This is a genomic window from Lelliottia jeotgali, assembly GCF_016771845.1.
In the GTDB taxonomy this organism is placed as follows: domain Bacteria; phylum Pseudomonadota; class Gammaproteobacteria; order Enterobacterales; family Enterobacteriaceae; genus Enterobacter; species Enterobacter jeotgali.
This window is the reverse complement of record NZ_JAENMQ010000010.1, coordinates 113,941-171,611: the sequence shown is the minus strand read 5'-3', so window position 1 is coordinate 171,611 and position 57,671 is coordinate 113,941. Positions and strand designations below refer to the sequence as shown.

54 protein-coding genes (2 of these 54 only partly in view) are annotated in these 57,671 nt (G+C 54.9%); 28 read left to right on the top strand and 26 right to left on the bottom strand.

Annotated features, from left to right (window positions below):
* Positions 1–218: the start of an oxygen-insensitive NADPH nitroreductase gene (gene nfsA / locus JBO43_RS17560; protein WP_202674794.1), read on the bottom strand. 505 nt of this gene lie to the left of the window's left edge; the window shows 218 of its 723 coding nt (coding positions 1–218); it begins with the start codon at positions 216–218; the stop codon falls past the left edge of the window.
* Positions 219–405: 187 nt separating this feature from the next.
* Here nfsA and JBO43_RS17555 point away from each other — a divergent pair, with 187 nt between their 5' ends.
* The gene (locus JBO43_RS17555; protein WP_095281388.1) at positions 406–675 is read left to right on the top strand and encodes a GrxA family glutaredoxin; all 270 of its coding nucleotides are present in this window, start codon (positions 406–408) and stop codon (positions 673–675) included.
* A 29-nt stretch (positions 676–704) separates the two neighbouring features.
* On the opposite strand, the gene JBO43_RS17550 is transcribed toward JBO43_RS17555, so the two are convergent.
* Complete coding sequence (locus tag JBO43_RS17550; protein ID WP_095281387.1) at positions 705–1,076, bottom strand: inner membrane protein YbjM; 372 nt, start codon at positions 1,074–1,076, stop codon at positions 705–707.
* Positions 1,077–1,353: 277 nt separating this feature from the next.
* On the opposite strand from JBO43_RS17550, the gene JBO43_RS17545 reads away from it, so the two are divergent.
* On the top strand, positions 1,354–3,039 hold the full coding sequence (locus JBO43_RS17545; RefSeq protein ID WP_103946908.1) for an aspartate:alanine antiporter: 1,686 nt from the start codon (positions 1,354–1,356) through the stop codon (positions 3,037–3,039).
* Positions 3,040–3,301: 262 nt separating this feature from the next.
* Here the strand turns inward: JBO43_RS17545 and JBO43_RS17540 are convergent, their stop codons facing one another.
* Positions 3,302–3,556, bottom strand: coding sequence for a hypothetical protein (locus JBO43_RS17540; RefSeq protein ID WP_202674793.1), 255 nt, complete (start codon positions 3,554–3,556; stop codon positions 3,302–3,304).
* Between the two features lie 124 nt (positions 3,557–3,680).
* On the opposite strand from JBO43_RS17540, the gene JBO43_RS23020 reads away from it, so the two are divergent.
* From JBO43_RS23020 to JBO43_RS17520, 4 genes are all read left to right on the top strand, one after another.
* Entirely contained in the window at positions 3,681–4,259 is a 579-nt protein-coding gene (locus tag JBO43_RS23020; RefSeq protein WP_237730090.1) for a GIY-YIG nuclease family protein, read from the top strand.
* A 38-nt stretch (positions 4,260–4,297) separates the two neighbouring features.
* Entirely contained in the window at positions 4,298–5,107 is an 810-nt protein-coding gene (locus tag JBO43_RS17530; protein WP_202674792.1) for a hypothetical protein, read from the top strand.
* 219 nt (positions 5,108–5,326) lie between these two features.
* Entirely contained in the window at positions 5,327–5,914 is a 588-nt protein-coding gene (locus JBO43_RS17525; protein WP_202674791.1) for a TetR/AcrR family transcriptional regulator, read from the top strand.
* 70 nt (positions 5,915–5,984) lie between these two features.
* On the top strand, positions 5,985–6,596 hold the full coding sequence (locus JBO43_RS17520; RefSeq protein ID WP_202674790.1) for an NAD(P)H-dependent oxidoreductase: 612 nt from the start codon (positions 5,985–5,987) through the stop codon (positions 6,594–6,596).
* A gap of 170 nt (positions 6,597–6,766) precedes the next feature.
* On the opposite strand, the gene JBO43_RS17515 is transcribed toward JBO43_RS17520, so the two are convergent.
* Complete coding sequence (locus JBO43_RS17515; RefSeq protein WP_095281383.1) at positions 6,767–7,309, bottom strand: TetR/AcrR family transcriptional regulator; 543 nt, start codon at positions 7,307–7,309, stop codon at positions 6,767–6,769.
* Positions 7,310–7,389: 80 nt separating this feature from the next.
* On the opposite strand from JBO43_RS17515, the gene JBO43_RS17510 reads away from it, so the two are divergent.
* Together JBO43_RS17510 and JBO43_RS17505 are read left to right on the top strand one after the other, a co-directional pair.
* Complete coding sequence (locus JBO43_RS17510) at positions 7,390–8,604, top strand: MFS transporter (protein WP_095281382.1); 1,215 nt, start codon at positions 7,390–7,392, stop codon at positions 8,602–8,604.
* Entirely contained in the window at positions 8,594–9,406 is an 813-nt protein-coding gene (locus JBO43_RS17505) for a Cof-type HAD-IIB family hydrolase (protein WP_095281381.1), read from the top strand. The genes JBO43_RS17510 and JBO43_RS17505 overlap by 11 nt, the downstream gene beginning before the upstream one ends.
* 139 nt (positions 9,407–9,545) lie before the next feature.
* Here the strand turns inward: JBO43_RS17505 and JBO43_RS17500 are convergent, their stop codons facing one another.
* The gene (locus JBO43_RS17500) at positions 9,546–10,775 is read right to left on the bottom strand and encodes an MFS transporter (protein WP_095281379.1); all 1,230 of its coding nucleotides are present in this window, start codon (positions 10,773–10,775) and stop codon (positions 9,546–9,548) included.
* A 168-nt stretch (positions 10,776–10,943) separates the two neighbouring features.
* Here JBO43_RS17500 and JBO43_RS17495 point away from each other — a divergent pair, with 168 nt between their 5' ends.
* The 3 genes from JBO43_RS17495 to deoR all read left to right on the top strand — a co-directional run bounded on the left by JBO43_RS17495 (position 10,944) and on the right by deoR (position 13,114).
* Positions 10,944–11,672, top strand: coding sequence for a phosphatase PAP2 family protein (locus tag JBO43_RS17495; protein ID WP_202674789.1), 729 nt, complete (start codon positions 10,944–10,946; stop codon positions 11,670–11,672).
* A 7-nt stretch (positions 11,673–11,679) separates the two neighbouring features.
* The gene (gene ybjG, locus JBO43_RS17490; RefSeq protein WP_202674788.1) at positions 11,680–12,288 is read left to right on the top strand and encodes an undecaprenyl-diphosphate phosphatase; all 609 of its coding nucleotides are present in this window, start codon (positions 11,680–11,682) and stop codon (positions 12,286–12,288) included.
* Positions 12,289–12,355: 67 nt separating this feature from the next.
* Positions 12,356–13,114, top strand: a complete 759-nt coding sequence (gene deoR / locus JBO43_RS17485) for a DNA-binding transcriptional repressor DeoR (RefSeq protein WP_103946912.1) — start codon at positions 12,356–12,358, stop codon at positions 13,112–13,114.
* 148 nt (positions 13,115–13,262) lie between these two features.
* Here deoR and dacC read toward each other — a convergent pair whose 3' ends face one another.
* Positions 13,263–14,465 (bottom strand): serine-type D-Ala-D-Ala carboxypeptidase, encoded by a 1,203-nt coding sequence (gene dacC / locus JBO43_RS17480; RefSeq protein ID WP_095284222.1) that lies wholly within the window; start codon positions 14,463–14,465, stop codon positions 13,263–13,265.
* Between the two features lie 258 nt (positions 14,466–14,723).
* On the opposite strand from dacC, the gene JBO43_RS17475 reads away from it, so the two are divergent.
* Positions 14,724–15,350 carry a glutathione S-transferase family protein gene (locus JBO43_RS17475; protein WP_095281375.1) on the top strand — a complete coding sequence of 209 codons (627 nt, stop codon included), beginning with the start codon at positions 14,724–14,726 and terminating at the stop codon, positions 15,348–15,350.
* Here JBO43_RS17475 and JBO43_RS17470 read toward each other — a convergent pair whose 3' ends face one another.
* The 7 genes from JBO43_RS17470 to iaaA form a co-directional block, all read right to left on the bottom strand.
* Positions 15,351–16,469 (bottom strand): PQQ-dependent sugar dehydrogenase, encoded by a 1,119-nt coding sequence (locus JBO43_RS17470; protein ID WP_202674787.1) that lies wholly within the window; start codon positions 16,467–16,469, stop codon positions 15,351–15,353.
* Positions 16,470–16,576: 107 nt separating this feature from the next.
* The gene (bssR, locus tag JBO43_RS17465; protein WP_095281373.1) at positions 16,577–16,960 is read right to left on the bottom strand and encodes a biofilm formation regulator BssR; all 384 of its coding nucleotides are present in this window, start codon (positions 16,958–16,960) and stop codon (positions 16,577–16,579) included.
* A gap of 179 nt (positions 16,961–17,139) precedes the next feature.
* The gene (gsiD, locus tag JBO43_RS17460; protein ID WP_095281372.1) at positions 17,140–18,051 is read right to left on the bottom strand and encodes a glutathione ABC transporter permease GsiD; all 912 of its coding nucleotides are present in this window, start codon (positions 18,049–18,051) and stop codon (positions 17,140–17,142) included.
* Between the two features lies 1 nt (position 18,052).
* Positions 18,053–18,973, bottom strand: coding sequence for a glutathione ABC transporter permease GsiC (gene gsiC, locus JBO43_RS17455; protein ID WP_095281371.1), 921 nt, complete (start codon positions 18,971–18,973; stop codon positions 18,053–18,055).
* Between the two features lie 48 nt (positions 18,974–19,021).
* Complete coding sequence (gsiB, locus tag JBO43_RS17450; RefSeq protein WP_103946915.1) at positions 19,022–20,560, bottom strand: glutathione ABC transporter substrate-binding protein GsiB; 1,539 nt, start codon at positions 20,558–20,560, stop codon at positions 19,022–19,024.
* Between the two features lie 33 nt (positions 20,561–20,593).
* Positions 20,594–22,459 carry a glutathione ABC transporter ATP-binding protein GsiA gene (gsiA, locus tag JBO43_RS17445; protein WP_202674786.1) on the bottom strand — a complete coding sequence of 622 codons (1,866 nt, stop codon included), beginning with the start codon at positions 22,457–22,459 and terminating at the stop codon, positions 20,594–20,596.
* Positions 22,460–22,470: 11 nt separating this feature from the next.
* Entirely contained in the window at positions 22,471–23,409 is a 939-nt protein-coding gene (gene iaaA, locus JBO43_RS17440; RefSeq protein WP_103946977.1) for a beta-aspartyl-peptidase, read from the bottom strand.
* Between the two features lie 198 nt (positions 23,410–23,607).
* Here iaaA and moeA point away from each other — a divergent pair, with 198 nt between their 5' ends.
* Together moeA and moeB are read left to right on the top strand one after the other, a co-directional pair.
* Complete coding sequence (moeA, locus tag JBO43_RS17435) at positions 23,608–24,840, top strand: molybdopterin molybdotransferase MoeA (protein WP_202674785.1); 1,233 nt, start codon at positions 23,608–23,610, stop codon at positions 24,838–24,840.
* A 1-nt stretch (position 24,841) separates the two neighbouring features.
* A complete protein-coding gene (gene moeB / locus JBO43_RS17430) occupies positions 24,842–25,594 on the top strand; it encodes a molybdopterin-synthase adenylyltransferase MoeB (RefSeq protein WP_103948748.1) in 753 nt (250 codons plus the stop codon).
* Between the two features lie 122 nt (positions 25,595–25,716).
* Here the strand turns inward: moeB and fsa are convergent, their stop codons facing one another.
* Positions 25,717–26,379, bottom strand: coding sequence for a fructose-6-phosphate aldolase (gene fsa, locus JBO43_RS17425; protein ID WP_103946978.1), 663 nt, complete (start codon positions 26,377–26,379; stop codon positions 25,717–25,719).
* Between the two features lie 126 nt (positions 26,380–26,505).
* Between fsa and JBO43_RS17420 the strand changes: the two genes are divergently transcribed.
* The 4 genes from JBO43_RS17420 to JBO43_RS17405 all read left to right on the top strand — a co-directional run bounded on the left by JBO43_RS17420 (position 26,506) and on the right by JBO43_RS17405 (position 32,238).
* Positions 26,506–27,405 carry a glycyl-radical enzyme activating protein gene (locus tag JBO43_RS17420; RefSeq protein WP_202674784.1) on the top strand — a complete coding sequence of 300 codons (900 nt, stop codon included), beginning with the start codon at positions 26,506–26,508 and terminating at the stop codon, positions 27,403–27,405.
* A gap of 4 nt (positions 27,406–27,409) precedes the next feature.
* On the top strand, positions 27,410–29,842 hold the full coding sequence (locus tag JBO43_RS17415) for a formate C-acetyltransferase/glycerol dehydratase family glycyl radical enzyme (RefSeq protein WP_202674783.1): 2,433 nt from the start codon (positions 27,410–27,412) through the stop codon (positions 29,840–29,842).
* A 171-nt stretch (positions 29,843–30,013) separates the two neighbouring features.
* Complete coding sequence (locus JBO43_RS17410; protein WP_202674782.1) at positions 30,014–30,823, top strand: Cof-type HAD-IIB family hydrolase; 810 nt, start codon at positions 30,014–30,016, stop codon at positions 30,821–30,823.
* Between the two features lie 158 nt (positions 30,824–30,981).
* Entirely contained in the window at positions 30,982–32,238 is a 1,257-nt protein-coding gene (locus JBO43_RS17405; RefSeq protein ID WP_202674781.1) for a DUF1479 domain-containing protein, read from the top strand.
* On the opposite strand, the gene JBO43_RS17400 is transcribed toward JBO43_RS17405, so the two are convergent.
* Positions 32,235–33,308: a LacI family DNA-binding transcriptional regulator gene (locus tag JBO43_RS17400; RefSeq protein ID WP_202674780.1), complete on the bottom strand. Its 1,074-nt coding sequence runs from the start codon at positions 33,306–33,308 to the stop codon at positions 32,235–32,237. The genes JBO43_RS17405 and JBO43_RS17400 overlap by 4 nt on opposite strands.
* A 289-nt stretch (positions 33,309–33,597) precedes the next feature.
* Between JBO43_RS17400 and JBO43_RS17395 the strand changes: the two genes are divergently transcribed.
* Positions 33,598–34,899, top strand: coding sequence for an MFS transporter (locus JBO43_RS17395; RefSeq protein ID WP_095281360.1), 1,302 nt, complete (start codon positions 33,598–33,600; stop codon positions 34,897–34,899).
* A 17-nt stretch (positions 34,900–34,916) separates the two neighbouring features.
* The gene (locus JBO43_RS17390; protein ID WP_202674779.1) at positions 34,917–37,280 is read left to right on the top strand and encodes a glycoside hydrolase family 31 protein; all 2,364 of its coding nucleotides are present in this window, start codon (positions 34,917–34,919) and stop codon (positions 37,278–37,280) included.
* 184 nt (positions 37,281–37,464) lie between these two features.
* On the opposite strand, the gene JBO43_RS17385 is transcribed toward JBO43_RS17390, so the two are convergent.
* A complete protein-coding gene (locus JBO43_RS17385; protein ID WP_103946926.1) occupies positions 37,465–39,060 on the bottom strand; it encodes an ABC-F family ATPase in 1,596 nt (531 codons plus the stop codon).
* A gap of 223 nt (positions 39,061–39,283) precedes the next feature.
* Between JBO43_RS17385 and ldtB the strand changes: the two genes are divergently transcribed.
* Positions 39,284–40,204 (top strand): L,D-transpeptidase LdtB, encoded by a 921-nt coding sequence (gene ldtB, locus JBO43_RS17380; RefSeq protein WP_095281357.1) that lies wholly within the window; start codon positions 39,284–39,286, stop codon positions 40,202–40,204.
* Positions 40,205–40,252: 48 nt separating this feature from the next.
* Here ldtB and JBO43_RS17375 read toward each other — a convergent pair whose 3' ends face one another.
* From JBO43_RS17375 to mntR, 9 genes are all read right to left on the bottom strand, one after another.
* Positions 40,253–40,969 (bottom strand): GntR family transcriptional regulator, encoded by a 717-nt coding sequence (locus JBO43_RS17375; RefSeq protein ID WP_103948755.1) that lies wholly within the window; start codon positions 40,967–40,969, stop codon positions 40,253–40,255.
* Between the two features lie 15 nt (positions 40,970–40,984).
* Positions 40,985–42,307, bottom strand: coding sequence for a PTS sugar transporter subunit IIC (locus tag JBO43_RS17370; protein ID WP_103946927.1), 1,323 nt, complete (start codon positions 42,305–42,307; stop codon positions 40,985–40,987).
* 52 nt (positions 42,308–42,359) lie between these two features.
* Positions 42,360–43,736, bottom strand: a complete 1,377-nt coding sequence (locus JBO43_RS17365) for a glycoside hydrolase family 1 protein (protein ID WP_095281354.1) — start codon at positions 43,734–43,736, stop codon at positions 42,360–42,362.
* Between the two features lie 207 nt (positions 43,737–43,943).
* Positions 43,944–44,981 carry an aldo/keto reductase gene (locus tag JBO43_RS17360; RefSeq protein ID WP_202674778.1) on the bottom strand — a complete coding sequence of 346 codons (1,038 nt, stop codon included), beginning with the start codon at positions 44,979–44,981 and terminating at the stop codon, positions 43,944–43,946.
* Between the two features lie 108 nt (positions 44,982–45,089).
* On the bottom strand, positions 45,090–46,613 hold the full coding sequence (locus tag JBO43_RS17355) for an efflux transporter outer membrane subunit (RefSeq protein ID WP_095281352.1): 1,524 nt from the start codon (positions 46,611–46,613) through the stop codon (positions 45,090–45,092).
* Entirely contained in the window at positions 46,613–48,184 is a 1,572-nt protein-coding gene (locus tag JBO43_RS17350) for a DHA2 family efflux MFS transporter permease subunit (RefSeq protein WP_095281351.1), read from the bottom strand. The genes JBO43_RS17355 and JBO43_RS17350 overlap by 1 nt, the downstream gene beginning before the upstream one ends.
* Complete coding sequence (locus tag JBO43_RS17345; protein ID WP_095281350.1) at positions 48,181–49,266, bottom strand: HlyD family secretion protein; 1,086 nt, start codon at positions 49,264–49,266, stop codon at positions 48,181–48,183. Before JBO43_RS17345 ends, JBO43_RS17350 begins: the two co-directional genes overlap by 4 nt.
* 102 nt (positions 49,267–49,368) lie before the next feature.
* Entirely contained in the window at positions 49,369–50,478 is a 1,110-nt protein-coding gene (locus JBO43_RS17340) for an anion transporter (protein WP_202674777.1), read from the bottom strand.
* Positions 50,475–50,948: a manganese-binding transcriptional regulator MntR gene (mntR, locus tag JBO43_RS17335; protein WP_095281348.1), complete on the bottom strand. Its 474-nt coding sequence runs from the start codon at positions 50,946–50,948 to the stop codon at positions 50,475–50,477. Before mntR ends, JBO43_RS17340 begins: the two co-directional genes overlap by 4 nt.
* Positions 50,949–51,131: 183 nt before the next feature.
* Between mntR and mntS the strand changes: the two genes are divergently transcribed.
* Entirely contained in the window at positions 51,132–51,260 is a 129-nt protein-coding gene (gene mntS, locus JBO43_RS17330; protein WP_095281347.1) for a manganase accumulation protein MntS, read from the top strand.
* Between the two features lie 280 nt (positions 51,261–51,540).
* Complete coding sequence (locus JBO43_RS17325) at positions 51,541–53,118, top strand: phosphoethanolamine transferase (protein WP_095281346.1); 1,578 nt, start codon at positions 51,541–51,543, stop codon at positions 53,116–53,118.
* Between the two features lie 66 nt (positions 53,119–53,184).
* Here JBO43_RS17325 and ompX read toward each other — a convergent pair whose 3' ends face one another.
* On the bottom strand, positions 53,185–53,703 hold the full coding sequence (gene ompX / locus JBO43_RS17320) for an outer membrane protein OmpX (RefSeq protein WP_095281345.1): 519 nt from the start codon (positions 53,701–53,703) through the stop codon (positions 53,185–53,187).
* A gap of 354 nt (positions 53,704–54,057) precedes the next feature.
* Between ompX and rhtA the strand changes: the two genes are divergently transcribed.
* The 5 genes from rhtA to glnQ form a co-directional block, all read left to right on the top strand.
* Positions 54,058–54,945, top strand: coding sequence for a threonine/homoserine exporter RhtA (rhtA, locus tag JBO43_RS17315; protein ID WP_095281344.1), 888 nt, complete (start codon positions 54,058–54,060; stop codon positions 54,943–54,945).
* Positions 54,946–55,248: 303 nt separating this feature from the next.
* Positions 55,249–55,752, top strand: coding sequence for a DNA starvation/stationary phase protection protein Dps (gene dps / locus JBO43_RS17310; RefSeq protein WP_095281343.1), 504 nt, complete (start codon positions 55,249–55,251; stop codon positions 55,750–55,752).
* A 362-nt stretch (positions 55,753–56,114) separates the two neighbouring features.
* Positions 56,115–56,861 carry a glutamine ABC transporter substrate-binding protein GlnH gene (gene glnH / locus JBO43_RS17305; protein WP_095281342.1) on the top strand — a complete coding sequence of 249 codons (747 nt, stop codon included), beginning with the start codon at positions 56,115–56,117 and terminating at the stop codon, positions 56,859–56,861.
* A gap of 79 nt (positions 56,862–56,940) precedes the next feature.
* Positions 56,941–57,600, top strand: coding sequence for a glutamine ABC transporter permease GlnP (gene glnP, locus JBO43_RS17300; protein WP_095281341.1), 660 nt, complete (start codon positions 56,941–56,943; stop codon positions 57,598–57,600).
* On the top strand, positions 57,597–57,671 hold the beginning of the coding sequence (gene glnQ / locus JBO43_RS17295; protein WP_103946933.1) for a glutamine ABC transporter ATP-binding protein GlnQ. Its footprint extends 648 nt past the window's final position; 75 of the gene's 723 nt are visible here — the first part of the coding sequence; its start codon is at positions 57,597–57,599; its stop codon lies beyond the right edge, outside the window. The genes glnP and glnQ overlap by 4 nt, the downstream gene beginning before the upstream one ends.

The window sequence follows — 57,671 nt, the reverse complement described above, 5'->3', positions numbered from 1 at the left end:
GCCTGCGCCACATGTGGTTGTCCGCCCGTCAGCGGGACAAACTGTTCGCGCATAGCCGGGTCGGTGACGCGAATAATCGACGTGCACTGTAAGAAGCTTGAGCTGGAGGTGGCTCTCGCGCTGTCCACTATTGCCTCACGCTCGGCGTCGCTAATCGGCTTATCGGTAAAATGGCGGATGGAGCGGTGGGCGCGAATCACATCAATCGTCGGCGTCATTAGGTCTCTCTTTTCTCTGTCTGTACGCGGAATGACTGCCAGTATAGGCAAAGAAAAGTGTGATGTAATTGGCGAAACATAGCCTGTAAGTATTAAAGCGACAGGTAAAACCTGCTTTCCATCAGCAAGTGTTATCGGGCACACTAAGCGACATTCGCCGTTAGGCTTACGTTTTGAGGAGAGAGATATGTTTGCAGTGATTTTTGGACGTCCGGGATGCCCTTACTGCGTGCGCGCTAAAGAACTGGCAGAAAAACTGACCGCCGAGCGTGATGACTTTAACTTCCGCTACGTGGACATTCACGCGGAAGGCATCAGCAAAGCCGATCTGGAAAAAACCGTGGGTAAACCGGTTGAAACCGTACCGCAGATTTTCCTCGATCAGACGCACATTGGCGGCTTTACCGATTTCGAAGCCTACGCGAAAGAAAATCTGGGACTTTTTGCAGCCCAGTAAGCGACAAGCGCCCTCTCAGGAGGGCGTTTTTATTTGTGCCGTGCACGATGAAAAAGACTGCGCACAAACATAAAACTTAGCGCGCCCAACGCACACCAGAAAATCCCGCTCATCAGCCACGCCAGCTCTTGCCACAGGGAGCGCGACGAGACAAAAACCAGGCGCAGCAACACCAGACACAGCGGTGCTGCCAGCATCGCACCGATCAACGGCTTCACCACTTCTCCCCCGCGAGAGAGAAAGCTCGCCACCACGCCGGGTAAAATGAAAAACAGCAAACCCAGCTCAGGATGACCTGACGTTCTGAATGCGCCCTTCACGTGGAATGCTAACGAAAGGCAAACCGCGATAAACAGTAGAAAACAGCAGACGACGCCTGCCCAGTTCCGCTTTATGTTCAAAAATCCTCCTGACTCCATCACTATCGAATACACAATCGTCCAGAGGACGCCCAGTCAGATAATGCAATGTGGCATTCCTTGCCAAAGCTCATACGTTGTTACGCGATCTTTTCTGGCCCTGGATATCTAATACGATTAGACTATCGGCCAGTTATTGTTCTGTGGGATATATTCTGTATGGGCGAAAGGGGTAATCCCTGCACTCATACGGGTTAAAACAGTAGCCTAAATCCCCCATCCTTTCAACAGCTTAACGGTAAACAAGAAGTTAGCCTCCGTGAATATAAACGTCGCAGATTTGTTAAATGGGAATTACATCCTGTTATTATTTGTTGTACTGGCACTGGGACTGTGTCTGGGTAAATTACGCCTGGGTTCAGTTCAACTTGGTAATTCCATTGGCGTTTTAGTGGTCTCATTATTATTAGGCCAGCAGCATTTCAGCATTAACACGGATGCGCTCAATCTCGGTTTTATGCTGTTTATTTTTTGCGTGGGTGTGGAAGCCGGGCCGAACTTTTTTTCAATTTTCTTCCGCGACGGCAAAAATTATCTGATGCTGGCGCTGGTGATGGTTGGCAGTGCGCTGGTGATTGCGTTAGGGCTGGGTAAACTGTTTGGCTGGGATATCGGGTTAACGGCGGGGATGCTCGCCGGTTCGATGACCTCGACACCGGTGCTGGTTGGCGCAGGCGATACGTTGCGCCACTCCGGCATGGAGGGCAGTCAGCTTTCTTTAGCACTCGATCACCTGAGCCTCGGCTACGCCCTCACCTATCTGATCGGGCTGGTGAGCCTGATCGTCGCCGCACGTTATCTGCCTAAATTACAGCATCAGGATCTTCAGACCAGCGCCCAGCAAATCGCTCGTGAGCGCGGCCTGGACACCGACACCAAACGTAAAGTCTATTTGCCTGTTATTCGCGCCTATCGCGTCGGGCCGGAACTGGTCGCCTGGGCCGACGGTAAAAATCTACGCGAGCTGGGGATTTATCGCCAGACCGGCTGCTATATCGAGCGTATCCGCCGCAACGGTATTCTTGCGAACCCGGATGGGGATGCAGTTTTGCAAATGGGCGATGATATTGCGCTGGTCGGCTACCCGGATGCGCACGCACGTCTCGACCCAAGCTTCCGTAACGGCAAAGAAGTGTTCGACCGCGACCTGCTCGACATGCGTATCGTCACAGAAGAGATTGTGGTGAAAAACCACAACGCCGTCGGTCGCCGTCTGGCGCAGCTCAAGCTGACTGACCACGGCTGCTTCCTGAACCGCGTGATCCGCAGCCAGATTGAAATGCCAATTGACGACAATGTCGTGCTGAATAAAGGCGACGTGCTGCAGGTGAGCGGTGACGCGCGACGCGTGAAAACCGTTGCCGACCGCATCGGCTTTATCTCCATTCATAGCCAGGTCACCGACCTGCTTGCCTTCTGCGCCTTCTTCATTGTCGGCCTGATGATTGGGATGATCACCTTCCAGTTCAGCAACTTTAGCTTCGGCGTGGGTAACGCAGCCGGTCTGCTGTTCGCCGGGATTATGCTTGGCTTCCTGCGAGCCAACCACCCGACCTTCGGTTATATCCCGCAGGGCGCGCTAAACATGGTGAAAGAGTTCGGCCTGATGGTCTTTATGGCAGGTGTCGGTTTAAGTGCAGGCAGCGGCATCGGCCACAGTCTCGGCGCGGTTGGCTGGCAGATGCTGGTCGCCGGTTTGATCGTCAGCCTGCTGCCGGTGGTCATCTGTTTCCTGTTCGGCGCCTACGTCCTGCGTATGAACCGTGCGATGCTGTTCGGCGCAATGATGGGTGCGCGCACCTGCGCCCCGGCGATGGAAATCATCAGCGACACCGCGCGCAGCAACATCCCGGCACTGGGCTACGCAGGCACTTATGCTATCGCCAACGTCCTGCTGACCCTCGCCGGTACGCTGATCATCATCATCTGGCCCGCACTCGGATAACTCTGAAGATGGCGCATCGCACAATTATTTTTGCGATGCGCAGAACTTTTCGTATATGAGGCAGTCATAACTATTGCCACTGCTTTTCTTTGATGTCCCCCAATTTGTGGAGCCCATCAACCCCGCCACTTTGGTTCAAGGTTGATGGGTTTTTTGTTGCCTGAAATTTACCACCCATTAAATCAATCACTTACAAAACCACTTTTCCATGCATGGCGACAAAGTGGCGACAGCGCTTTAGCCCGGCTGCTAAATCTTCGTCTTAAGCCGTTTCAATCGCGTGCAACAATTCAACCAAAGCAACAGCGTCGACATCATCCCAGCGCAAATAATGTGATAAAGAACTTGTTCCTGAATCTCTTCCTAAAACTTTCTGACAGATAGCCTGATGATCGGCTGATGCGGAAACCCATACACTTCCGCCCTGGTGGCAAAAGTAGGTAGAGCCTTTCAAACCATCCCGCTGAATGCGCTTTTTCCAGGTGTCCACCTGCTGCGTCGTCACTCTCAAACTCATATCTACCCCTAAGCAAATCAAGTAATCCCATATGATTATCCAATAAAATACCCGGAATTAATCAGTGCGGAGTATATCAGTGTTTAATTTTTATCCTGACAAAACATACAGTAGAACGGAGATTATGAGCCGACCGACGCCCGTACCCGCCATCAATGGCGTCTATTTCTGGTGGTTCAAAGCAATCCCTCCCGGCGTTCCAACAGAAGGTTGCTTGACTCATGATGGGTACACTCTGCTCTATGTTGGTATCTCGCCCGACAAAAAGGGGAAACCAAACAGCCGCGCTAATCTTAAAACCCGCATTAAAACTCATTACAGCGGCAATGCTGAAGGTTCAACGCTCAGACGCACGCTCGGCGTATTACTTGCGACGGAAAGCAATTTCCCTCTCCGCCGGGTTGGCTCGGGAACCAGAACGACATTTACTCACCCTGGCGAGCAATGGCTGGACCAGTGGATGGAAAAGAATGCAAAAGTATATTGGATAGCAAATGAAGAACCGTGGGTACTGGAGGAAACGTTAATTTCGAGCATTTCGCTGCCATTAAATATTCAGGGCAACAACCATAGCTTTAAGCCGATACTTTCTGCAATGCGCAGCAAAGCCATGAGAGAAGCCAAAATAATGGAGATCGCGGATGAGAGAGGTTTTAGAAGAAGTGTAGTTGCAGAAATGATGAATGAAAACATATCTCTATGATTCCGATTAAAGAAAATGATAGCATTTAAATAAATTAGATGCTCAAAGTTTCATTGTACTTGTTTATTGGTGTTTATATAAAAATGTTAAACATAAGAATCTTAACTAACTTTATCTTATTGTTGACAGCACTATTCTCTTTTTGTGTATTTTCAAAAGGGAGTAGTGTACATGTTAATGGATACTTTCGAAGTAATGGAACCTACGTACAGCCCCACTACCGTTCAGCACCAGACCATAATTTTTATAATAACTGGAGTACAAAAGGGAATACCAATCCCTATACTGGAAAAATCGGAGCAAAAGAACACCCATACAATTCACAATCTTATCAACATGTTGAGAAAACCACTCCTCATCTCAGCACAACTAATTCCACCACAAGCAATCATCTTTCTCTTGAATCAAACTCGCCTACTAAAGAATACACATATACGGGCGAAAATTTTATGGAAATACAAAAAAGAAAGGATGTTCAACGAGCATTGTATTGGAAACAGAAAGGCTACAATTTTGACCCCAATTATACAACCAGCTATATGATGGATCAGAAAGTAAAAGATATTGAGAGGGCTCGGTACTGGAAATCACAAGGTTATGATTTTGATCCGAACTATACAACCGGTTTTATGATGGATCAGAAAGTTAAGGATATTCAAAGGGCAAGGTACTGGAAAACAAAAGGTTACAACTTCAATTCTGATTATATGACTGGTTTTATGATGGATCAAAAAGTTAAGGATATCCAGAGAGCAGCATACTGGAAAACTAAAGGCCTGGATTTCAATCCAGACTACATGACCAACTTTATGATGGATATTGAAGCCAGAAATAAAGGTGTGCATTAGCAAGACCAAGTGGCGAGAGCGGTTGGCAATCCCCCGCAATCGTCACATCTCACAAGGAGCCTAACTTATTAGTTAATAAATCAACTCATTGTTTATGTTAAGTAATTAACAGAGAAAATTCTATTACATGAAATTCGCCTCCCTGGCATATCCCCCTTGCCTGCGTTCCAGGCAAACTCTGATAGAATAAACCCCCATGCTCAACTGGAGGCTCATATCTTGGCAACCAAACGATTAAAAAAAGAAGAACGCAGGCAGCAGCTTCTGGACGTGGCCAGAGCGATCATTCGTGAAGAGGGTACGGAGAATCTGACGCTGGGCTATCTCGCTGAGAAAGCAGGGGTGACAAAACCCATCACCTACGATCATTTTGGCGACCGGAAGGGTCTTCTGACCGTCCTTTATGCATCATTTAATGAGCAGCAAATTGCCAATTTCAAACAGGCATTGACGAGTCCCACCACCAGCCTTGAACAGGCCGTCCGACTCTACAGCACCGCCTACATCAAGTGCGTCATCAGTACCGGCCCCGAGATTACTCAGATAATCGCGGCGCTTTCCGGCTCTGAAGCGCTGATGGAAGCCCTCGATAAAGGGCGCAAAGCCTGCGCGGACAGCCTTATTGAAGCGTTGCAACCCTATATCAACTTGCAGGGCTCTCTCGGCGAAAGTGTGATTGCCACGCAACTCGGTGCTGCTGACGCCATATCAGCTCTGGCAAGCAGAAACGCGATTTCTGCCGATGACGCCATCAATATTTTGACAGGGGCAATGCTCGGGAGCCTTAACGCGTACCAGCAAATCTAGAAAGCACAAATTGGCTTGCCTTACATAAATTACCAACAGTAACATACTGTGAAGTTCACAGGAGGCAGCTATGTCTAATCTACAAAATATTCAAAACGTCCTTATTATTACGGCTCATCCGGTAGAGGATTCACTGACGCGTTCTCTTGCCATGAGAATTGCAGAACAATATTCCCGCCAGGGAATTCGCGTGGATATGAATAACCTTGATAGTGCTTCTTTTCAGCCAGCCATGACGAATGCCGATCTGGGCGTTTACCACGGTAAGCAAGCCTTACCGGACGATATCCAGGCTGAGCAAGCGCGTGTGGACAGTGCGGATATGCTAATCTTTGTGTTCCCTGTTTACTGGTGGTCCGTGCCGGGTATTCTTAAAGGCTGGTTTGATCGTGTGCTGACCAATGGCTGGGCTTATAAAACAGCAGATGATGGCCGTATCGTTGGGATCATGAAAAATATCCCGGTTCGTTTGGTCGCCATCGCCGGGAGTGATAAAAGTGGGTTTGATCGCCACGGATATACCACCGCGATTCACACGCAAATTGTCGAAGGCGTATTTGGGTTCTGCGGACTAAAAGATATTACTCTTGATTATCTCTATGAGGCCGATACCGCTAACAGTGCTCAAATTGATGATTTCTTGAAAAATGTCAGCCCTACATTAATACCTCACATTGAATAAATGAATGAGATGGATGGGAAATCAAATTCATTTTAATTTCCCACTCTTTATCGCATTCTTCAGCATTACAAAAACTGACCTCTTTATTTGAGAGGAAATTGCGCAAGTGCGATTATTACAGCCATTATCACAAAGGCAACAATGGTTATAGTGACCACCGGAGCGACGCACTAAAGCCCCGCGATACGCCCTACCATCGCCCGGATTTCTTCCCGCGACAGCGGTTCTCGATCCGTCACGAAATGCAGGGTCATGCCCTCAATAAACGCATCGAGTGCACGGGCTGTTACCGGATCAAACCACTGCTCAAGAGTGCTTTGGCTGGTTTGCATCCAGTCCTGCATGACGTTTTTCAGCGCCGGTTTACGGTTCATCAATGCGTAAAGCTGATACATCAGCTCCATATTGTGCGGCGTAGTGACTTCAGAGCTGTGGATCAGCGTCGTGATGGATTCGCAGGCCATTTCTGGCCCCGTTACGCCCGCAAAAAAATCCTGATACTGCTGCGACATATCACGGGTGAATCCCATGAAGGCCTCTTCGAGCAACGAATCTATCCCATCGAAATAATAGGTCATCGACCCCAACGGCACGCCCGCACACGTGGCGATTTTCCGGTGTGTAACGGCATTGATCCCATGCTCGGCAATAGACTCCAGCGTCGCCTGCAGTATCCGTTCCCGCCGCTGCGGATCGTTTGGTCGTCTGCTCATAAATTCTCCTTCCGGTTTATGTACAAATGTACACAAACTTGTTAGTGTTGTCGCTATTGTTGTACTTCTGGTGCTCCTCAATGACGTTGATTTCTCCTCGTAAAGCCCTACAGCGACGCCTGTGGGCGCTGTTTATGTTCTTCTTTATCCCCGGATTGCTGATGGCATCCTGGGCGACGCGTACTCCTGCGATCCGCGATATTTTGTCGGTGTCGACCGCAGAAATGGGCATCGTACTGTTCGGTCTGTCGATCGGGTCGATGAGCGGTATTCTGTGTTCGGCGTGGCTGGTAAAGCGATTTGGCACGCGCAAAGTGATCCGCACCACCATGTGCTGCGCCGTGGTCGGCATGATTTTCCTCAGCGTCGCCCTGTGGTTCACCTCGCCGGTGATGTTCGCGTTTGGTCTGATGGTCTTTGGCGGCAGCTTTGGCTCAGCGGAAGTGGCGATTAACGTCGAAGGTGCAGCCGTTGAACGCGAGCTGAATAAAACGGTTTTGCCGATGATGCACGGCTTCTACAGCCTCGGCACGCTGGCTGGTGCGGGTGTCGGTATGGCGCTGACAGCCTTTGGCACTGCTGCCAGTCTGCATATTTTACTGGCAGCGTTGGTGTGCATTCTCCCAATCCTGACCGGCATTACTTTTATTCCTGACGGCAACGGCAAAAACAGCGCAGAAGAACAAAAATCGGCTGAGAAAGGTTTACCCTTCTATCGCGATATGCAGCTGATGCTGATTGGTGTGGTGGTGCTGGCGATGGCGTTTGCCGAAGGCTCTGCCAACGACTGGCTGCCGCTGCTGATGGTTGACGGCCACGGTTTTAGCCCAACCTCCGGTTCACTGATTTACGCCGGGTTTACCCTCGGGATGACCTTAGGTCGCTTTACCGGCGGCTGGTTTATCGATCGCTACAGCCGCGTAGCCGTGGTGCGCGCCAGTGCGCTGATGGGCGCGTTGGGTATCGCGCTGATTATCTTCGTCGACGTGGACTGGATAGCCGGGGTCTCGGTCATCCTATGGGGCGCGGGCGCGTCACTCGGCTTCCCGCTCACCATTTCAGCGGCCAGCGATACCGGCCCGGATGCGCCAACGCGCGTCAGTGTGGTCGCCACCACCGGCTATCTTGCCTTCCTGGTTGGCCCGCCGCTGCTCGGTTTCCTCGGCGAACATTACGGCTTACGCAGCGCTATGCTGGTCGTGCTCGGCCTGGTGATCATCGCCGCACTGGTCGCGAAAGCCGTCGCTAAACCTACTACGCAACATTCAGCAATGGAGAAGGGATATGAGCGTTAAGTTAATCGCCGTCGACATGGATGGAACCTTCCTGAGCGACGCCAAAACCTATAACCGCGAGCGCTTTCTGGCACAATATGCGCGCATGAAAGAGCAGAATATTCGCTTCGTGGTCGCCAGCGGAAATCAGTATTACCAGCTGATCTCCTTTTTCCCGGAAATTGCCGATGAGATTGCCTTTGTCGCCGAAAATGGCGGCTGGGTGGTGAACGCTCGCGAAGATGTTTTCAACGGCGAGCTGACCAACGCCCAGTTCGATAAGGTGGCGCGTTTTCTCTGTGCATTGCCCGATGTGGAAGTGATCGCCTGCGGCAAGAGCAGCGCGTACACCCTGAAGGCCTATGACGACAGCCTAAAAGAAATGGCAGCGAAATATTACCATCGTCTGGAAATGGTCGATAATTTCGACCATCTGGACGACATCTTCTTTAAATTTGGACTTAACCTGCCGGACAGCGATATTCCGCGCGTTCAGGAGATGATCCACGCCGAGCTGAGCGACATTATGGTTCCGGTGACCACCGGGCATGGCAACATCGACCTGATTATTCCGGGCGTGCACAAGGCCAACGGCCTGCGGATTTTGCAGCAGCACTGGGGCATTGCAGATAGCGAAGTCGTGGCATTTGGTGACAGCGGAAATGACGTTGAAATGCTACGTCAGGCGGGCTTTAGTTTTGCGATGGCCAACGCCAAACCGCACATCAAAGCGGCCGCGCGTTATGAAGCGCCCCATAATAACGATGAAGGCGTGCTGGATGTGATTGAGAAAGCGTTGAACGGGGAAGCGCCGTTTAACTAATGCCCGGTGGCGCACCCTAAAGCTTAGTGCGGCCTGGTGCCCTCTCCCACGGGGAGAGGGAGAAAACACGCGTTGCTCTTGTAGGCCGGGTAAGGCGCAGCCGCCACCCGGCACAAAGACCGCACCGAATCCGCAGAAGTTACTGCAATGCGCTACCCACACGTTTATCTTTCAGGAACACCACCATCAGCCCCAGCCACAGTATGCCGTTGGCGAGATTAAACAGGCTGAACAGTCCGTTGCCGCCAAAGCTGTACGCGTGCTTACTGACTTCGATCCCGACGGTAAATATCAGCATCTGCAACATGCCCATTGCGGCAGAAACTGTCCCTTTACTCATTTCGCTGGCGAACAGTGTCAGACGCACCAGACCTGCGTTAGCCAGACCAATGCCGAACGCATAAATGCTCAGTCCGGCAGTCATCCACAGATAAGCGTGTGATGAGGCGACGGTGGCGACCGCCGCAACGACCAGACCCGCCATAATAGGCCAGCCGCCCATGATGATCAGCGAACGCACGCTGCGACGCGATGTGAGACGCGCCAGCACCAGGTTACCGATAATCAGCGCACCAAAAATCGGTACCTGCAACAGGCCATATTCATAGCTGCTGAGCTTCTCGCCGCTAATGATGATAACCGGCGACTGGGCAATCCACGCCAGCAGTGGCAGGCTGACAAAGCCCGTCGCCAGCGCTCCTGCTACAAAACGCACATTTCTGAGCACTTCTTTGTAGTCGCGCCCCAGCTCTTTGAGCGACAGCTTTTCGCCAAGGCGAGTGGCGGTTTCTGGCATCGCACGATGCAGACCGAAGAACGAGATTGCCGCCAAAAGCGCGAACAGCACAAACATCCCTTCCCACGGAGCCACGTGCACCCACGCCGCGCCCACCAGCGGGCCGAGCAATGGCGCAATCAGTGCCACGTTCGCCATCAGGGCGGTGATTTTGATGCACACCGCCTCCTCGAACGACTCCTGGATGGCGGCGTACCCTACCGCGCCGATAAAGCACAGACTTACCCCCTGCAAAAAACGCAGGATCGTAAATTGTTCAATGGTTTGCGCCAGCAGAATGGCGAGGCAGGTGACGATAAACCACACCACGCCGGTGAGCATTACCGGGCGACGGCCAATGCGATCCGACAGCGGCCCAAGCAGCCACTGCAAAAACATGCCGCCAGCCAGATAGGCGGTCATGGATGTCGGTACCCACTCGATACCAGCGTTGAACTGCTCAACCACCGCCAGCATACCCGGCTGAATCATATCGTTGCCGATATAGGTTGAGAATTCGTACAGCACCAGACAGAGAGGGAAAAGTAACGCCTGACGACCCAGACGATTACCAGAAGAAGAACGGTTTAACATGCAGTCTCTTTTTGATGAAAAAATCGCGATGAGTGTAATGAAATGACCGGTCGCGAGATAGTAAATTATCGAAGATAAACAGAAATAAAGCACATATCGTCGCCGTTTAAGGTTTCCTTAAGTTGACACATTTATGATGGCCTTATTCCCCGTCAATGAATGTCATTTATGGCCCACAACACTGCCCCATCGGATTTATCTAAGTCGCCGACAACTAAGACAAAACCCCTTTACCGTTTACCGGCACGCTTTTATGGTTATCAGCTTTTCGCGCTGATTGCTTTGGCGGTGCTGTTTACCTGGCTTTCACGCGATGAAACGCTGGATCGGTGGATAACGGGTTTCTGGTATGACGCCGCCACTCACCATTTTCCATTACAGCAAAATCCCCTGCTGGATCTGCTGAATCATCGGCTGGCGAAGTACATCGCTATTGCGGTGGCGGCCGTGGCGCTGATTTACGGCGCATATCGCCGCAATATGCCGCTGGTGACAGGCGCTCTGCTGATGGGGCTCGGGACGCTGGTGGTCGGCATACTGAAAGGTATCAGTCATCATAGCTGTCCGTGGGATTTGCTGGAGTACGGCGGTAAGGCGGTTTCTTATCCGCTGTTTGGTAGCACGCCTGACGGCAGCGGCCCCGGTCGTTGCTTCCCTGGCGGGCACGCCTCAAGCGGCTTTATGGTGATGGGGCTGTTTTTCGCCTTCTGGCGCGAGCGTCCTCGCCTGGCGTGGTGCTTTGTCGCCTTGGGCATTTTTGCCGGGCTGGCGATGGGCTTCGGTCAGGTAATGCGCGGGGCGCATTTTTTCTCTCACAACCTGTGGGCAGGTTGGTGGGTGTGGTTTTCTCAGGTCGTGGCTTACGGCCTTGTTTCTGCCTGGTTTGCTAAAGAGTGATGATGGAATGCTAGAGAATCTCAATTACGGACTGTTTTATCTGATTAATGCCACCCCTGCTTCGCCGGAGTGGATGATTATTTTTGCCAAATTTGTGGCAAAAGATCTGATTAACATCGTGCCGCTGCTTATCGCGATACTCTGGCTATGGGGCCCGCGCAAGCAGGTCGGCGCCCAACGTCAGCTGGTGATTAAGGTAGTGATGGCGTTGGCCGTGAGCATGACCGCGTCCTGGACGCTTGGACAGTTGTTCCCGCACGACCGTCCGTTTGTCGACCATATCGGCTCAAACTTCCTGCACCATTCAGCTGACGACTCTTTCCCAAGCGATCACGGTACGGTGATTTTCACCTTCGCGCTGGCGTTCTTGTTCTGGCATCGCGTCTGGTCGGGCGTGGTGTTGATGGTTATCGCTCTCGGCATTGCGTGGTCGCGCGTTTATCTTGGTGTCCACTGGCCGCTGGATATGCTGGGCGGATTGCTGGTTGGCTTTATGGGCTGTCTGACGGCGCAAATCCTGTGGAATATCATGGGCCAACAGATTTACCGCGGGCTGCAACGGGTTTACCGTATTTGCTTCGCCCTGCCTATCCGCAAGGGCTGGATACGTGACTAATCCCGGTCCGACAGGTTACACTTGAACCCCCACATTGTGGGGGTTCACTTTTTCGCCCCGAGGATCTATGGAAACACGACGCGACGACCGCATATCCCAGCTGCTGCACGCCCTGAAGCGCAGCGATAAGCTGCATCTCAAAGAAGCCGCCCAGTTACTCGGCGTTTCCGAGATGACCATTCGTCGCGACCTGAACAGCGAAAGTGCCCCGGTAGTGCTACTGGGCGGGTATATCATGCTGGAGCCACGTAGTGGCAGCCACTATCTGCTAAGCGATCAAAAGACCCGTCTGGTTGAAGAGAAACGCAAAGCTGCGCGGCTGGCTGCGTCCCTTGTGCAGCCGCATCAGACACTGTTTTTTGACTGTGGCACCACCACGCCGTGGATTATCGAAGCCATCGATAACACGCTGCCGTTCACGGCGGTGTGTTACTCCCTGAACACCTTTTTGGCCTTACAGGAAAAGCCCGAGTGTCGGGTCATCCTTTGCGGCGGGGAGTTTCACGCCAGCAACGCCATTTTTAAACCACTGAATCTGCAGGATACGCTCAGTAATTTATGCCCTGATATCGCCTTTTACTCGGCGGCGGGCGTGAGCGTGCTTCAGGGCGCGACCTGTTTTAATCTCGAAGAGTTGACGGTGAAGCACTGGGCGATGAATGCCGCTCAGTATCATGTGCTGGTGGTGGATCACAGTAAGTTTGGCAAGGTCCGTCCGGCGCGGATGGGCGAGCTGGCGCGTTTTGATGCGATAGTGAGCGACTGCAAGCCTGACGACGAACTGGTCGCACACGCAAAAGCGCAGCAGATTAAGTTGATGTATTGAGTGCGGGTTTTGCCGGGTGACGGCTACACCTTACCCGGCCTACAAAACCGGATTAAATTGATGTATTGTGCGCGCCACACGGCCTACGGGTTTTGTAGGCCCGTGCAAGCGAAGCGCCGCCGGGCATAGCAGACGGCGCTGTAATCACTTAAAACCAACCGCCAAACCACGAGTGGAATTTCATCATCACGAAGTCCCACATCCGGCTAAAGAATCCACCCTCTTCTATCGCTTCCATTACGATCAGCGGACGCTGCTCGATGGATTTGCCATTCAGCTGGAAATCAATCGTCCCGACAACCTGGCCCTTTTTCAGCGGAGCCGTCAGCTGCGGATCGGTCAGCGTGTAGCTCGCTTTCAGGTTTTTAAGCTGCCCGCGCGGGATGGTCACCGAGCCGGCTTCACCCGCACCCAGATTCACTTCGCTCTTATCACCGAACCAGACACGCTGGCTGATAAATGTCGCATCCGGCTTAATCGGCGTGACCGTTTCAAAGAAGCGGAAGCCCCAGGTCAGCAGTTTTTCGGATTCGTTAAAGCGGATACGGTCGGTTTTGGTGCCGAGCACCACGGAGATCAGACGCATATCGCCCTGGGTGGCAGAGGCCACCAGGTTATAGCCCGCGCCCGCAGTGGTCCCGGTTTTCATACCGTCCACATTCACGTTGCTGCTCCACAGCAGACGGTTGCGGTTCGGCTGACGAATCTTGTTGAAGGTAAACTCTTTCTCTTTGTGGATCGCGTACTCATCCGGTACGTCGTGGATCAGCGCTTTGCCCAACAGCGCCATATCGCGCGCGGTACTGAACTGCCCCGGCGCATCCAGGCCGTGAACGGTTTTGAAGGTGGTTTTGGTCAGCCCCAGCTTTTGCGCGTAGCCATTCATCAGGCCGATAAAGGAGTCCTGACTGCCCGCGACGTAATCCGCCAGCGCGATACAGGCATCGTTCCCCGACTGAATAATCACCCCTTTATTCAGATCGGATACGGAAACCTGATCCCCCGGTTTCAGGAACATTACGGATGAACCGCGCAACGCCGGGTTGCCGGTGGCCCAGGCGTCTTTGCCAATGGTCACCATATCGTCGAGCTTAATTTTGTTGGCTTTGAGCGCCTGCCCGACCACGTAGCTGGTCATGATCTTGGTCAGACTCGCCGGATCGAGCTGCTCGTCAGCGTTACCTTCGGCCAGCACTTTGCCGCTAGCGTAATCCATCAGGATCCACGCGCGCGCGTCAACTGGCGGCGCTTCAGGTGCCGCGGCTTCCGCTGCATACAGGGTTGGAGAAAACAGGAAAAGCAGTGCGGAGCCAGCTGCGAGGCTGCGCAGAGAAGAAGTTTTATGCGTCATAAATGCCACCCGAGTGTCCTTTCTAAAAAATCACGTCACATCACCGTGTCGCAAGAAGCGATGAGTAATAACGTACTAATGAGTCTAAAGAAACCTAAACCAGGTAAAGTTTTTAAAGTTTACGCAATAACGGGCCGGGGCGCTGTTCCTGATGCGATTTTTTTGTCTTCTGTTGCGTAAATGTTAGGTTTATCTCACCATGTGAAACCGCAGGCTTTGATTCACCACTCAGGTTATTTCACTCATTCAGGAGTCATTATGATTACGCTGTGGGGCAGGAACAATTCAACCAACGTCAAAAAAGTGCTGTGGACGCTGGAAGAGCTGGATTTACCGTTTAACCAAATCATGGCCGGTTTGCAGTTTGGTGTGAACAAAGACGCCGAGTACCTGGCGATGAACCCGAACGGGCTGGTGCCGCTGTTACGCGACGATGAAACCGATTTAACCCTGTGGGAATCCAACGCCATCGTGCGTTATCTGGCGGCGCAGTACGGGCAAAACCGCCTGTGGGTGGATAATCCTGCCCGTCGTGCCGAAGGGGAAAAATGGATGGACTGGGCGAACCAGACGCTTTCTGTGGCACACCGCCCAATCCTGATGGGACTGGTCAGAACCCCGGAAGCCGAGCGCGATTACGCCGCCATCAACGCCGGGAAAGAGGCCTGCGAGAAAATGTTTGCGCTGCTGGATGACGCCCTGGCGAATCAGCCGTGGCTCTCGGGCAGCGCGTTTGGTGTGGGGGATATCGCCGTCGGGCCGTTTATCTGGAACCTGACCAACGTAGGTCTGGAGTGGCAATCACATCCGAACCTGGAGCGCTGGATTGCGCAGCTTAAAGAGCGCCCGGCCTTCCAGAAAGCGGTGATGATCCCGGTCAGCTAATCAGGTCCCGGACGGGCTGACTTTCAGCAGTTGCCCGTCCGATTCATCGGTCAGCACATACAGATAACCATCCGGCCCGACCCGCACATCGCGAACGCGATCCCCTTTATCCCCCAAAATTCGCCCGTCTTCCGTCACCTTATCGCCATTCACACTCAGGACAATCACGTCCTTCTCTTTCAACGCGCCGACAAACAGTTTGTTTTTCCACTGCGGGAACACGTCGCTGTTATAAAACGCCATCCCGCTCACCGCAGGCGACACTTTCCAGACGAACAGCGGCGGCTCTGTGCCTTGGACGTGCTCGCCTTTAGCTTCCGGAATTTTCAGGCCGCTGTAGTTGATGCCGTGCGTCGCCAGCGGCCAGCCGTAGTTTTTGCCTTTTTCGGGAATGTTAATCTCATCCCCGCCGCGCGGGCCGTGCTCGTTGAGCCATAGCACGTCGGTCCACGGGTTCATCGCCATGCCCTGCGGATTGCGAATGCCGTAGGACCAGATTTCCGGGCGCGCGCCCGCTTTATCGACGAACGGATTATCCGCCGGAACTTTGCCCTGATCCGTCAGGCGCACCACTTTGCCCTGGAGTTTATCCAGATCCTGCGCTGTCGGGCGCTGGTTGTTTTCACCGAGTCCGATAAAAAGATAGCCTTTGCCGTCGAACACCAGTCGCCCGCCGAAGTGATTGCCCGTTGAGAGTTTCGGCATCTGGCGGAACACCACCTGGAAGGCTTCGACGCGCGAGAGATCGTCGCTCAGACGACCATACCCAACCGCCGTACCCGATTTGCCGTCGTTGCCGACTTCGGCGTAACTGAGCCATACGCGGCGTGATTTCTCAAAATCCGGAGCCAGCACCACGTCAAACAGTCCGCCCTGCCCGCTATCCCAAACTTTCGGGATGCCGACAATCGGGTCCGACAGCCCTTTACCCGTCTGCCAGTGCTTGAGCTGTCCACCCCGCAGTGTTATCAGCATTCCCTGATTATCCGGCAAAAAGGCCAGCGACCAGGGATGATCGAGTTTGGTTTGCAGCACGTCGACCTTCACCGCGGCGGGTGCGGCCATCACAGAAGTGGAGAGGAACAAGAGAGACAGAGAAATCAGCGAAGATCGGCGCATTACGCACTCCTTTTTCGACGTTTGGCATAAAGAGTAGCCAGGTCGTTCGGGCGCGTGAGCACTTTTACAAAAGCTTAAGCAGAAGGGGGAGTCGCCTCCCCCGAGATTTAGTGCTGATGGAGCGCGGCATGCTCTTTCAGGCACATAATGCAGAGAGTCAGTGTCGTCAGGCAGTGTTCGAGTTTCTCTGCGCTGACGGCGACAAACGTTGGACAATCATGGTGTCCGGTCATCAGGCATACGGCAGCTTTGGACAATGCGTCAGCCGCGCGTTGCAGGACAAGCTGTTCATCAGCGTCGTAGTGATCCCGCAGGATCGGCGCTTTTTCACGCATGTAGTCACACAGTTCAAAACAATTATCACGTAGATGGTCGCTTTCGCTGACTGACATATACCCTTTTGCCATCCTTAACTGCAGGTATGCCGCAAGGTCAATTCGGGCATTGATCAGCTTGTTCAGAAGATCGCGTTTCAGTCTGTCAACGGACATGCTATTTCCTCCCTTGTCAGCCATTGTGCAAGATCAGAGTAAGCTCAATTTTTGTACAGAATAATGCGCCAGGTCAATAAATCGCAACTGATTAACATGATTTACAATGTGACAACTTTCCCGGCGCCAGGGCCGTAGACCGGGTAAGGCACAGCCGCCACCCGGCACTTTCCGCCACACTACCCCTTAATCTTCGGATCCAGCGCGTCGCGCAAGCCGTCACCCAACAGGTTAAACGCCAGCACCGTGAAGAAGATCGCCAGGCTCGGGAAGATAGCCACATGCGGCGCAATCACCATATCGGCGCGCGCTTCGTTGAGCATCGCGCCCCACTCCGGCGTGGGTGGCTGCGCGCCTAATCCCAGAAACGACAGGCTCGCCGCCGAGATAATCGATACCCCGATACGCATGGTGAAATAGACCACAATCGAGGAAACCGTACCGGGCAGAATATGGTTGAACAGGATGGTCGCATCGCTGGCACCGATACTGCGCGCCGACTCGATAAAGGTCTGCTGTTTCAGCACCAGCGTATTGCCGCGCACCAGGCGGGCAAACGCCGGAATGGAAAACACCGCCACGGCGATGATTACGTTCGCCATGCCGCTGCCCATGATCGCCACCACCGCGATCGCCAGCAGAATACCGGGGAAGGCAAACAGCACGTCGCAGATGCGCATGATAATGCGGTCCCACCAGCCTTCGTAGAAACCGGCCAGCAATCCCAATACCGTACCGATGGCCGCACCGATCAGCACCGCGAAAACTCCCGCCGCCAGCGAGATTTGCGCCCCCACCAGTACCCGGCTAAAGATATCGCGCCCCAGGGAATCCACGCCAAACCAGTGCATCATCGACGGGCCGTCATTCAGCCGATCGTAGTCGAAGTAATTTTCGGCATCGAACGGCGTGATCCAGGGGGCCAGAATCGCCACCACGATCAGCAGCAGAACAAACAATCCGGCAGTCATCGCCACCGGCTGACGGCGAAATCGACGCCAGAACTCCAGCCACGGCGTGCGGATATGGTCCGGTTTTAACCCCGGCATAGCCTTCAGAATGGCCTGACGACGCCAGTTAAACAATCGCATCTTACTTGTACCTGATAGCCGGGTTAATGGCGGCGTAGAGCACATCCACCACTAAGTTGATAAGAATAAACTCCAGTGAAAACAGCAGCACTTCCGCCTGAATCACCGGATAGTCGCGCATGTCGACGGAATCGACCAGCAGACGACCGAGCCCCGGCCAGTTAAAGACCTTCTCCACCACAATCGAGCCGCCGAGCAAAAAGCCAAACTGCAGGCCCATCATTGTGACCACCGGAATCATCGAGTTGCGCAGGCCGTGCTTGAGGATCACCCATTTTTCGCTCACCCCTTTGGCTCGGGCAGTGCGCATGTAGTCTTCACTCAGCACATCAACGAACGAGGCGCGGGTAAAGCGCGCCATCACCGCAGCCACCGCCGCGCCTAAGGTCAGCGACGGCAGAATATAGTGCTTCCAGGTATCCGCCCCCACCGTCGGCAGCCAGCCGAGTTCGACGGAGAAGATCTGCATCAGCAGCATCCCCAGCGCAAACGCCGGGAACGAAATCCCGGTGACGGCCAGCGCCATGCCGAGCTTATCCGGCCAGCGATTACGCCAGACGGCAGCGATAATCCCTGCCGCCAGACCAAAGATCATCGCCCAGCACATACTGGCGATCGTCAGCCAGAAGGTCGGCATAAAGCGGCTGGCGATTTCCTCGGAGACCGGACGGCGCGACACCATCGACGTACCAAAATCGCCCTGCAACACATTGGTGATGTAATGCCAGAACTGCACATACAGCGGCCTGTCGAGACCCAGCTGCTTGCGCACCATCTCGATCACCGTCGAATCCGCTTCCGGCCCGGCGATAAGTCGAGCCGGATCGCCTGGCAGCATATGGACAAACAAAAACACCAGCACCGCCACAATCAGCAGCGTGGGGATCAAGCCCAGCAGGCGTTTAAAAACATAATTCAGCATGCCTTTCCCTCTCATCCCGCAGGCCGTCGCCCGCGGGAATGAGTTCTGTTATTTCAAATCCGCGTCATCGAAGCTGAAGCCCGTATCCGGCATGATGTAGAACCCGGTCAGCGCCTTGTTATGGGCAGAAACCAGTTTTTCGACCACCAGCGGTACCCACGGCGACTCTTTCCACAGGGTATCCTGCGCATCCTTGTACAGACGCTCTTTCTCGTCGGTTTTGGTGGTTTTCAGGGCGTCCGTCAGATCTTTATCCACCTGCGGATTGCTGTAAAACGCGGTGTTGAACAGCGTCGGTGGCCAGTTCTGCGAAGCAAACAGCGGCGACAGCGCCCAGTCGGCTTCACCTGTTGAAGCCGTCCAGCCGGTGTAGAACATTCTCACGCCGCTCTCTTTCTGCCCTTTGCCTTCGACTTCAGCCGCACGCTGTCCTGCGTCCATCGCCGTCAGTTGGGCTTTGATGCCCACCTGCGCCAGTTGCTGCTGGGTGAACTGCAGCACTTTCTGCGCGGTACTGTGATTATGCGAAGACCAGAGCGTGGTGCTAAAGCCGTTCGGGAAGCCCGCCTCTTTCAGCAATTCGCGCGCTTTTGCCGGATCGTAAGGCCACGGCTTGTAGGTTTGCGCGTAGGCAATCGACGGCGGGACGATACCCGTCGCTGGCGTGGCGTAGCCCGCAAAGGCCACTTTCACCAGCGCCTGGCGGTTAATGGCGTAGTTGATCGCCTCGCGCACTTTTGGATTATCAAACGGCTTTTGCGTGACGTTCATGCTGATGTAGCGCTGCATGATCGACGGGCTGGCGACCAGCTCCAGCTTGCTGTTTTTCTCCAGAATCGCAGCCTGCTCGTAAGGGATCGGGAACGCAAACTGCGCTTCACCGGTTTGCAGCATTGCGGCGCGGGAGTTGTTATCGACCACCGGGCGCCAGGTGATAGAGTCCAGTTTCGGCAAGCCTTTCTGCCAGTACCCGGCGAATTTCTTCACCTTCACAAAATCGGTCTGATTCCAGGTCACCAGCTCGTACGGCCCGGTCCCGACCGGGTGGAAGCCGATCTCTTTGCCGTATTTTTTCAGCGCATCCGGGGAGATCATCGCCGTCGCCGGGTGCGCCAGAATATTGATAAACGCCGAGAACGGCTCTTTCAGGGTGATTTTCACCGTCGTCGGATCGACCGCTTCGGTGCTGGCGATATTTTTATACAGGTTATAGCGCTTGAGGCTGTTTTCTTTATCGCTGGCGCGATCGAGGTTCACCTTCACCGCCTCGGCGTTGAAATCGGTCCCGTCCTGGAACTTGACGCCGCTGCGCAGTTTGATGGTGTAGACCAGCCCGTCGTCGGAGACGGTATAGCTCTCGGCCAGCACGTTTTTCAGCTTCATCTCTTTATCAAGGCCGAACAGCCCCTGATAGAAGGATTTCGCCACCGCCTGAGACAGTGTGTCATTGGCGTCATACGGGTCCAGCGTGGTGAAGTTGGACGCCACGGCGACCACCACATCTTTGGCAGCAAACGCGGGCGCGGTCGCCAGCGCTGCCGTCACGCTCGCGGCTAACAGCCATGAACGAGCAACAAATTTTGTCATTGTATTCTCCTGTTGTTCCCTGTCTGTCAAAGGCTATAAGCGTGAAAATGCATTGTTCTGATGCGGCGGAGCCACAAAATGTCCGGGGCCGACTTCGCGCAGAACCACACGTTCGGTCGCCTCGCCGCGTTTACGAATATTGCCGGGCATTTCATCCTGCAACAGCACGCGCTGACCGTGGCGGTGCGCGGGATCGGCCACCGGAACGGCGGCCATCAGCTTGCGGGTGTACGGATGCTGCGGGTTTTCAAACACCGCGCGGCGTGGGCCAATCTCGACGATTTGCCCCATGTACATCACCGCCACGCGATGACTGATGCGCTCCACCACCGCCATATCGTGCGAGATAAATAAGAACGCGATACCCAGCTCGCGCTGGAGATCGAGCAGCAAATTGATGATTTGCGCGCGAATAGAGACATCCAGCGCCGAGACGGATTCGTCGGCAATCACCACTTTCGGATTGAGAGCCAGCGCGCGGGCAATGCAGATGCGCTGACGCTGCCCGCCGGAAAATTCGTGCGGATAACGCCAGGCATGTTCCGGCTTTAATCCCACACGTTCTAGTAACCAGGCGACGCGACGCTGTCCCTCTTCACCTTTCAGCAGGCCATGCACCCGCAGCGGCTCCATGATCGAGTAACCGACCGTCTGGCGCGGATCGAGAGAGGCATACGGGTCCTGGAAAATAAACTGAATGTCACGACGCAGCGGCTGCAATTTACTGGCGGGCAAGGTGTCGATGCGCTCACCGTTAAAGGTAATGCTGCCTTCCTGCGACTCCACCAGCCTCAGCAATGCCCGTCCAGTGGTGGATTTACCACAGCCGGACTCGCCCACCAGCGCCAGCGTTTCGCCCGGCCAGAGATCAAAGCTAACGTTTTCGACGGCGTGCACTTCGCGCTTCACGCGGTTCAGCAGTCCACCGCGCAGCGGGAAACGGGTCACCAGATCGCGCACCTTAAGAATCGGCTCGCCCGGTACCACTGTGTCCTGTTCGGTTTCCTCACTTTGCGCCACGCCCGGCGAAATCAGCGGGAAGCGGCGCGGTAAATCGCTGCCGTTCATCGCGCCCAGTCGCGGCACCGCCGCCAGCAGCGCTTTGGTGTAAGGATGTTCCGGCGCATGAAAAATCTGTTCCACGCTGCCGGTTTCGACGGCTTCGCCCTGGTACATCACCAGCACCCGGTCGGCAATATCCGCCACCACGCCCATATCGTGGGTGATAAAAATCACCCCCATCTCCATCTCTTGTTGCAGCACTTTGATGAGCTGAAGGATCTGCGCCTGAATGGTCACATCCAGCGCGGTAGTCGGTTCATCGGCAATCAGCACCGCCGGACGGCACGACAGCGCCATCGCGATCATAACTCGTTGGCGCATCCCGCCGGAAAGCTGATGCGGATAACGCCCGAGGATGGTTTGCGCTTCAGGAATACGCACCAGTTCCAGCATGCGTTTGGCTTCCGCCAGCGCCTGCTCGCGGTTGAGTCCCTGATGCAATCGAATCGACTCGGCAATTTGTTCGCCCACCGGGAATACCGGGTTCAGCGAGGTCATCGGTTCCTGGAATATCATCGCCATATCCGCGCCGCGCACGCTCTGCATTTGCGACTGGCTGAGTTCGGTCAGATCGATAACCTGCTGATTGCGACGACGCAGCAGCAGACTGTCGCACTCGATAATCCCGCCCGCCTGTTCCAGCAAACGCATTAATGAGAGGGCCGTGACGGATTTACCGGAACCGGATTCACCGACAATTGCCAGCGTCTCGCCTCGCTTAAGGGAGAACGAAAGCTGTTTTACCGCCGGGACAGGCCGCCGCTCTTCCTGAAACGCGATGTTCAGGTTGTGGACGGCCAGAACTTCCCGGCTATCCAGACTGTTACTGTGCGGCACTCAACATCCCCTTATTCACGATAAATTCCCGTTGATGGCGCATCACCCGCGTAACCCCACGCGCGATACATCCCTTCACTGTTAAACGGCAACGCGATGTTGCCTTCGCGATCGACGGCAATCAGCCCACCGCTGCCGCCGAGCGCAGGCAGTTTTTCCATCACCACGCGCTCGCAGGCCTCTGCGAGGCTCAAATTACCGTAATCCATTAACGCGGCGATGTCATACGCCGCCAGCGTGCGAATAAAGACTTCGCCGGTGCCGGTGCAGGAGACCGCCACGCTGGCGTTATTGGCATAGCATCCCGCGCCCGGCAGAGGGCTGTCCCCTACCCGGCCAGGCAATTTGTTGGTCATACCGCCGGTCGACGTGGCTGCCGCGAGGTTGCCCTCTTTATCCAGCGCCACCGCACCGACGGTGCCCATTTTGGTGCTCTCATCCAGCGGTGCCGCGTGATCGAGTTGGGTTATCCCGGCGTCGCGCGCTTCCAGTAGTTGCTGATAACGCTCGGGCGTCGAGAAGGTATCGCCAGGCACCAGCGCCATGCCGTGTTGTGCTGCGAATTGCTCCGCCCCTGCGCCCGTCATCAGGACGTGCGGGCTTTGCTCCATCACCATACGCGCTGCCAGAATCGGATTGCGCAGATGACTAACACCCGCCACCGCGCCCGCTTTCAGGGTGTTTCCATCCATCACACAGGCGTCCAGCTCGTGAGTTTCGTCGCGGGTAAATACCGAACCAATGCCCGCGTTAAACAGCGGGCACTCTTCCAGCAAACGCACCGCCTCAGTGACGACATCCAGCGCGCTTTCGCCCGCCTCCAGCATCCGTTGGCCCGTTTCCACAATCGCAGACAGCGCATCAACATAGCGAATTTCCTGCTCCGGACTCAGCTTTGCTCGGGTAATCGCCCCCGCGCCGCCGTGAATTGCGATCACCGCATTACCCATTTCATCACCCATCAGCGTAAAGGCGCTGCTTTTCCTATAAATATCATTATCGTGGTCAGATCTTCAGATGAATTTTGAATATAGAAAGACGTAAGGGTGATGTAAAGGGTAAGGCCCTCTAAGCCTGTTGAGTCATACAGTTGAGAGCACTTTTCTGTCATAATGCCCACTTTCGCCGCTATCCCGCAGGAGTAACTCATGGATTTTACCGCCGGACTGATGCCGCTTGAAACGGCACTCGGACAGATGCTCGACAGAATCACCCCGCTGAAAGAGCATGAAACGCTGCCTTTGCTGCGCGGCTTTGGGCGCGTGCTGGCCAGTGACGTTGTCTCTCCGCTTAATGTGCCGGGGTTTGATAATTCGGCGATGGACGGTTACGCGGTGCGCCTTGCGGATATTCAGGCGGGAAATGCCTTACCGGTTGCCGGAAAAGCCTTCGCCGGCCAGCCCTTCCTGGGTGAGTGGCCGAAGGGTACCTGTATTCGCATCATGACCGGCGCACCGGTGCCTGACGGCTGCGACGCGGTGGTGATGCAAGAAGAGACCGAAAAGACCGACGCTGGCGTGCGCTTTACCGCCAGCGTCAAAGCGAACCAGAACATTCGCCGCGCCGGGGAGGATATCGCCCAGGGCGCGACCGTCTTCGCCGCCGGAACCAAACTGACCGTGGCGGAGCTGCCGGTGCTGGCGTCGCTCGGCATTCCTGACATCGACGTGGCGCGCAAAGTGCGCGTTGCGGTGTTCTCCACCGGCGATGAGCTACAGCTGCCGGGCCAGCCGTTGCAGGCGGGGCAAATCTACGACACCAACCGTCTGGCCGTGCATCTGATGCTGGAGCAACTGGGGTGCGAGGTGATTAACCTCGGTATTATTCCGGACGATCCGGAAAAACTGCGCGCGGCCTTTATCGAAGCGGATAAATCCGCCGACGTAGTGATCAGCTCCGGCGGCGTTTCCGTCGGCGAAGCGGATTACACCAAAACCATTCTCGACGAGCTGGGTGAAATCGGCTTCTGGAAACTGGCGATCAAACCAGGCAAACCTTTTGCCTTTGGCAAACTGGAACACAGCTGGTTCTGCGGCCTGCCGGGCAATCCGGTGTCGGCGGCACTGACGTTTTATCAGCTGGTGCAGCCGCTGCTGGCGAAACTCTCCGGTGACACGGCATCAGTCCTGCCCGTTCGTCAGCGCGTGCGTGCCGCGACAAGGCTGAAGAAATCGCCAGGGCGTCTGGATTTCCAGCGCGGCATTTTGGCACGTAATGCCAACAGCGAGCTGGAAGTGAGCACCACCGGACATCAGGGTTCGCATATCTTTAGCTCGTTCAGCCAGGGTAACTGCTTCATCGTGCTGGAGCGCGAGCGCGGGAATGTCGAAGCCGGTGAGTGGGTTGAGGTCGAAGCCTTTAACCATCTGTTCGGAGGCTAAGATGGCGGTGGAGTTGAACGACCAGGAGATGCTGCGCTATAACCGCCAGATCGTCCTGCGCGGATTTGATTTCGACGGGCAAGAGGCGCTGAAAGCGGCAAACGTGCTGGTCGTCGGACTGGGTGGTTTAGGCTGCGCCGCTGCGCAATACCTGGCGGCGGCGGGCGTCGGCAGTATGACCTTGCTGGATTTTGATACCGTGTCGGTGTCGAATTTACAGCGCCAGACGCTGCACAGCGATGCGACTATTGGCGAACCGAAAGTGGTTTCGGCGCGCGACGCACTGGCGAGAATCAACCCGAACGTTCAGTTTACCCTTATCGATGCAATGCTCGACGATGCGGCGCTGTCCGCACAAATCGCGCAGCACCATATCGTGCTCGACTGTACCGACAATGTGACCGTGCGTAATCAGCTCAACGCGGGCTGTTTTGCCCATAAAACGCCGCTGATTTCCGGAGCGGCGATTCGTATGGAAGGACAGATCAGCGTCTTTACCTACGCGGATGGCGAACCGTGCTATCGCTGTCTGAGCCGACTGTTTGGCGAGAATGCCCTCACCTGCGTGGAAGCGGGCGTGATGGCGCCGCTGGTCGGGGTGATCGGTTCATTGCAGGCGATGGAAGCGATTAAAGTGCTGGCGCATTACGGCACACCGGCCGCCGGGAAAATCGTGATGTACGACGCGATGACCTGTCAGTTTCGGGAGATGAAGCTGATGCGCAATTCGGGGTGCGAGGTGTGCGGGGGTTAAAACCTGTGCTGTGCGGTCTTGTGCCCTCACCCCAGCCCTCTCCCACGGGGAGAGGGAGAAAACATTAAAAACGGCAACGATGTTGCCGTTTTGCATTTACCTCGCCATCCGGCTTATTTGCATCAAATCGACGTACGACCAAACGCACTCTGCCAGTCCTGCTCAAACTTGACCACCGCCGCATCGACCGCTGGAGAAGTAATAAACTGCTGCGCCACGTCCAGCGGCAGGGTGATCGACTCGCAACCCGCCAGCATACAGTCCAGCGCCTGACGCGGGGTCTTGAAGCTCGCGGCCAGCACTTTGGCGTGCGGCGCGTGCAGCGTTAACAGTTGCTGAAGTTCCACCACGGTTTGAATCCCGTCACCGCCCTGCGCGTCCAGGCGATTCACGTACGGAGCGACATAATCTGCACCCGCTAACGCCGACAACATCCCCTGCGCCGCGCTGTACACCGCCGTCCCGAGCGTTGGAATGCCTTCCGCTTTCAGCATTTTGATCGCCGCCAGCCCTTCTGCCGTGACCGGCACTTTAACCACCAGATCGTTAATGATGGCGCGAAGCTTACGGGCGTCTTCCACCATGCCTTCTGCGGTGGTCGCCATTACCTGCGCGAACAGACGCCCTTTTCCGCCAAGCGCGTCGTGCAGCTCTGGCAACAACACGTCCAGCGGTTTTTTACCGGCGGCGACAATGCTTGGGTTGGTCGTTACGCCCGCTAACGGGAAAATGCGTGCCAGTTTTTTGACTGCGGCTACGTCAGATGTGTCGAGATAGAATTCCATGATGTCACCCTCAAAATTAACCTGCCGTAACACTACCACGTAAAAACCTTCCTCAGAGTTGACGCACATCAAAATAACTTTCATTCGAAAGTTATTTAATCTTCATACGCAACAAGAGGCGAAAATATGATCTTCAATATTCAGCGTTACTCCACCCACGACGGCCCAGGTATTCGTACCGTGGTGTTCCTGAAGGGCTGCTCTCTCGGCTGCCGCTGGTGCCAGAACCCGGAAAGCCGCTCCCGCACGCGAGATGTGCTGTTTGATGCGCGTCTGTGCCTCGAAGGCTGCGACCTGTGCCAACAGGCGGTTCCGGGAATTATCGACCGTGCGCTGAACGGACTGATCATCCATCGCGAAAAACTCAACGAAAGCCATCTCGACGCCCTCACCGACTGCTGCCCGACCCAGGCGCTGACGGTCTGCGGCGAGGAAAAACAGGTGGCCGACATTATGGCGACCGTCCTGCGCGACAAACCCTTTTACGATCGCAGCGGCGGCGGCATCACGCTCTCCGGAGGCGAACCCTTTATGAGCCCGGAGCTGGCCCATTCGCTGTTTAAAGCCAGCCACGAACAGGGCATTCACACCGCGGTTGAAACCTGCCTGCACGTGCCGTGGAGTTATATCGAACCCTCTTTGCCGTATGTTGATCTGTTCCTCGCCGACCTGAAACACGTCGATGCCGAGGTGTTTAAACAGTGGACCGACGGCTCGGCAAAACGCATCCTGGAAAATTTAAAACGCCTGGCCGCCGCCGGAAAACAGCTGACCATCCGCGTGCCGCTGATTCAGGGTTTTAACGCCGACGAAGCTTCGATTAAAGCCATCACCCGTTTCGCCGCCGACGAACTCAACGTCCGCGATATCCACTTTTTGCCGTACCACACCCTTGGCATGAACAAATACACCCTGCTAGACCTTCCCTACTCTGCCCCTGACAAACCGCTCGATAACCCTGAGTTACTGGATTTTGCCCAACAGTTTGCGGCCCAGAATGGGTTGACTGCGACCTTACGAGGATAATGTTATGACACAGCTGAATCTGAACACCCTGACAGACCGCATTAAGGCGCACAAAACCGCTCTGGTGCATATCGTGAAACCGCCGGTCTGTACCGAGCGCGCGCAGCACTACACCGAAATGTACCAGCAGCACCTGGACAAACCGATCCCGGTGCGTCGCGCCCTGGCGCTGGCCCATCATCTGGCCAACCGCACCATCTGGATCAAACATGACGAGCTGATTATCGGCAACCAGGCAAGCGTTGTGCGCGCCGCGCCGATCTTCCCGGAATACACCGTCTCGTGGATTGAAAAAGAGATCGACGATTTGGCCGACCGCCCGGGCGCAGGCTTCGCGGTGAGCGAAGAGAATAAGCGCGTGCTGCACGAGGTGTGCCCGTGGTGGCGCGGTCAGACGGTGCAGGATCGCTGCTACGGCATGTTTACCGACGAACAAAAAGGGCTGCTGGAAACCGGCATCATCAAGGCCGAAGGCAACATGACCTCCGGCGATGCGCATCTGGCGGTGAACTTCCCGCTGCTGCTGGAAAAAGGCCTCGATGGCATGCGCGCCAAAGTGGCGGAGCGCCGGACCCGCATCAACCTGACGGTGCTGGAAGATTTGCACGGCGATCAGTTCCTGAAAGCCATTGATATCGTGCTGGAAGCGGTCAGCCTGCACATCCAGCGTTTTGCCGCCCTGGCGCGTGAGATGGCGAGCAATGAGATCCGCGAAAGCCGCCGCGACGAGCTGCTGGCGATGGCGGAAAACTGTGATGTGATTGCCCACGAGCCGCCAAAAACCTTCTGGCAGGCGTTGCAGCTGTGCTATTTCATCCAGCTGATTCTGCAAATTGAGTCCAACGGCCACTCGGTTTCGTTCGCGCGTATGGACCAGTATCTCTATCCGTTTTACCGCCGTGACGTGGAGCTGAATAACACGTTAGGCCGTGAACAGGCGATTGAACTGCTGCACAGCTGCTGGCTGAAATTGCTGGAAGTGAACAAGATCCGCTCCGGTTCGCATTCGAAAGCATCGGCGGGCAGCCCGCTGTATCAGAACGTTACTATCGGCGGGCAGAAACTGGTGAACGGCGAGCCGATGGATGCGGTGAACCCGCTCTCCTATGCAATTCTGGAATCCTGCGGACGTCTGCGCTCCACCCAGCCAAACCTGAGCGTGCGTTATCACGCGGGGATGAGCAACGACTTCCTCGACGCCTGCGTGCAGGTGATCCGCTGCGGCTTCGGGATGCCAGCGTTTAACAACGACGAAATTGTTATCTCCGAGTTCATCAAACTCGGCGTCGAAAAAGAGGACGCTTACGATTACGCGGCAATCGGCTGCATCGAAACCGCCGTCGGCGGCAAGTGGGGCTATCGCTGCACCGGCATGAGCTTTATCAACTTCGCCCGCGTGATGCTGGCGGCGATGGAAGGTGGCCGCGATGCCACCAGCGGCAAGGTGTTCCTGCCGCAGGACAAAGCGCTGTCGGCGGGTAACTTCGAGAACTTCGACGAAGTGATGGCTGCCTGGGATAACCAGATCCGTTACTACACGCGTAAATCGATCGAAATCGAGTACGTGGTCGACACCATGCTGGAGGAGAACGTCCACGATATTCTCTGCTCGGCGCTGGTGGATGACTGCATTGAGCGCGCAAAAAGCATCAAACAAGGCGGCGCGAAGTATGACTGGGTGTCCGGTTTGCAGGTCGGTATCGCCAACCTCGGCAACAGCCTGGCGGCGGTGAAAAAACTGGTGTTCGAACAGGGAGCCATTGGTCAGCAACAGCTGGCGAAAGCGCTGGCAGAGGACTACGACGGTCTGACTCATGAGCAGCTGCGCCAGCGTTTGATCAACGGCGCGCCGAAGTACGGTAACGACGATGACAGCGTGGATCTTCTGCTGGCCCGTGCGTATGAAACCTATATTGAAGAGCTGAAGCAGTATCACAACCCGCGCTACGGTCGCGGTCCGATTGGCGGGAATTACTACGCGGGTACGTCGTCTATCTCCGCGAACGTGCCGTTTGGCGCAGCGACGATGGCAACGCCGGACGGCCGTAAGGCCCATACGCCGCTGGCGGAAGGAGCAAGTCCGGCTTCCGGCACCGATCACCTCGGCCCAACGGCGGTGATTGGCTCGGTCGGCAAGCTGCCAACCGAGGCGATTCTGGGCGGCGTGCTGCTGAACCAGAAGCTGAACCCGGCGACGCTGGAAAACGATTCAGACCGCCAGAAACTGATGGTGCTCCTGCGTACCTTCTTCGAGGTGCATAAAGGCTGGCATATTCAGTACAACATCGTGTCGCGCGAGACGCTGCTGGAAGCGAAGAAACATCCTGACCAGTATCGTGACCTGGTGGTGCGCGTCGCGGGCTATTCCGCATTCTTCACCGCCCTGTCGCCAGATGCGCAGGACGATATTATCGCCCGTACTGAGCATACGCTTTAACCTTCACGCCCGGTGGCGCTACGCTTACCGGGCCTACTTGCTTCTCCCCGTAGGCCGGGTAAGGCGCAGCCGCCACCCGGCGCTTTTACTTTCATTCGAAATAAATTTGTGGTTCGGGTCACATTGTTATTAGAATGTTGCTGGTCGCAGTAATATTCTGGAGAGCAATGTATGACCGTAAAAGTTATCGTCACCGATATGGACGGAACTTTCCTTGATGACGCCAAGCAGTACGATCGTGAACGCTTTATGGCGCAATTTCAGCAGCTTCAGGCCCGCGACATCGAGTTCGTGGTCGCCAGCGGGAATCAGTATTACCAGCTCATCTCCTTCTTCCCGGAACTGAAAGAACAGATCTCCTTCGTGGCGGAAAACGGCGCTCTGGTCTTCGATCACGGCGAGCAAATTTTTCACGGCGAACTGACGCGTCACGAATCTCAGATCGTGATCGGCGAATTACTGAAAGACAAACAGCTCAACTTCGTCGCCTGCGGGCTGGAGAGCGCCTACGTCAGCAAAAACGCGCCGGATGAATTCGTGGCGCTGATGTCCAAACACTACCACCGCTTACAGCGCATCAGCGACTATCAGGAGATCGACGACGTGCTGTTTAAGTTCTCCCTGAACCTGCCGGACAGCGATATTCCTGACCTCATCGACAAACTGCACGTCTCTTTAGACGGCATAATGAAACCCGTCACCAGCGGCTTCGGCTTTGTTGATTTGATCATTCCTGGCCTGCACAAAGCCAACGGCATCAGCCGCCTGCTGAAACGCTGGAATGCCTCTCCCCAGGAGTGCGTGGCGATTGGCGACAGCGGCAACGATGCGGAGATGCTCAAGCTAGTGAAATACTCGTTCGCTATGGGCAATGCGGCAGAAAGCATCAAAACCATCAGTAAATTCAACACCGATGACAATAACCACCAGGGTGCGCTGAACGTCATTCAGGCCGTGCTCGACAATACTGCTCCGTTTTAACCTCTGATTTCCTCTCTCGCCGGGGTAATACTCCGGCAGATCACTCTTTTTCCATCCTGTGCTATCCGTCAAGTTTTTAAACTTGCATTAACTTATTTTTAACTTAAAGTATCACTTGTAGATACTTTTACTTTCGAATGAAAGATAGCGAGGCAGTTATGACCTTCTCCAGTGAAATTTTGCCTGCGGACCACAAAGCCGCCATTCGCCAGTTAAAACGCGAGTTACGTGCCCAAATCGGTGACGTTCAGGGCGTTTTTGACCAGCTCAGCGATAAAATTGCCACCCGCGTGGCGGAAATCAACGCCCTGAAAACCAAGGGTGAAAGTGTGTGGCCGATCATTCCCTTCGAGGATGTGAAGAACGGGAAAATCACGGCAGCACAGCGTGAAGCCGTAAAACGCCGTGGTTGCGCGGTGATCAAAGGTCATTTCCCGCGCGAGCAGGCGCTGGCGTGGGATAACTCGATGCTCGACTATCTCGATCTCAACCAGTTTGACGAGGTGTACAAAGGGCCGGGGGATAACTTCTTCGGCACTCTGACCGCGTCGCGTCCGGAAATTTTCCCGATCTACTGGTCCCAGGCGCAGATGCAGGCGCGTCAGAGCGAAGAGATGGCGCAGGTGCAGTCGTTCCTGAACCGTTTGTGGACTTTTGAGAGCAACGGCAAACAGTGGTTCAACCCGGATGTCAGCGTGATCTACCCGGATCGCATCCGCCGTCGTCCGCCTGGCACCACCTCGAAAGGACTGGGCGCGCATACGGATTCTGGCGCGCTGGAGCGCTGGCTGCTCCCGGCCTATCAGCAGGTGTTTGCCCGTGTGTTTGACGGGAATATCGATCAGTACGATCCGTGGAATGCGGCGCACCGTACCGAAGTGGAAGAGTACACCGTGGATAACACCACCAAATGTTCGGTGTTCCGTACCTTCCAGGGCTGGACCGCGCTGTCGGATATGATCCCGAACCAGGGCCTGCTGCATGTGGTGCCGATCCCGGAAGCGATGGCCTACATTCTGCTGCGTCCACTGCTGGACGATGTGCCGGAAGATGAACTCTGCGGCGTTGCGCCAGGGCGCGTGCTGCCGGTCTCCGAGAAGTGGCATCCGCTGCTTATCGAAGCGCTGACCAGTATTCCGGCGCTGGAAGCGGGCGATTCAGTGTGGTGGCATTGCGATGTGATCCACTCCGTCGCGCCGGTGGATAATCAGCAGGGTTGGGGCAACGTGATGTACATTCCTGCCGCACCGATGTGCGAGAAAAACCTCGCCTACGCGCAGAAAGTCAAAGCGGCGCTGGAAACCGGCGCGTCACCGGGTGATTTCCCGCGCGAAGATTACGAGAAAACCTGGCAGGACCGCTTTACCCTGAACGATCTCAATATCCACGGGAAACGCGCGCTCGGCATGGCCTAAGCGTCGTAAAGCCCCTCCCGTTCCACGGCGGTGCGTCGTTTCCCCTGACGTATCCGCCGTACCGACTCCCGCACTGCCAGGGTGCCGTTCAGCAACAGCGTCCCGACCGGCGCGTCCGGGCGCATCAGCCTTTGCTGGAGCATATGCACTGCTTCAGTTCCCAGCTCATCACGCGGAACATGTACTGCCGTTAACGGCACATCCTGAATCGCGGCCAGATTAAAGCCATCGATACTCATCACCGACACATCCTGCGGGACGCGCAGACCGTGCTTTTGTAGCGCGCTAATAGTGCCCGCCGCCATAAAATCCCCACCAACCAAAAACGCCGTCGGCAGCGCTTTTTCCGCCATCTGACTCAGCCACTCGCTCACCTGCTGCTCAGTCTCTTTGGCGCTGAAACTCGGCACCACCAACAGATCGCGTTTGTCGTTAAACTTCAGATTATGACCGCGCCACGCATCGCGGATACCCGCCAGACGCAGCTCCATTGTGTAGCGGCGCAGACACAGAACGTTCATCACCTCGCGATGGCCCATCTCGAACAAATACTCTGCTGCCCGCTCGCCAATAGCGCGATGGTCTGGCGCCACGGCGGGCAGGCGCATCCGCTGGTCCCGGCAGTTAATCAGCATGCAGGGCTTGCCAATATCGACGGCCAGATCGTGAATATGCGGATCGTCGATGCCGAGCAGAATCGCCGCCTGAGTGTCGGTTTCATTCATTCGCGCGAGGAACAGCTGCGCGTCACTGTCGTTTTCTTCCAGTGCGCAATAGCGAAGCCGAACTTCGTGCGAAGCCAGTCCTTTGCTCACACTCTGGATCACGCGGTAGTAAAAGATATCAGACCGCTCATCAAACGCACGCTGCGGGGCGAAGACCACCAGGCTGTTGAGCAACAAACGTCCAGCGGCCATACCGTCCATGACGCCCAGCTCCCGCGCACATTCCAGCACTTTGGTTCGCGCTTTTTCACTGGTGTTCGACTTCCCGGCCAGCACGCGAGAAACGGTGCTGATCGAAAGCTGCGTGCGGGAGGCGATTTCAGCGATTTTGAGTCTTTTATCCATTTTGTGATCTCGCTCCATTTGCTAAATGAAAAAATTTTCATAACGTGAGATTGCGGTAACAGCAGGCTATATCGGCATCATGCCAAACTTCAACGCACACTTATGAGAAAGCTTGCACAAAATCCACTATTTCCCGTCCATTTTCTCCCTTAAGGTGAACTTGTCACACCACTTCCATACTAGTTGTATAGCAACTTGAAGTGATAAAACCGATAACGATCAAAGGCATAAAAACCGGTGTGACACCCGATACGTTCATCCCCTTACCGTCCGTCTTGTGGAGAGAAAAATGAGTCAGGACATTAATACCCCTGTCGTGGCGAGCAAAACCCGCCGCGTCGTGAAGAATCTGCGCTGGTACGTGCTGGTGCTGTTTTTACTGGGCGTCACCGTTAACTACATCACCCGAAACTCGTTAGGTATTCTGGCCCCAGAGCTGAAAGAGAGCATGGGGATCACCACCGAACAGTACTCCTGGATCGTCGGTGCCTTCCAGATTGCTTATACCCTGTTCCAGCCCCTGTGCGGCTGGCTGATTGACGTAATTGGCCTGAAGATTGGCTTTATGGTCTGCGCCGGGATTTGGGCGCTGATGTGCATTTTCCACGCCGGGGCAAACAGCTGGCTGCATCTGGCCATCTTGCGCTTCTTTATGGGCGCATCAGAAGCTGCCGCGACTCCGGCGAACGCCAAAACCATCGGGGAGTGGTTCCCGAAATCAGAGCGCCCGGTGGCTGCCGGTTGGGCAGGGGTCGGGTTCTCCATTGGTGCGATGTTGGCCCCGCCGATTATCTATTTCGCTCACGCCTCTTTTGGCTGGCAGGGCGCGTTTATGTTTACCGGCGTGCTTGCCCTGCTGTGGGTGATCCTGTGGTGGGCGTTCTACCACAACCCTGAGCAGCACCCGAATCTGGGCAAGGACGAACTGGACTACATCAAGCAGGATAACGAACCCCCTGCCGTGCGACTGCCGTTCCTGACCGCGCTGAAAACCGTCTCCAAAAACAAACGCTTTTACGGAATTGCTATTCCCGCCTTTATGGCGGAACCGGCCTGGGCCGTGCTGAGTTTTTGGGTGCCGCTGTATCTGGCGAAAGAGCACGGCATGGACCTGAAACAGATTGCGATGTTCGCCTGGCTGCCGTTCCTCGCCGCCGATCTGGGCAGCGTGGTCAGCGGCTACCTCACCCGCCTCTATACCCGCTGGTTCGGCTGCACCCGCGTGAACTCCGTCGTGGCAAGCTCCGTTACCGGTGCGTTCCTGATGATCTCCCTGGCCGCTGTCGCCATCACCCGTGACCCCTATATCACCATCGTGCTGATCTCCATCGGCGGTTTCGGCCATCAAATCATCTCCTGCATGTTAAGCGCCCTGGTGGTGGAGTCGTTCGATAAAGGCCAAATGGCGACCGTCAACGGTATGCGCGGCTCGGCGGCGTGGATCGCGAGCTTCCTGTTCTCTCTGTTAATTGGTGTGACCGCCGACAAAATCGGCTTCAACCCGCTCTTTATTGCCATGGGTTTCTTTGACCTGATTGGCGCTGTTTTCCTGGTGGCATTTATTGCTGAACGTCGCGCCAAGCGCGCCTGATAGTGGATGTATTGCATATGAAAACCCTGAAAAACTGGACCCTACTTGAACAGTCCGCGAACCATCTGGAACTGTTGGTCGATAGCCAGCACCGTCTGTGCCTGTATGTGCTGGAACAGAATCTGTTCCGCGTGCTGATCAAACGCAAAGGCGAGCTGTCGCTGGATAAAACCTGGAGCATCGCGCCAGATAAGGATGTGCCGTGGGAAGGTCGCCAGCGCGACGATCTCAGCGGATTCACCTGTCCGACATGGACGCTGACCCAGCAGGACGACACTCTGGTGGTTGCCACCGAACAGCTGCGCGTGACTGTCCATCAGCCTCTGTGGCTAGAGTGGCATTACCGTAATGAAGCCGGTGAGTGGCAGGAACTGGCGCACGACCGCCCGACCAGCGCCTACCTGCTGAACGCCCACGGCGACGGCGCAGCGCACTATCTCAGCCGTCGCAAGGACGAGCGTTTTTACGGTCTGGGCGAGAAAGCGGGCGATTTGCAGCGCAACGGTAAACGTTACGAGATGCGTAACCTCGACGCGATGGGCTATAACGCGGTCAGCACCGACCCGCTGTACAAGCATATTCCGTTCACCATCACCCGCCGCGACGACGTGAGCTATGGTTTGTTTTACGACAACCTGAGCAGCTGCTGGCTGGATCTGGGCAACGAAATCGACAACTACCACACGGCGTATCGCCGCTGGCAGGCCGAAGCGGGCGATATCGATTACTATATTTTCACCGGGAAACGCGTGCTGGACGTGACCAAAGCCTTTGTTCGTCTGACCGGGAAAACCCTGTTTGGCCCGAAATGGAGCCTCGGCTACAGCGGATCGACCATGCACTACACCGACGCACCGGACGCGCAAAATCAGCTGATGAACTTCATCCGCCTGTGCGAAGAGCACGCAATTCCGTGCGATTCGTTCCAGCTGTCGTCCGGGTATACCTCGATCAACGGCAAGCGTTACGTCTTCAACTGGAACTACGACAAAGTGCCGCAGCCGAAGGTGATGAGCCAGGCGTTCCACGACGCAGGCCTGAAGCTCGCGGCGAACATCAAGCCGTGCCTGCTGCAGGATCATCCACGCTATAACGAAGTGGCAGAACGCGGCTTGTTTATCCGTGATTCAGAAACCGATGCGCCAGAACGTTCCAGCTTCTGGGATGACGAAGGGTCGCACCTCGACTTTACCCATCCGCAGACCATTCAGTGGTGGCAGGAAGGCGTAACCACGCAACTGCTGGAAATGGGTATCGACTCCACCTGGAACGACAACAACGAGTTTGAAGTCTGGGACGGGGAAGCATGCTGCCACGGATTTGGTCAGGAGATTGCGATCAAGCATATCCGCCCGGTGATGCCGTTGCTGATGATGCGCGCCTCGATGGAAGCTCAGCAGCGTTTTGCCCCGGACAAACGTCCGTACCTGATCTCCCGCTCCGGCTGCGCCGGTATGCAGCGCTACGTTCAGACCTGGAGCGGCGACAACCGCACCAACTGGGACACCCTTCGCTATAACACCCGCATGGGGCTGGGCATGAGCCTCTCCGGGCTGTTTAACGTCGGACACGATGTCGGCGGTTTCTCCGGCGATAAACCAGATGCCGAGCTGTTTGTGCGCTGGGTGCAAAACGGCGTGATGCATCCGCGCTTTACCATTCACTCATGGAATGACGATCACACTGTGAATGAGCCGTGGATGTATCCGGGCGTGACACCTGCCATTCGCGGTGCGATTGAACTGCGCTATCGCCTGCTGCCGTATCTCTACACCCTGCTGTGGCAGGCCCATGCAGATGACGAGCCGATGCTGCGCCCGACCTTCCTCGATCACGAGCATGACGCGCAAACGTTCGAAGAGTGTGACGATTTCCTGCTGGGTCGCGATGTGCTGGTTGCCAGCGTGGTCGAACAAGGCCAGCGCGAGCGCCGCCTCTGGCTGCCGGATAACGAAACCGGCTGGTACGATTTTTACACTCATGAATGGTTCTCCGGCGGTCAGTGGATCGTCCGTGATGCACCATTGGAAAAACTGCCGCTACTGGTACGCGCCGGTGCGGGTCTGCCGCTCAGCGAACGCATCACCCATGTGAGCGCCGCGAAAGACGATACCCGCGAGCTGAAATTATTCCCGCTGAAAGGCGTGGGTACGACATCTGGTCTGCTGTTTGAAGACGACGGCGAAAGCTGGGGTTATCAGAAAGGCAATGCGCTGTGGCTGGAGTGGGAGATGGTGTGCGAAGGCTCAACTATCAACTTGAACGTGACGGCGCGCGGGGATTATCGTCCGGCGTGGAAAGCGCTGAAGGTGTCGTTACCAGTGGGTGAGAAACGTCAGTTGTTGATCAACGGGATTGAGCAGAGTGAGTGGGCTTTGTAGCCGTTGATTGCCGGGTGGCGGCTTCGCCTTACCCGGCCTACGGGATCGGTGTGGTTTGATGCCCTCACCCCAACCCTCTCCCACAGGGAGAGGGAGAAAACATTAAAAACGGCAACCCTTGGGTTGCCGTTTTGCATTGACCTTGTAGGCCGGGTAAGCGTGAGCGCCACCCGGCTTTACTGCATTAATTATCGATACCTTTACTGCGCAGGTAATCTTCGTAATTACCGGTGAAGTCCACGATGCGTTCCGGCGTAATCTCAATCACGCGGGTTGCCAGGGAGCTCACAAATTCACGGTCGTGGGAAACGAAGATCAGGGTGCCCTGATACATTTCCAGCGCCATGTTCAGCGATTCGATAGATTCCATATCCAGGTGGTTGGTCGGTTCGTCCATGATGAGGATGTTTGGTTTTTCCATCATCAGTTTACCGAACAGCATGCGACCCTTTTCACCACCAGAAAGCACTTTAGCAGGCTTTTTGATGTCGTCCTGGCTGAACAGCAGACGGCCCAGAATACCGCGCACGACCTGCTCGTCGTCGCCTTCCTGCTTCCACTGGCTCATCCAGTCGAAGACGGTCAGATCGTTTTCGAATTCGTATTCGTGATCCTGCGCGTAATAACCAAGCTGGGCGTTTTCAGACCATTTCACCGTACCGTGGTCAGGCGTCAGTTCGCCCACCAGGGTTTTCAGCAGGGTTGATTTACCCACGCCGTTCGCACCCAGTACCGCAATTTTCTCGCCCACTTCCAGCAGCAGATTGAGTTTTTTGAACAGCGGGCCATTATCAAAACCTTTCGCCAGCGCTTCCACTTCCAGCGCATTACGGAACAGTTTCTTGTCCTGCTCGAAGCGAATGAATGGGTTCTGACGGCTGGAAGCTTTCACTTCATCCAGCTTAATTTTGTCAATCTGACGCGCACGAGAAGTTGCCTGACGTGACTTAGAGGCGTTGGCGCTAAAGCGGCTGACGAAGGATTGCAGATCAGCAATCTGCGCTTTTTTCTTGGCGTTATCAGACAACAGGCGTTCACGCGCCTGAGTCGCCGCCGTCATGTACTCGTCGTAGTTGCCCGGATAAACGCGCAGCTCGCCGTAGTCCAGATCGGCCATGTGGGTGCAGACCATGTTCAGGAAGTGACGGTCGTGCGAAATGATGATCATGGTACTGCCACGTTCGTTCAGCACCTGCTCCAGCCAGCGAATGGTGTCGATGTCCAGGTTGTTCGTCGGTTCATCGAGCAGCAGAATTTCTGGATTGGAGAACAGCGCCTGCGCCAGAAGCACACGCAGCTTCCAGCCTGGTGCGACTTCGCTCATCAGGCCGTAATGTTGCTCCACCGGAATACCGACGCCGAGCAGCAGTTCACCGGCACGTGACTCCGCAGAGTAGCCGTCCATTTCACCGTAAAGCACTTCAAGATCGGCCACTTTATAGCCGTCTTCTTCGCTCATTTCAGCCAGCGCGTAGATGCGGTCGCGCTCTTGCTTCACTTCCCACAGTTCCCCGTGTCCCATGATCACGGTGTCGAGCACTGAAAACTCTTCAAAGGCGAACTGATCCTGACGCAGCTTACCGAGGCGCTCATTAGGGTCGAGCGACACGTTGCCAAGCGTCGGCTCTAAATCGCCGCCGAGAATTTTCATAAAGGTGGATTTTCCGCTACCGTTGGCACCAATCAGGCCGTAACGGTTGCCGCCGCCAAATTTGACGGAAATGTTTTCGAACAGCGGCTTACTGCCAAACTGCATAGTGATGTTGCTGGTAACTAACACGGAGAGATTCCTGCGAAAAAGTGTGATAAACACGGCATTATGCCACAATTCCGAATTGAGATCCCGTGTTGCAACGAAGCACTAAACTTTAACAAAATCGAAAAAAATGTGATTTCGTACACATCTGAATTCCATGCGCGAGGGAATGCACATATAATGCGCTCCCATCAATGATTCAGACTCATCAACTAATCGCCAGAGTGGCAAAGATACCTCGCATAACATGAATATGAAATTATCAACGCTTTTTGCGGCGGCGTTAGCCGTAGTAGGTTTTTGCAATACCGCTTCTGCGGTGACTTATCCGCTGCCGACAGACGGTAGCCGTCTGGTGGGTCAAAACCAGGTGGTTATTGTTCCGGAAGGCAACTCACAGCCGCTGGAATATTATGCCGCTGAGTACCAATTGGGCCTGTCCAACATGCTGGAAGCAAACCCCGGCGTTGACCCGTATCTGCCTAAAGCGGGTACGGTGTTGAACATCCCTCAGCAGCTGATTCTGCCGGATACCGTCCATGAAGGTATTGTGATCAACAGTGCCGAAATGCGCCTGTATTACTACCCGAAAGGCACCAATACCGTCATCGTTCTGCCGATTGGTATCGGTCAGTTGGGTAAAGACACCCCGCTGAACTGGACCACCAAAGTAGAGCGTAAGAAAGCGGGCCCAACCTGGACGCCGACTGCCAAAATGCACGCCGAGTACATCGCTGCCGGTGAACCGCTGCCAGCCGTTGTGCCTGCCGGCCCGGACAACCCTATGGGTCTGTACGCGCTGTACATTGGCCGTCTGTATGCTATCCACGGCACCAACGCGAACTTTGGTATTGGTCTTCGCGTGAGCCACGGCTGTGTGCGTCTGCGTAACGACGATATCAAATTCCTGTTCGAGAATGTTCCGGTCGGTACTCGCGTCCAGTTCATCAACGAACCGGTCAAAGCGACCTCCGAGCCGGATGGCAGCCGCTATATCGAAGTGCATAACCCGCTGTCCACCAGCGAAGATCAGATTAACAACAACGAAATCGTACCGATTAACCTGAAAAGCAACATCCAGGCTGTGACCAGCCAGGCGGACGTTGAACCGACGGTTGTTGATCAGGCGGTGCAGAACCGTTCCGGTATGCCGGTACGTTTGAATTGATTTAAGTTGTCGCAAACAAAAAAGCGGGCTCATCAGCCCGCTTTTTTATTACCCGTTATTCACGATAACGATGCCGCCGTGATCGTAGCGATAATGGCAATGGGCGTATTCCAGCGGCGTGCCATCCTCAAGATAGATGACCTGTTCCACTTCCAGCACCGGGTCAGTTTGCTCGCAGACCAGATGCTGCATATCCAGCGCATTCGGTTTTAGCGCCCGCACTACGCGATACGACCCCATAATTTTCAGCCCCAGCGTCTCCTGGACATACTGGAACACCGAGCTTTCGAGATGGGTTTTATTGAGTCCCGGCACCAGATTCAGCGGCATGACCGTGGAATCCAGCGACATCGGCTCACCGTTGAGGGAGCGCAGGCGGATGAAATCATAGATCGGCGTATCGGCGTTAATCATCAGGGACGACTGCTCTTTCTCGTTCGGGAAGCGCAGCTCGAAATGAACCACTTTGCTGCTCACCGTCCCGAGATGTTCCCAGGTTTTGGTCGCACCGAAGTAGTCGCTGCCGGAGAGATCCCACTGGGAGAGTTGCAGGAAGTTTTTACGGATAAAGGTCCCCTGCCCCTGGCGCGTATAGACGAGTCCTTCCACTATTAGCTGGCGCATCGCCTGCTGGATGGTCATCCGGCTGGTGCTGAACTCCGCCGCCAGCGCAAACTGGTCTGGCAGCGGTTCATTGGCGGCATACTGCTGGCTGATAATGCGTTTCTTAATTTCCCGCGCGATGGTGATGTACTTCGCCGCCATGCCTTTTCCTTTTGATTAATCCGCTATCACACTGTTTTTCAACGCCACCCTCTCAGCAATCTTGAGGAAAGGCAGGTAGAAGAATACACCAAATACAATGATTGCCAACTGAACCACTACCGCCCGCCAGTCCCCTGCCGTCGCCAGCCAGGCGCTAAGTATCGGCGGCGTGGTCCACGGGATCATCACCACGCAGCGCGACATCAGCCCGAGCGTGGTACAGAGCCAGGCGAAGTAAATTCCGATCGCCGGAAGCAACACAAACGGGATCATCAGCGGCAGGTTGAAGACAATCGGCAGACCGAAAATCACCGGCTCGTTGATGTTAAACAGCCCCGGCGCCAGCGACAGCCGCGCCACCTGTTTGGCCGATTTCTGGCGCGAGAAGATGAAGATGGCAATCAGCAGCGAAATAGTGCTGCCCGTCCCGCCAATCATGCCGAAGGTCGGGACAAAAATATTGTTGATGATATGCGGGATTGGCTGACCGTTGGCGAAGGCCAGCATGTTCTCATTGGTGTTGATTAACAGGAAAGGTTCCAGAATCACGCTGTTCACCACCGACTGGTGAATACCGAGCGTAAACAGGAAATTCCCGAAGCTGTAGATAAAAATGGTGCCGGGCAGACTGGTGTTAATCAGTCGGAGCGGCTGCTGGATGAAATGGGTGATCAGGTGGATCAGATCCGTGTGCAGCACGTTCGCCAGCAGCGCCGCCACAATGGCGAACAGCGAGAGCGTAATGATGGTCGGGATCAGCGCCGTAAAGGATTTGCTCACCGCAGGCGGGACGTTCTCGCCCAGCGAAATGTGCAGCGCTTTCAGGCGCGAAATCGCGATAAACACTTCGGTAGAGATCAGGCCGATCAGCACCCCGGCAAAAATTCCCGTCGAGCCGATATTGCCGAAGGTCAGCACCTGGGTGACGTTCACCGCTGTCTGGCTGCCGACAGGCACCAGTTGCAACTGCATCGGCATCATAATGATAAAACTGCTCACGGCGATAACCACTGCCGAAACCGGGTTGTCGAAATCTTTGTTGCGCGCCAGCGACCAGGCAATCATTGGCGCCAGCAACAGCGCCGCAATGTTCAGCGTGCCGTTGATAATCGCCTCGCCCCACACCTTGAACTGGGTAAGGGTTTCCCCCTCCAGCACCCACGGAAACACCACGTTATTCACCAGTACCGCAAGACCGGCAAGGATGAAGATCGGCATCACCGTGGCGAAGGCATCGCGCAGGGAGCGTAAGTGCACCTGGTTGGCCAGGCGCGCGGAGAACTCAACAAATCTGTCGACAAACGACTGCATCGCAGGTGTAATTTTTGTATCAGACATAGCGGATATTTCCCATCAATCAGTCACAAAAACCGGTCCGGCAGCGTACGACTTACAGTTCGCTTCCGTTGCTATGAATAGCCTGTTTTAACCACGCATAGCTCTTTTTCGGCACGCGTTTCAGGTCCTTAAGATCGTGGTTCTCGCGGTTGACGTACACCACGCCGTAGCGTTTGCGCATGTCGCCCTGGGAGCTGAGAATGTCGATCAAACCCCAGCCGAGATAGCCAATCACCTGCGCACCGTCTTCAAAGATCGCCGCTTTCATCGCCTCGAAATGCTTGCGGTGATAGTCGATGCGGTAATCGTCTTCGATTTGATTCACGCCGTCCCAGGACTCAATGACCCCGATACCGTTTTCAATCGGGAACACCGGCATACGCCAGTCGTTGTAGTAGCGAGTGATGATAGTGCGAAAGCCAAGCGGGTCGATCTGCCAGTTCCATTCGGTGGCTTTCAGGAACGGATTGTTTTTCTCGCCGTGCGTCAGGTAGTAGTTGACCGGCGTGCCTTCCGGGATCGGATCGCTGTCGAGGGTTTTACTCGCGTAGTAGCTGAAGGCCATGAAGTCGTTTTTGGTGCGCGCCAATAGGGCCAAATCTTCCGCGCGATAAATATCGCCGAAGCCTTGCTGCTCAACCACCGCCATCACCGCCGGGCTGTAGCCTTGCCCCGCAAAGACCCGCAGCAGGTTCTGGTTGAGGAATTCGTCGTACTGCTGAGCGCAGAAGATGTCGCGCGGTTTGCAGGTTGCCGGATAGATCAGCTGGTGCGCCAGCATGCCGCCCATCATCTGGCCCGGTTTCGCCTGATGCAGATACTCCGTCAGCGCCATGTGCGCCACCATCGTATGGTGCTGAACTTCATAAAGTTCACGCAGAGTTTGCTCGCCCTTCATGTAGCCTGAAACCCGGAACGCTTCCGGCATGTGGAAAATGTTCTGCTCGTTAAAGGTCAGCCAGTACTTCACGCGGTCGCCGTAGCAGTCGATCATCTTTTTGCCGTAGCGCACAAACGCATCCAGCACCCGGCGGTCGTTAAAGCCGTTGTACTCCTGGGCCAGCGCCAGCGGCATGTCGAAGTGATACAGGCAGACCATCGGCTCGATACCGCGCGCGATCAGATCGTCGATGAAACGATCGTAGAACGCGATGCCTTCTTCATTGAATTCCCCGTCGCCCTGAGGGCAGACGCGGCTCCAGGAGATCTGGAAGCGGTAGCAGTTCATGCCCAGATCCTGCATTAAATCGAAATCTTCTTTGTAGCGATGATAGGAGTCGGTGGCGACTTTCCAGTCGGAGGCATTTTCACCGGCTTCACGGATGTCGTACACCGACATTCCTTTTCCGCCCTCGTTCCACGCCCCCTCGGTCTGCATACTGGACACCGAGTTACCCCATAAAAAGTTAGCTGGCAGTGATTGCTTCATGGTCTCTCCCTATATGACTAGTCATTTAAATTTCATGACTAGTCATATAGCTAAAGATGAAAAATCAAGCAAAGGGAAGGATCGTTTTTTGTGAGCGGGATAGAAATAAAAAAGCCGGATGGCGCTTCGCTTATCCGGCCTACGTTCGTGGATTTGTGTGTGGTTTTTGTAGGCCGGGCAAGCGCAGCGCCGCCCGGCGATGGAGGGTTAACCTTTCAGCTGATTCTGGCGATATTCACCCTGGCGCTCCAGCATCCAGCCAGGGTATTCCCGTGGCAGTGCGCTGACGGCGTCGAGCTGTTGCAGTTCATCCTCGCTTAAGCGAATCGTGGTCGCGGCGATATTGTCATCCAGCTGATCGACGCGTTTGGCGCCAATGATCACGCTGCTTACCACCTTCTGATGTAGCAGCCACGCCAGCGCGATCTGCGCCACCGACACGCCTTTGCTCTCAGCAATGGTGCGCATCACATCGACACAGTCGAATGCGCGATCTTTGTCCACCGGCGGGAAGTCAAACTCCTGACGACGACTGCCCGCTTCGCTCTGGCCGTCGCGGCCATATTTTCCGCTCAGTAAACCACCGGCCAGTGGGCTCCAGACCATCAGCCCGACGCCTTCACTTTGCATCATCGGTACCAGCTCACGTTCGAGATCGCGCCCGGCGATGGTGTAATACGCCTGCAGGGAAGCAAAACGTGCCAGCCCGAGACGCTCGGAAATCCCCAACGCTTTGGTGATTTGCCACGCCGCCCAGTTCGACACGCCGATGTAGCGCACGTGGCCGTGCTGCACCAGATTATCCAGGGCGTAGAGCGTCTCTTCGATCGGGGTTGCCGGGTCGAAACCGTGCAGTTGATAGAGATCGATATGATCGAGCTGCATGCGGCGCAGGCTCTCTTTGACGCTGTTAATGATGTGATAGCGCGAACTGCCGCGCGAATTGACGCCCGCCGTGCCGGTTTCGCCGAAGACTTTGGTAGCGACGACCACATTTTCACGCGGGATCTTAAGATTTTTCAGCGCCTGGCCGGTGATCTCCTCCGAGCGCCCTTCCGAATAAACGTTGGCGGTGTCGATAAAGTTAATTCCGGCATCCAACGCGCGACCAACCAGCTTTTCCGCATCGCTCTGCTGAAGCTGACCAATTTTCCCCCACATGCCGCCTTCACCGCCAAAGGTCATGGTGCCGAGGCACAGTTCAGAAACAAACAGACCGGTATTGCCCAGTTTTTGATAACGCATATGACGTTCCTCACAATGTTCGTTTGATGGGTGCCGGATAGTTATACTCCGCCCCTGCAAAACGCGAATGTGGCGTTCCTGTCTGTTTCTTGCCCAATCCTCTGAACGTTATCCGCGCGGGGCGTCGCCAAACACCGAATAATCCGGCAAATTCACCTGCTGATACGGCTCCCAGCCCCCGCCGAGCGCCTTGTAGAGCGCCACCAGATCGAGTGCACTTTGCACCTGGGCCTGCGCGCGCTGCTGCTGCGCCTGAGCCAGCTGGCGCTGGGCATCCAGCACATCGATAAAGCTGGCGATACCCTGGCGATAGCTGTCGCTCGCCAAATCAAAGGCATTTTGCAGCGCATCGATGGTTTTGCCTAAACCGGCCTCACGCTGCTGATCCGTGCGATAGCTGACCAGCGCGTTTTCCACATCCCCCAGCGCGGTGAGTACCGTCTGACGATAGTCCAGCACCGCAGCGCCCTGCTGCGCACGCGCCACTTTGACGCTGGAGACCAGCCGTCCGCCCTGGAAAATCGGAATCGAAACCTGCGGTCCGACGCTGTAAAAATGGCTACTCCAGTCCGTGAGCCAGTTGGTTTCGCTGTTGCGCAGGCCAAACTGCCCGGAGAGCGACACGCTCGGGAACAGCTCGGCGACGGAAACGCCGATTTGCGCCGTCGCCGCGTGAAGATTAGCCTCCGCCTCGCGCACGTCCGGGCGACGACGGGCGAGCGTAGACGGAATGCCCGTCGGCACAATCTCCGGCAACGCCGGGAGCGGTTGAACAGAACGCAGCTCGCTGTCGAGCGCACCCGGCGGTTTGCCAAGCAAAATAGCCAGCCCGTTCATCGCCTGACGCTCCTGGGCCTGATATTGCGGGAGCTGAGCTTCCAGATTACCCAGCTGCGCGCGGGCGTTTTCCACGTCCATCTGCGGCGACAGCCCGCCGCGCTGGCGGCTCTCAGTGAGATCGAGGGTTTGCTGCGCGCTCTCAATTTGCGTATTGAGCGTCGCCATCACGCTTTGCGCGCCGCGCAGTTGCAGCCAGGCGCGCGCCACTTCCGCTTCCAGGGACACCAGCGCGTCGTTTCGCTGCTCAATGGCCGCCCGCTGCTGCGCCTCTGCGCCTTCCACCTGACGTCGCACTTTGCCCCACAGGTCGAGCTCCCACTGAGCGTCAAAGCTGCCCTGATAGAGGTTCACCGGCTGGGTGAGCGGACCCAGCGCGCCTTTCAAATCGGGGTCGACGTTATCTATCTGATCGTAAACTCCGTGCGATTTCAGCTCTCCTTCCAGACCCAACTGCTGGCGGGTAGCCTGTAAGTTGCCGTTCACGGAAGGATAAAACGCCCCGCCCGCTTGGTTAATCTGCTCGCGGGCTCCGGCGATGCGCAGAACCGTTTGTTGCAACGAGAGGTTTCCAGCAATCGCCCGTTCAATCAGGCTGTCGAGCTGCGCGGAGCCAAAGGTTTTCCACCAGCGCGGATTCACCGCCGTGCTCTCGGCTTTCGATTTCACTCCCGTATCGCCCGGATCGTTCCACTTCGCGGGCGTAGTCGGCGCGGGCGGCTGGTAGTCCGGCCCCACGGCGCATCCGGCTAACAGCAACACTAAAAACAGGGGGGACAAACGTGTGTAGATCATCAATGTGCTCCTGCACTGCCTTCGCTTTTCACCGGCGAGAGCAACAAACAAAACGGGATAAGCAGTAACGCAACCGCGCTCAGGATCGTGAAAACGTCCACGTAGGCCAGAAAACGCGACTGTTCAATCATGGTCTGGTACATGCGCCCGGTGGCAATATCCAGCGGATTGCCGACCTGAGTCGTGAAGTTCTGGATTGCCTGCGCCGACTCCCGCAGCGCCAGCTGGAATTGCTCGTTAAAGGGCGAGGCGTGATAGGCCAGATGCGCGCTATGCGTCTGGGCGCGCTCGGTGATGGCGGCGGTCGAGAGCGAAATCCCGATCGATCCCGCGACGTTACGGAACATGGTAAACAGCGCGGCGGCGTCGCCGTTGAGCTGCCTTGGTATCGAAATAAAAGCGATGGTGGTGAGCGGAACAAACAGGAACCCCAGCCCGAAAGACTGGGCGCTACGAAAGAGCACCAGTGTTTCGAAATCAATATCCGGCGTCAGGGTTCGCGACCAGAAGAACGACACCGCCAGACAGGCGAAACCAAAGGCGATGATCCAGCGCGTTTGCACGATGGGCATCAGTTTCAGCACCAGCGGGATGGTCAGGACAATCAGCACCGCGCCGGGCGAGAGCACCATCCCGGACCAGGTGGCGGTGTAACCCAAATCCTGCTGCGCCAGCTGCGGGATCACCACCGAACTGCCGTACAAAATCATCGCCATGCCGCCCATCAGCAAACAAGCTACGGCAAAGTTTTTGTCTTTCATGCAGCGCAGATCCACCACCGGTTTTTTGGCGTAAAGGAGCCAGTAAATCGCGCCGATGATGCCAATAAGCGTCAGTACCGCGAAGGTACGGATAAAGTTCGAGTAGAACCAGTCATCGTCTTCGCCGCGATCGAGCATCACCTGCAGACAGCCGAGCCCGAGGGCGATCAGGCCAATCCCCGTCCAGTCGATAGACAGTTTGTCTTCGGATTTACGCTCCCACGGCGGATCTTCCAGTAACTGGTAAATCGCCAGCACCGTCATGATCCCGACCGGTATATTGATAAAAAAGACCCAGCGCCAGGAGTAGTTATCGGTGATCCAGCCACCGAGCGTTGGCCCCAGCACCGGTGCGACGATGATCGCAATCGACGACAGACCAAAGGCTTTGCCGCGATCTTCGGGTTTGAAGTAGTCGAGCAGTACCGACTGCTGCGTCGGCTGCAGGCCGCCGCCAAAAAAGCCCTGCATGATGCGAAACAGAATGATTTGCCACAGCTCCGTGGCTATCCCGCACAGGAAGGAGCAGATAGTGAACATCACAATGCAGATCAGGAAGAATTGCTTGCGGCCAAACACCCGGCTGAGAAACGCCGAGATGGGCAGCACGATCCCGTTGGCGACCAGATAGCTGGTGAGCACCCAGGTCGATTCATCGTAGCTGGCTGAGAGCGAACCGGCCACGTGCGGGAGCGCCACGTTGACAATAGTGGTGTCGAGGATCTCCATAAACACCGCGAGGGTGACAACAATCGCCACCGCCCACGGATTACTGGCGGGCCGCCAGTTTTCGTGGCTGTGATCCGTCATTCCAGGGTGACCTTCGGCTCAACGGAGAGGCCCAGTGGCAGAGGCATGTTCGGGTCCAGTCCTTTGTCGATGACGATTTTGACCGGAACGCGTTGCACGATTTTGACAAAGTTGCCGGTGGCGTTTTCTGCCGGGAAAGCTGAGAAGCGCGCGCCGCTCCCCTGCTGGATACTGTCGATGTGACCTTCGAGTTCCATGTCCGGCCAGGCATCGACGGTGATCGCCACTTTGTTACCGGGGCGCATGCGTTCAAGCTGCGACTCTTTGAAGTTAGCCACCACCCAGATGTCCGGCGAGACCAGTGAAAAGAGCGCCGTGCCGGCCTGCACCAGGGTGCCCGTCTGAACGTTACGCTTAGTGACAAACCCATCGAACGGTGCGCGCACTTCGGTGTACGAGAGATTCAGGTTGGCGGTTTCGAGCTGGGCTTTTGCCTGATCGACTTGACGTTCACGCGCTTCGACGTTGGTCTCCTGCTGGCGGATCTGGAGTTGAACCTGCTCAGCAACTTCCAACTGAGCCTGCGCACTGGCAAGGCCAGCCTGCGCGCTACGCAGTTGGGCATTCGCGGAATCAATGCTTTGTTGGGTGGTCGCGCGCGGGTCGACACCGCGCTGGCGGCGATACTCGGCCTGCGCATTCGCCATATCTGCCTGCGCTTTCAGGACCTGAGCTTTCGCTTCGTCGCGCTGAGCAGGATATTGCACTTTCGACAGCGCCAGCTGCGCCTGCGCCTGATGAAGCTGCGCCACGGCCAGGCCCAACTGCGCCTGCGCCTGGTCGCGTTGAGCGGTGGTATCACGCGGATCGATAACCACCAGCAGATCGCCCTTCTTCACCCGCTGGTTGTCGCGCACGCGCAAATCTGTGACATAGCCCGCCGCTTTCGGGGCAATGGTCACCACGTCCGCATCGGTGAAGGCGTCATCGGTAGTCTCTTCATTACGGGTGAGAAACCACCACACCAGCGCCGCGACGACCATCACGACCACGACGATCCCAAGGATAATGAGCGGTTTTTTCCCAGGACCTTTGCGCTCTGGTTTTTCGTTTTGTTCTGAGGTTTCGTTTGTGTCTGCCATATGCCAACAACGTTCCTGTCAGTGAACGGCATCACATTTATGCCGTTCACTAAAGTTAGGACGTTGCTATACATTTGCCAGGAAAAGCTGACAATTAGCGCACTATATGAGAAGGAATAATCCGAAACCGACCGCAGCCGCCCAGACCAGCATTGGCAGGGACCAGAGATGGAATCGCCACCAGATCCGGCGGTTGTTTGCCATGCGCAGGGCGATTAGATTAGCGAGCGATCCCGGCAGTAAGCCGAATCCGCCTACGTTCACAGCCCAGGCTAGCAGCGCCGTCGGCGGGACGTAGTTGATCAGCAGAATGGTCGATGGGACATTGCTGATAAATTGCGACAGGCCGATGGCTGTCAGCCACAGGCCGAGCGGTGACAATCCGCTGACGCTGTGCAGAGAACTCTGTAGCACAGGCAGTTGAATCAACAGATGTACATCGATAAACATCGCCATAAACACCAGTAGCAGCGTCCAGTCGACGCTGATCAGCACCCGGCGTGCCAGCAATAAAAAGCCACCTGCAACCAGCAACGCGCCCCACAGCGCCAGCTTCAGTTCGAGCGCCGTCAGGAAAACGAGATACAAGACCAGGCAGCCCCAGACCAGACGCGGATTCCACCCAGTAGCCTGCGTGCCGCTGTGGTAGTTGAGCGCTTTATTCGGAAATGCGAACCAACAGACCACCAGCAGGGAGAGCATCATGACCAGGGCCAGAGGTGCCATCTGCCAGGTGAACGCCGCAAATGACAGACCTGACCGTCCCCAGAGGAGAATATTTTGCGGATTGCCGATCGGCGTCAACAGCGATCCGGCGTTAACCGCCAGCGCCTCAAAGATAATCAGCCGGTTAACCGGAATTTCGCACAGCTTGCGTAACGTCAACGTCAGCGGCACGACGATAAACAGCGCCACGTCGTTGGTCAGAAAGGTTGAAAGCAGCGCAGCGGCCAGCATCATAAACAGCGACAGTTTTCGCTCAGTGGCAAAGCGGCGCACCATTTTGCGCCCGATAACGTCGAAATAACCGCTCTGTTCCACCCCTTTGGTGAGCATCATTAACCCGCTCAGGGTAATGATGGTGTGCCAGTCGATGGCTGCCGGCCAGGCTTTTGGCGCGAAGGGAACGAAGAAACTTAGTCCAGCGCCGATCAATAACAGAAGGTGGAAAAAGCGATCGCGGGCGAGCGCCCGCAGCCCCGGAATGTTCATTCAGCTGGCGATCCGAACTTGAGGGTGAATTCGCGGAATTTCTCCAGCGTCTCTTCGCTAACGTGGTGTTCAATGCCTTCCGAATCGCGGCGGGCGATATCTTCGCTCACGCCCAATACCAGCAAAAAGTTTTCGACTATCTGATGACGTTCGCGGCTCTCCTGCGCCAGTTTTTCACCTTCTGGCGTCAGGAACACGCCGCGCCACGGGATCATTTCAATCAGTCCGACCGAGGCCAGGCGTTTTAACATTTTGGCGACAGTGGGCTGTGAAACCCCCAGACGTGCGGCCATATCTACCTGACGCGCTTCCCCGACCTCGCGAAACAGATCGGAAATCAGCTCAACGTAGTCATCAATCAGCTCGCGACGGTGCGCCTCACGCACCTGACGAAACCCTTCAACATGCTCTTCAACATTCACCAGTTGCGTCTTTTTTTTTGTAGTTGGCTTACCTGCGCGACGGTTCATTGCACTTCCTCAGTGGGTTGACGCCCCTGGCGTCCTGTAACGAGAGCGCACAGTGTAAACCATCCCTCTACAAGCACAAAAAATTAACGAATTAGCCATAGCTATACAATATAGCCTGTGCTATATCTGTATGTAATGCAGTCACCCTTCACGGATCGAAGGGATCCGAAATCAGGAGGTCACATGAACGAATTCAAGAGGTGTATAAAAGTGTTTAGCCACTCTCCCTTTAAAGTACGGTTAATGCTGTTGAACATGCTGTGCGACATTTTTAACGGCAAACCACAGCAGAACGACAAACCAACCCACTAAGCGGCGTCGCGGTACGCCGCTTTCATTTTTCCGTCATCATTTCCCTGTACACTGGCCTTCAGGCCCCCAATTCCCGATCTTTTTTACGGATTTGTAATCCCTCTCGCAAAACATCTTCTTAGCAACTGTTGACCTAATTGCCGACTGGCTCTATCTTCTTGCAGCCCTGCACCAATTGCGGCTCGCTGAAGCGGACCCTTATTCCCTCTCCACGCACTGTCAGGCAGGCTTTGACCCTCGACGCCAGGGTGAGCACATGGCGTTTTCATGATAGTGACCTATGAATTTAACCCTGAAAGACACATTTATTACCCGCAGCCGGGCCTTAAGCCCGTGGACCGGATTCTACTTTCTACAATCACTGCTGATTAACTTTGCGCTGGGCTATCCTTTTAGCCTGCTGTACGCCGTGGCATTCACCTGCCTGCTGCATTTAATGTGGCGTAGTTCACCGCGCGCGCAAAAAGTGGTGGTGGGGATCTGCTCTGTGGTTGCTGCGATGTATTACCCGTTTGGTCAGGCTTACGGCGCGCCTAACTTCAACACCTTGCTGGCGCTGCACTCCACCAATATGGAAGAGTCGACGGAAATTCTGACCATCTTCCCGTGGTACAGCTACATCATTGGCCTGTTTATTTTTGCGCTCGGCGTCATTGCCGTGCGTCGTGCGCCACAAGAGAAAAAGCCGTGGAGCGTGACTGAAAATCTGTGCCTGATTTTCAGCGTCGTCGCCTTCTTTGTTGCGCCGGTGCAAAACCTGGCGTGGGGTGGCGTATTCAAGCTGAAAGACACCGGCTATCCGGTTTTCCGCTTCGTCAAAGATGTCGTGGTCAACAATAAAGAAGTGCTTGATGAGCAGACGCGCATGGCTGAGCTTTCGAATATGAAAGACACCTGGAACGTGCTCGCGGTAAAACCGAAATATCACACCTACGTAGTCGTGATTGGCGAGAGCGCGCGCCGCGATGCGCTGGGCGCATTTGGCGGCCACTGGAACAACACGCCGTTCGCCAGTTCAGTCAACGGTACGCTGTTTACAGATTACGTGGCGGCAAGCGGTTCAACGCAAAAATCGCTCGGTCTGACGTTAAGCCGCGTGATGGATGGTAAACCGCAGTATCAGGATAACTTCGTCACTCTGGCGAACCGCGCTGGTTTTCAGACCTGGTGGTTCTCCAATCAGGGACAAATTGGTGAGTACGACACCGCCATTGCCAGTATTGCCAAGCGTGCGGATGAAGCACAATTCCTGAAAAATGGGGATTTTGAAGCGGATAAAAATACCAAAGACGAAGCCTTGCTCAAGATGACGTCGCAGGTATTTGCCAGCCAACGCACTCAACCGCAGCTGATTGTTTTGCACCTGATGGGCTCACATCCACAGGCCTGCGATCGTACTCAGGGGAAATACGCGGAGTTCGTGCAGTCGAAAGAGACATCTTGCTATCTCTATACCATGACGCAAACCGACGACTTGCTGAAAAAACTGTATACCCAGTTGCAAAACACCGGTGACAGTTTCTCGATGGTTTATTTCTCAGATCACGGGCTGGCGTTCAAAGAACGCGGGAAAGAGGTTCAGTACCTGGCGCATGATGATAAGTTCCAGCAAAACTTCCAGGTGCCGTTTATGGTGCTGTCCAGCGATGACAAAACCCATCGCATCATTAAGGCGCGTCGTTCGGCGAACGATTTCCTGAGCTTCTTTTCGCAGTGGACGGGGATTTCAGCGAAAGAGATTGCGAACAGTTACCCGTTCATTTCTAACAAGAAAGCACCGCCGGTTTACATTACCAACTTCAAGTTACAGAAGGTGGAATATACCCATCTGGGAACGGACATTTTCACCACAAAATAACTGCCTGATGCAGAATAAAAAAAATCCGCCACAGTGGGCGGATTTTTTATTGGCTCACCGGAGTGATTAGAAGCGGTAACCCACGCCTGCGATCCAGGTGCCAACGTCAACGTTGCGGATACGGCTCTGCTCATAGGAGAAGTCCAGAGCAACGTTTTCGATTGGGTTGAACTGCATACCTGCGCCGTAGGAGAAACCGTAGTCGCTGGTAGATGCAGTGCGGTTCAGACTCTGGTTTTCAGTCTGCTGGAATTTACCGTAGCCAACACCTACAACACCGTAGATGCTTGCCCAGTCGTTCAGGCGGTAAGCAGGACCAGCGGTCACACCGTAGTACTGAGCTTTGTTGTAAGCGCCATCTTCAGAACGATCTTTCTCGGTGTAAGTGAAAGAACCGATCACGCCCAGCGGGTTGTTGTCCTGCTCGTAGCGGTACTTCAGGTTGAAACCGTTAGCTTTGTTTACTACGCCCTGCATATCGCTCTGAGCGTAACCACCAGTAACAGTGGAAGTAGCAGCTACAGCGGTACCTGCGGAAACAGCCAGAACAGCGGCCAGTGCTGAAAGACATGCAATTTTTTTCATAACCACCTCAAATGTGCTTCAAGTAAATCCGTAAGTTTTAAATATATCAAAAAATCTTGTGAAACTCTTTGTGATTCATGATGTCTAACCGAGCCTTTGATGTAACAAAAAATTTCAAAGAGCAGCTATCTCATTCAAAAAACACTAAATTTTCACATTAATACGCTGATTCTGCGCGTCAACCGCGCTACATTCATCCAGATTAATCCTAATCTGTTAGCTGATTAATCCATCAATGTTTACGTATTCTACGGATTTTCTGGTTTTTATTTTCAACAAAGCCTAAACCGTCACCCCTTATTTCAATTACACTGCGCCTTTTACTCCCTTTGACAAAAATTGACAGGAGAAAGGATGCCGGGGTTGTCTCGCAAGGCGCCAGTCTGGTTGCCCATCGTTGTAATACTCATCGCTATGCTGTCCATCCAGAGTGGCGCATCACTGGCAAAATCCCTTTTCCCGCTGGTCGGTGCGCCGGGCGTCACCGCGCTGCGTATCGCACTGGGCACCCTGATTCTGGTCGTCATTTTTAAGCCGTGGCGGCTGAGATTTAAAAAAGAGCAACGTCTGCCGCTGCTGTTCTACGGCCTCTCTTTGGGGGGAATGAACTATCTCTTCTACCTGTCGATTCAGACCGTTCCGCTGGGGATTGCGGTGGCGCTTGAATTTACCGGTCCGCTGGCCGTAGCGCTCTTTTCTTCCCGTCGCCCGGTAGACTTTGTCTGGGTCGCGCTGGCGGTATTGGGATTATGGTTCCTGCTGCCGCTTGGACAGAATATCTCTCACGTCGACTTAACCGGCGCGGCGCTGGCGCTGGGCGCGGGAGCCTGCTGGGCGGTGTATATCCTGACCGGACAACGAGCAGGTGAAGAGCATGGGCCGGCCACCGTCGCGCTCGGGTCACTCATCGCGGCGATTATCTTTGTACCTATCGGTATGGTGCAGGCGACAGAATCGATCTGGCAGTGGTCCATTTTACCGATCGGTCTGGCGGTGGCCGTCCTGTCGACCGCACTGCCCTACTCGCTGGAAATGATCGCCCTGACGCGTCTGCCGACCCGCATTTTTGGCACCCTGATGAGTATGGAACCCGCGCTTGCGGCGATGTCGGGGATGGTTTTCCTTGGCGAAAGCCTGACATTCACCCAGACGCTGGCGCTGTGTTCAATTATTGCCGCGTCGATGGGATCGACCCTCACAATGCGGCCTGAAACTAAAATCAAAAAAATCGACGTCAATTAATGCTCTTTATTCTGCATGGTCTATTCGGCCATGCAGAATAGAGGCCAACTTCTTCTTTTTGTTAATTCATTACATACTTTGTCATCAATCTGAAATATCACCCGACGCTCATAACGAGTTGAAGTAATTAAGACTCATCCGCAACGAATAAAATAATTTACAGCAATAACAGTAAGTTGTTTAACTCACATCTTTCTCGCTATTAAACCGATAGGCACAGCCAACCCTGCAGACTAAAAAAGCGGTGCTATACTTATTTCCGGTAATTACCTGGAACATAAAACATCAAGAGGATATGAGATTATGAGTACCGCTAAACTGGTTAAAACGAAGGCGTCTAATCTGCTTTATACCCGTAACGATGTCTCGGACAGCGATAAGAAAGCAACGATTGAGCTGCTGAATCGCCAGGTGATCCAGTTCATTGACCTGTCATTGATCACTAAACAGGCCCACTGGAATATGCGCGGCGCAAACTTTATTGCCGTTCATGAAATGCTGGATGGATTCCGAACTGCGTTAGTGACACACCTGGACACCATGGCAGAACGTGCCGTGCAGCTGGGCGGCGTTGCACTGGGTACCACGCAGGTGATTAACAGTAAAACTCCGCTGAAAAGCTACCCACTGGACATTCACACCGTACAGGATCACCTGAAAGAACTGGCGGATCGTTATGCGGTTGTCGCCAACGACGTGCGTAAGGCAATCGGCGAAACCAAAGACGAAGACACCGCAGATATCTTAACAGCGGCCTCCCGCGACCTGGACCAATTCCTGTGGTTTATCGAATCTAACATCGAATAACCCATACGAATTACCAATCAAACCCTCGCCTCCCGGCGGGGGTTTTGCACGTTTATGGTGCACAGTTTTGCGTGGTCTTTCTGCAAAAGTAAATTAGTTGTAATAATCACCTCACAAAATCGTTAACGAAAGATTGTTTTATCGCCGTTATTTGCGCTTAATAGCCACCCATCGGCTGAGCGGGTCAGGCTGCACCAAAGTTGCGCTCCTTTATGGTGCAATTATCGCTGTCTGCACCGTTTCTTATGCAATGCATGACATCATCCTCTTTGCAAAACAATGAGTTGTAAAGTTGGCACGATTTTTTCATGTAGCCGTTTGTTCTCGCAGGGGATCGCCCCGTGGATATAAAAGGAAATGCTATGAAGTCTGTATTAAAAGTTTCACTGGCTGCACTTACCCTGGCTTTTGCCATGTCCTCTCACGCTGCAGATAAAAAATTGATCGTCGCCACCGACACCGCTTTCGTTCCGTTTGAATTCAAACAGGGCGACCAGTACGTAGGTTTTGACGTGGATCTGTGGGCGGCTATCGCGAAGGAACTTAAACTGGATTACACCCTGAAGCCTATGGACTTCAGCGGCATTGTCCCGGCACTGCAAACCAAAAACGTTGACGTGGCCCTGGCGGGTATCACAATCACTGACGCGCGTAAAAAAGCGATCGACTTCTCTGACGGCTACTACAAAAGCGGCCTGCTGGTGATGGTGAAGGCGGATAACAACGACGTAAAAAGCGTGAAAGACCTCGACGGTAAAGTGGTTGCAGTGAAGAGCGGCACCGGTTCTGTTGATTACGCAAAAGCGAACATCAAAACCAAAGACCTGCGCCAGTTCCCTAACATCGACAACGCGTATATGGAATTGGGCACCAACCGCGCTGATGCAGTCCTGCACGATACACCTAACATCCTGTACTTCATCAAAACCGCAGGGAACGGCAAATTCAAAGCCGTGGGTGACTCTTTAGAAGCACAGCAGTACGGTATTGCCTTCCCGAAAGGCAGCGACGATCTGCGTACTAAAGTGAACGGCGCGTTGAAAACACTGCGTGAAAACGGCACTTACAACGAAATCTATAAAAAATGGTTCGGTACTGAACCAAAATAATTATTCTTAAAATAAGAAGTACGCTCAGGGGCGACCTTTCGCCCCTGCTCTTTTAGAACCACGGTAACAGGAAATTATCATGCAGTTTGACTGGAGCGCCATCTGGCCTGCCATTCCTCTCTTGCTTGAAGGCGCCAAAATGACCCTGTGGATTTCGGTCCTCGGTCTGGTTGGCGGGTTGTTTATCGGCCTCGTGGCTGGTTTCGCTCGCACCTACGGCGGCTGGATTGCAAACCACATCGCACTGGTTTTCATCGAAGTGATCCGCGGGACGCCTATCGTCGTGCAGGTCATGTTCATCTACTTCGCCCTGCCAATGGCTTTCACCGATCTGCGTATTGACCCGTTCAGTGCCGCTGTGGTGACCATTATGATCAACTCCGGCGCCTACATCGCGGAAATCACGCGTGGCGCGGTATTGTCGATTCATAAAGGCTTTAGCGAAGCCGGTCTGGCTCTGGGCCTGTCTCGTCGCGAAACCATCCGCCACGTGATCCTGCCGCTGGCGCTGCGCCGTATGCTGCCACCGCTCGGTAACCAGTGGATCATCAGTATCAAAGATACTTCGCTGTTTATCGTTATCGGCGTGGCCGAATTGACCCGTCAGGGCCAGGAAATCATTGCCGGTAACTTCCGCGCACTGGAAATCTGGAGTGCCGTGGCGGTGGTTTATCTGATTATCACGCTGCTGCTGAGCTTTGTTCTGCGTCGCCTTGAAAGAAGGATGAAAATCCTGTGATTGAATTTAAAAACGTCTCCAAGCACTTTGGTCCAACCCAAGTGCTGCACAATATCGATCTGGACATTAAG

Bases quoted from the DNA above. Each gene is read 5' to 3' on its own strand.
- iaaA (WP_103946977.1), bottom strand. From the start codon at position 23,409: ATGGGTAATGCGGTGATCGCAATTCACGGCGGCGCGGGGGCGATTACC.
- rhtA (WP_095281344.1), top strand. From the start codon at position 54,058: ATGCCGGGGTTGTCTCGCAAGGCGCCAGTCTGGTTGCCCATCGTTGTA.
- ybjG (WP_202674788.1), top strand. From the start codon at position 11,680: ATGCTAGAGAATCTCAATTACGGACTGTTTTATCTGATTAATGCCACC.
- JBO43_RS17355 (WP_095281352.1), bottom strand. From the start codon at position 46,613: ATGATCTACACACGTTTGTCCCCCCTGTTTTTAGTGTTGCTGTTAGCC.
- JBO43_RS17390 (WP_202674779.1), top strand. From the start codon at position 34,917: ATGAAAACCCTGAAAAACTGGACCCTACTTGAACAGTCCGCGAACCAT.
- JBO43_RS17470 (WP_202674787.1), bottom strand. From the start codon at position 16,469: ATGCGCCGATCTTCGCTGATTTCTCTGTCTCTCTTGTTCCTCTCCACT.
- JBO43_RS17350 (WP_095281351.1), bottom strand. From the start codon at position 48,184: ATGACGGATCACAGCCACGAAAACTGGCGGCCCGCCAGTAATCCGTGG.
- moeB (WP_103948748.1), top strand. From the start codon at position 24,842: ATGGCGGTGGAGTTGAACGACCAGGAGATGCTGCGCTATAACCGCCAG.
- JBO43_RS17505 (WP_095281381.1), top strand. From the start codon at position 8,594: ATGAGCGTTAAGTTAATCGCCGTCGACATGGATGGAACCTTCCTGAGC.
- JBO43_RS17410 (WP_202674782.1), top strand. From the start codon at position 30,014: ATGACCGTAAAAGTTATCGTCACCGATATGGACGGAACTTTCCTTGAT.
- JBO43_RS17420 (WP_202674784.1), top strand. From the start codon at position 26,506: ATGATCTTCAATATTCAGCGTTACTCCACCCACGACGGCCCAGGTATT.
- fsa (WP_103946978.1), bottom strand. From the start codon at position 26,379: ATGGAATTCTATCTCGACACATCTGACGTAGCCGCAGTCAAAAAACTG.
- JBO43_RS17340 (WP_202674777.1), bottom strand. From the start codon at position 50,478: ATGAACATTCCGGGGCTGCGGGCGCTCGCCCGCGATCGCTTTTTCCAC.
- JBO43_RS17370 (WP_103946927.1), bottom strand. From the start codon at position 42,307: ATGTCTGATACAAAAATTACACCTGCGATGCAGTCGTTTGTCGACAGA.
- bssR (WP_095281373.1), bottom strand. From the start codon at position 16,960: ATGTCCGTTGACAGACTGAAACGCGATCTTCTGAACAAGCTGATCAAT.
- JBO43_RS17515 (WP_095281383.1), bottom strand. From the start codon at position 7,309: ATGAGCAGACGACCAAACGATCCGCAGCGGCGGGAACGGATACTGCAG.
- JBO43_RS23020 (WP_237730090.1), top strand. From the start codon at position 3,681: ATGAGCCGACCGACGCCCGTACCCGCCATCAATGGCGTCTATTTCTGG.
- JBO43_RS17415 (WP_202674783.1), top strand. From the start codon at position 27,410: ATGACACAGCTGAATCTGAACACCCTGACAGACCGCATTAAGGCGCAC.
- dacC (WP_095284222.1), bottom strand. From the start codon at position 14,465: ATGACGCATAAAACTTCTTCTCTGCGCAGCCTCGCAGCTGGCTCCGCA.
- JBO43_RS17530 (WP_202674792.1), top strand. From the start codon at position 4,298: ATGCTCAAAGTTTCATTGTACTTGTTTATTGGTGTTTATATAAAAATG.
- glnH (WP_095281342.1), top strand. From the start codon at position 56,115: ATGAAGTCTGTATTAAAAGTTTCACTGGCTGCACTTACCCTGGCTTTT.
- JBO43_RS17325 (WP_095281346.1), top strand. From the start codon at position 51,541: ATGAATTTAACCCTGAAAGACACATTTATTACCCGCAGCCGGGCCTTA.
- JBO43_RS17510 (WP_095281382.1), top strand. From the start codon at position 7,390: ATGACGTTGATTTCTCCTCGTAAAGCCCTACAGCGACGCCTGTGGGCG.
- JBO43_RS17375 (WP_103948755.1), bottom strand. From the start codon at position 40,969: ATGGCGGCGAAGTACATCACCATCGCGCGGGAAATTAAGAAACGCATT.
- gsiD (WP_095281372.1), bottom strand. From the start codon at position 18,051: ATGCGATTGTTTAACTGGCGTCGTCAGGCCATTCTGAAGGCTATGCCG.
- JBO43_RS17475 (WP_095281375.1), top strand. From the start codon at position 14,724: ATGATTACGCTGTGGGGCAGGAACAATTCAACCAACGTCAAAAAAGTG.
- JBO43_RS17540 (WP_202674793.1), bottom strand. From the start codon at position 3,556: ATGAGTTTGAGAGTGACGACGCAGCAGGTGGACACCTGGAAAAAGCGC.
- dps (WP_095281343.1), top strand. From the start codon at position 55,249: ATGAGTACCGCTAAACTGGTTAAAACGAAGGCGTCTAATCTGCTTTAT.
- JBO43_RS17405 (WP_202674781.1), top strand. From the start codon at position 30,982: ATGACCTTCTCCAGTGAAATTTTGCCTGCGGACCACAAAGCCGCCATT.
- gsiC (WP_095281371.1), bottom strand. From the start codon at position 18,973: ATGCTGAATTATGTTTTTAAACGCCTGCTGGGCTTGATCCCCACGCTG.
- JBO43_RS17365 (WP_095281354.1), bottom strand. From the start codon at position 43,736: ATGAAGCAATCACTGCCAGCTAACTTTTTATGGGGTAACTCGGTGTCC.
- moeA (WP_202674785.1), top strand. From the start codon at position 23,608: ATGGATTTTACCGCCGGACTGATGCCGCTTGAAACGGCACTCGGACAG.
- JBO43_RS17395 (WP_095281360.1), top strand. From the start codon at position 33,598: ATGAGTCAGGACATTAATACCCCTGTCGTGGCGAGCAAAACCCGCCGC.
- gsiB (WP_103946915.1), bottom strand. From the start codon at position 20,560: ATGACAAAATTTGTTGCTCGTTCATGGCTGTTAGCCGCGAGCGTGACG.
- JBO43_RS17360 (WP_202674778.1), bottom strand. From the start codon at position 44,981: ATGCGTTATCAAAAACTGGGCAATACCGGTCTGTTTGTTTCTGAACTG.
- deoR (WP_103946912.1), top strand. From the start codon at position 12,356: ATGGAAACACGACGCGACGACCGCATATCCCAGCTGCTGCACGCCCTG.
- JBO43_RS17500 (WP_095281379.1), bottom strand. From the start codon at position 10,775: ATGTTAAACCGTTCTTCTTCTGGTAATCGTCTGGGTCGTCAGGCGTTA.
- mntS (WP_095281347.1), top strand. From the start codon at position 51,132: ATGAACGAATTCAAGAGGTGTATAAAAGTGTTTAGCCACTCTCCCTTT.
- ompX (WP_095281345.1), bottom strand. From the start codon at position 53,703: ATGAAAAAAATTGCATGTCTTTCAGCACTGGCCGCTGTTCTGGCTGTT.
- ldtB (WP_095281357.1), top strand. From the start codon at position 39,284: ATGAATATGAAATTATCAACGCTTTTTGCGGCGGCGTTAGCCGTAGTA.
- JBO43_RS17400 (WP_202674780.1), bottom strand. From the start codon at position 33,308: ATGGATAAAAGACTCAAAATCGCTGAAATCGCCTCCCGCACGCAGCTT.
- JBO43_RS17495 (WP_202674789.1), top strand. From the start codon at position 10,944: ATGGCCCACAACACTGCCCCATCGGATTTATCTAAGTCGCCGACAACT.
- JBO43_RS17345 (WP_095281350.1), bottom strand. From the start codon at position 49,266: ATGGCAGACACAAACGAAACCTCAGAACAAAACGAAAAACCAGAGCGC.
- glnP (WP_095281341.1), top strand. From the start codon at position 56,941: ATGCAGTTTGACTGGAGCGCCATCTGGCCTGCCATTCCTCTCTTGCTT.
- mntR (WP_095281348.1), bottom strand. From the start codon at position 50,948: ATGAACCGTCGCGCAGGTAAGCCAACTACAAAAAAAAAGACGCAACTG.
- JBO43_RS17520 (WP_202674790.1), top strand. From the start codon at position 5,985: ATGTCTAATCTACAAAATATTCAAAACGTCCTTATTATTACGGCTCAT.
- JBO43_RS17555 (WP_095281388.1), top strand. From the start codon at position 406: ATGTTTGCAGTGATTTTTGGACGTCCGGGATGCCCTTACTGCGTGCGC.